Consider the following 53,734-nt stretch of genomic DNA (forward strand, 5'->3'; position numbering starts at 1 on the left):
TGGGCCCCGAGGGCAGGGTGCTGATCCGCCGCAAGCAGCCCACGTAGCAGCAACTGTCTCGTGGGAGCTGGCACCCAGCGAGCTTTTATGGCCCCAACAGCTCGCTGGCAAGCCAGCTCCCACAGGATGTAGCAGCTGCTACGGGGGTTACAGCGGCAGGCCCGCTTTTACGCGGTACTGGTTGCGCACCGGGGTGGCGTATTGCAGCACCAGGTAGGGGCGCTGCTCGGCCGGGCAGGCGTCCAGGCGGCGGGCCCATTCGGTACGGGCCTTGTCCAGCTCTTCGGCGCCAAACACGTCGCTGGCCGCAGGCACGGCCAGGCTCGGGTCGGCATCGGCCCATTGCGCGTAGGCCAGGTAGTGCACCGGGAACAGGCGGTAGCCGGCGAGGATCTGCCGGTCAATTTCCGCCGCCAGCAGCTTGGTGTCCTCGAACGCCTGGCTGATGGGTGGGGCGAAGTTGATGTGCACGCGGCCCTTGTAGCCGGTGATGCCCTGGGCAATGCTGATGTCGTCCTCGCCGGGCGCCTTCTTGTAGGTACCGGTGGTGGCGCGGGTGAACAGCTCGCGGGCCTTGGCCAGGTCGCAGGGGTCGTACTCGTAGCTGATCGACACCGGGGTCAGGTTCAGCGACTGGATCACTTCGCCGAAGGCTTCGTCCTTGCGGCTCATGTGGAACATCTTCAGGATCGCCGAATCGGTGCGGTCGTCACCGTCCTTGGCGCGGCCCTCGGCCTGGGCGATCCAGATGGACTGGCAGTCGGTGCGGATCGAATGGTTGATGTACGCCGACAGCAGCTGGTAGGCCGCCAGTTTCTCGCGGCGGCCGCTGATGGAGCGGTGCACGATAAAGCTTTTGTTCAGGCGCATCAGGTCGCTGACGAAGGGCTTCTGCAGCAGGTTGTCGCCAATGGCGATGCGCGGCGTGGGCAGCCCGGCGTGGTAGACGGCGTAGTTGACGAAGGCCGGGTCCATGACGATGTCGCGGTGGTTGGCCAGGAACAGGTAGGCGCTGCCGGACTTGAACTGCTCGACGCCGGTGTAGGTCACACCATCAGTGGCGCGGTCGATGGTGTGATCGACGTAGACTTCGACTTTATCCTGCAAGGTCGCGACACTTTCGATGCCAGCGAACTCGCGGCGCAGCCGGTGGGCTATAAGAGGTTTGAGCAACCAGCCGAATGCACCGGCCAGGCGCGGGAAGCGGAAGTGGGTGAGGATATCGAGGAACGCCGGGTCGCTGAGCAGGCGTGCCAGAACGGCAGGGACCTCGGCGTCGTCGTAAGGTCGGATGGCATCGAATTCGCCCATCATGCTCTCTTGTTGGAAACGGCTAGGGTAATGAAGTAAGGGCATATCAATAGCCCTTCAAATAGACCGGCGATTATACGCACAAGTCACTACCGGGAGACCGCCATGCTGCTTCAGGAACGCGAAGACATCGAATGCCCCTACTGTGGTGAAACGATTCCGGTGCTGCTGGACCTGTCCGGCGGCGATCAGGAATACGTGGAAGATTGCTCCGTGTGCTGCAAACCCATCCGCTTCATACTGCAGGTGCACGATGGCGAGTGGATGCTGGACGTCAAGGGCGAGAACGATTGATGCAGCGTATATACGACCCGGAAAGCCTGCTGGAAGCGGAAATGCTGTTGGGCATGCTCGACAGCGAGGGCGTGGCCGCGCACCTGGTGGGGCGCGACCTGGTAGGCGGCATCGGCGACCTGCCGGCCATCGGCCTGCTGGGCCTGACGGTGGCCAATGACCAGGCCGACCACGCACGCCAGCTCATCGCCGCGTACAATGCCGCCTTGCCGCTGCCGGGCGAAGAGCCGGATAGTTTCCAGGGCGTGTTGGTGTGTTGAGCCGCGCGCCCGTCATCTGAAGAGTCTTGTTGCCCCATGTGTGGACGTTACGCGCTGTTTCGCTGGTCGCCGGCCTTTGCCGCCTTGCCTGGCTTCCCTGCCGACCAGCAGGCGCAATGGAATATTTCCCCCGGTGATTCGGTGCTGATGCAGCGCAACCTCGACGGTCGCCTGCAGCTGGACCGCGCCCGCTGGGGGTTGACCCCGCCGTGGCTGACTGATTTGTCCCGCACGCCTGCCCAGGGCCGCGCCGAAACCCTGGCCGAACAGCCAATGTTCCGTGAGGCGCTGCGCCTGCGCCGTTGCCTGCTGCCGGCCAACGGCTTTTACGAATGGCGTGGCAACGTGCGCAAGCGGCCGTTCTGGCTGACGCCGGGGGAGGGCAGTTCGCTGTTCTTCGCGGCGGTGTGGGAGGCGTATCCGGTACAGGAGCAGGTGTGGTTGAGCACCGCGGTGGTCACCCAGGCCGCCATGAGCCAGCGCCGGCCGTTGATTCTCGATGCTGCGGGACAAGCCGCATGGCTGGACCCTGAAACGCCGTTGCCGGCGCTGCAGTCGTTGCTGGCCAGCAACCCCGTCACCTTGCGCGAGCGGCCGCTGGCCAACCTGGTGAACGATCCGAAGCTCAATGCGCCGGAGTGCCTGACCCCGGCTTAGGCGGTGCTGCTGATGCGGCCTGTCGGCCGCTGCTACACCACTTGCGTAGCAGCTGCCGAAGGCGGCGTCAGCAGGCGACGCGGATCGTCAGCCCACCCAGCCACTAACCTGCATGGCCTTGTACACCGCCACCACTGCCAGCACGAAGAACGCGCAGGCTGCCAGGCGACGAATCAGGGTGAGCGGCAGTTTCTCGGCGGCGAAGTTGCCCGCCAGTACCACCGGCACGTTGGCCAGCAGCATGCCCAGGGTGGTACCCAGGATCACCAGCAGCAGGTGCGGGTATTGCGCCGCCAGCATCACGGTGGCGACCTGGGTCTTGTCACCGATTTCCGCCAGGAAGAACGCGATCAGGGTGGTCAGGAACGGCCCGAACTTGCGCGCCGTGCTGGCCTCGTCGTCGTCCATCTTGTCTGGCACCAGGGTCCACAGCGCGGTGGCGGTGAAGCTTGCGGCCAGGATCCAGTGCAACGTGGCATCCGAGAAGAAACTGCCGAACCAGGCCCCCACGGCACCGGCGGCGGCATGGTTGGCGAGGGTGGCGGCGACGATACCGGCGATGATCGGCCATGGCTTGCGGAAGCGCGCAGCCAGGATCAAGGCGAGCAATTGGGTCTTGTCGCCGATCTCCGCCAGGGCAACGATCGCGGTAGGGACAAGAAGTGATTCCAGCATCAGGATTTCCTATGGGGGCGGGTCGACACGGCTATGACACGTACAGCCTCCCCGCCCCGGGTAAGGTGTTCGTGTCATAGGTCTTGTCAAACCCTGAGCCTGTCTGATGCAGGCTGTGAGGTCGCATGCGCCATGGTCTGTGGACCAAGTATGTTGACGCATGCCATGCAAGCTGTGGTGCTTGCGGGAGACTACTCCCCTAGGACGGAGCGGATTCTGCCTAGGGAATTTCATTTGGGCAAGCGAAGAATTTACTCAGCGTGTTGCCTGGTAAATCTTGAAGCCCTGGCCTTCAGCGCGCACGCGGCAGGCGCCCAGGTGTTCTTCGATCAGCGGTTGGTAGCGCAGGAAGCTGTTGGCTACGATGCGCAGTTCCCCACCTTTTTTCAGATGTTGCGCCGATTTTCGCAGCAGGTTCTCCGACGCCTGATAGTTGGTGTGCACCCCGGTGTGGAACGGCGGGTTGCTGACAATCGCGTCCAGGTACAGGGGGGCGGCGTCGATGCCGTCGCCGGTAATGACGTCGCCTTCCAGGCCGTTTGCCGCCAGCGTCATGCGGCTACTGGCCGCAGCGAAGGCGTCCACGTCCAGCAGGGTCAGCTGGCTGTTCGGGTAGCGACGCTTGAGGCTGGCGCCGACCACGCCAGCGCCGCAACCGAAGTCCAGCACGTGGCCACCTGGCAAACCGTCCAGGTGTTCCAGCAGCAGCGCCGTGCCGCGGTCCAGGCGGCCGTGGCTGAACACGCCGGGCAGCGTGATGACAGTCAGCGGGCCGTCGGCCAGGGGCAGTTCGTAGCGCTGGGCCAGGCTGTGCAGCTCGACGGCGGCGGGGGCGGCGTCGATGTTGACCTGCCACAACTGGCAATGGCGGGCACTGTCCAGCTTGCGTGGTTTGCCCAAGGCCTGCAGCTGCTTGGCTGCGCCTTCGATGCCGCCACGTTTTTCCCCTACCAGGAACAGCGGCTTGCCGCCCAGGCGCGAGGCCAGGGCGTTGAGCAGGTAGTTGGCCAGCTCCCGGGACTTGGGCAGGAACAGCACGGCGGCGTCGAAGTCGCCCGCAGGCGCTTCGGTGCCGAAGTGGCTGCGGCCTGCGAAGCGGGCGTTCAGGGCGTTGTGGTCGCCGGCGTGCCAGCACCAGCCGCAGGCGCCGGGCAGCGTGCCAAGCAGGTCGTCGGCGGGCAGGCCTGCCAGCAGCAGGCGGCCCTGGAACAAGTCGGCCTGGCGAAGCAGCACTTCACTGCGCGGGTCCATGGTGGGGGCTCCTGGTCAAAAACCGCCGATTCTACCAGAGCCGCCCGGCCTCAGTTGACCTGGCGCAGTGGCGTGCCGCGCAAATGCGCGTCGGCGTTCTCCACCACTTGGGTGACGATGCGCTGGCGCGCCTCGCGGCTGCCCCAGGCGCTGTGCGGGGTAACGATCAGCCGCGGAATGTCGTCGGCCAGCAGCGGGTTGCCGTGCACCGGCGGTTCGACGCTGAGCACATCGGTGGCGGCGCCGCCCAGGTGCCCGGCGCGCAGGGCATCGGCCAGCGCCTGTTCGTCGACCATGCCGCCACGGGCGGTATTGACCAGGAAGGCGCCAGGCTTGAGCAGGGCCAGTTCGGCGGCACCGATCATGTTGCGGGTGTGCTCGTTCAGTGGGCAGTGCAGGGTGAGCGCGTCCACCTGCGGCAGCAGTTCGGCCAGCGCCAGGCGGTCTTCGCGGGGCGGCCGGCCCGGCAGTTGCCCCAGCAGCACGCGCATGCCAAACGCTTCGGCCAGGCGCGCCACCGCGCTGCCCAGTTCGCCATGGCCTAGCAGGCCCAGGGTTTTGCCTTCCAGCTCGACGATGGGGAAGTCCAGCAGGCAGAACTGGCTTGAGCGCTGCCATTGGCCGGCGGCGATGGCTTTCTGGTAGTCCGGCAGGCGCGTGGCCAGGGCCAGCAGTAGCATCAGCGTGTGCTGCGCCACTGACGGTGTGCCGTAGCCCTGGCAGTTGCACACGGCGATGCCGCGGGCGCGGGCGGCGGCCAGGTCGACGTTGTTGGTGCCGGTGGCGGTGATCAGGATCAGTTGCAGGTCGGGGCAGGCGGCGATGGTCTCGGCGTCCACCACCACCTTGTTGGTGATGATCACCTGGGCGCCGCGGCAGCGTTCGATGACCTCTGCGGGGCCGGTGGAACCGTGCAGGTCCAGCGGGCTGAAGGCCTGTTGCAAGGGTGTTAGGTCGAGGTCGCCCAGGTCCAGCGAGCTGTAGTCGAGAAACACGGCGCGGCGCAGATCGGTCATCGGTCGGACTCCATGTGAGGTAGATTTCACGCGGGAAAAATCCTACACGAATTTTCCTGTGGATTTGCTTTGTGAAAATTCAGTGCTAGATTTTCATGAAAATTAACTAATAAAAATTCACGGGCCGGTCCATGTTCAAACAATCCGCGCAGCACGTGCACAGCTATTACGCCCAAACCTACCCCGAGCCGCTGCCCTTGCGCCCGCGCCTGGAAGGCAGCCTGCAGGCCGATGTGCTGGTAGTCGGCGGCGGCTTCAGCGGCCTGCACACGGCGCTGCGCCTGGCGCTGGCCGGTCAGCGCGTGTTGCTGGTGGAAGCCAGCCGCCTGGCGTGGGCGGCCTCGGGGCGCAACGGCGGCCAGGCGCTGCTGGGCTGGTCGTGCGACATGGCCCCGCTGGAGCGCGGGCTAGGCTTGGCCGGCGCGCGCGAGCTGTGGGACAGCATGGTCTGGGCCAGCGAGGAGCTGCGTGATTTGCCCGGCCGCCATGGCTTCGACGTCGACTACCGCCTGGGCAGCCTGTGGGCGGCGGTGCGTGACAGCCGCGTGCAGCAACTGCGCGACGCCCAGCGCGAGGCGCGTGACAAGTGGGGCGACGACCAGGTGCGCTTCATCGGCGGCGACGAGCTGCCCCAATGGATCGACAGCCCCCGCTACAAGGCCGCACTGCTCGACCCGCGTGGCGCGCACCTCAACCCGCTGAAACTGGCCCAGGGCCTGGCTGGCGCCATCGAGCAGGCGGGCGGGCGGCTGTTCGAGCAGAGCCAAGTGCTGGGCTACCGCCGCCACGGCGAGGGTTTCATCGCCCGCACCCAGCACGGCGAAGTCAGCTGCGATGTGCTGGTGCTGGCCTGCAACGCCTACCTGGATGGCCTGGACCGCAACATTTCCAGCCGCGTGCTGCCGGTGGGCTCCTACCAGGTGGCCACCGAGCCGCTGGCCCCGGCGTTGGCGCAGTCGCTACTGCCGCGCAACAGTTGCGTGATCGACAACCAGTTCGTGCCGGACTATTTCCGCCTGACCCCCGACCACCGCCTGCTGTTCGGCGGCGGTTGCACCTACCTGGGCGGCATTCCCAAGGACGTCGCCACAGCCACGCGGCCTTACCTGGAGCGCGCCTTCCCGCAGCTCAAGGGCGTGGCGCTGGACTACGCCTGGGGCGGGCACATCGACATCAGCATGAAGCGCACCCCCGACGTCGGCGGCGATGGCCAGTGCTACTGGCTGCAGGGTTTTTCCGGGCATGGCGTATTGCCCACCCTGGCGGCGGCGAAGGCAGTGAGCGACGCCATTGGCGGCGATACGCGGTTGCTGCGCCTGTACCAGGCGCTCGACAATCCGCGCTTTCCCGGCGGCCGCTGGCTGGCCGCCCCCCTGGAAGCCGCCGGCAAGGCCTGGTACCGGCTTCGTGACGTAATTTGACGGGCAACTCCCATGAACATGCAGGCAGAAATCGACAGCCTCGCGATCCTGATTCGCGACCTTCGCAAGCACAAGAACCTCACCCTGGGCGAACTGGCCAAGCGCATCGACCGCTCGGTGGGCTTCCTGTCCCAGGTTGAGCGCGGGCTGTCACGGCCGACGGTGGCGGACCTCACCGCCATCAGCGAGGCGCTGGGCGTGCCTACCACCTATTTCTACGCGCCAGAACGCCCACGGGCGCGCCAATGGGTCACGCGCCCCAGTGACCGCCGCACCCTGTATTACGCCGGCGGCATCACCGACGTGCTGGCCTCGCCGACCATCGCCGGCGGCTTTTCCATGCTCGAAAGCCACTTGGCGCCGGGTGCCACCAGTGGTGACGGGCACCTCAACGACAGTTCCGAGCAGGGCGGTTTCGTGCTCGAAGGCGAGCTCACGGTGTGGCTGGACGGCGACGCCGAGCCCGTCACCCTGCACGCCAACGACAGCTTCCAGCTGCCGCCCCACGCCCAGTTTCGCTACGCCAACCGTACCGACCAAGCCACCCGCGTGTTGTGGGTGTTCAACTGATCGATAACAAGGATAAAAAACGATGAGCCCCGCCACGCCCGACTTGCTCAGTGAAGTGCGCGCCTTCCGCGCCAGCCATCCGCAGGTGCGTTACGTCGACCTGATTGCCCTGGACATCCCCGGGCATTTCTACGGCAAGCGTTACCCGGTGGAGATGCTGGAAAGGGTCGCGGCCGGCAGCCCGCTCAAGCTGCCGCAGAACTGCGTGTTGTTGGGGGCGCAGGGCGGGCTTCACGCGATAGGCGATTACTGCTTCAACGACGGCGACCCGGACGCGCCACGCCGGCTGATCCCCGGCACCCTTAAATCGGTGAGCTGGGAGGGCCAGCCCCTGGGGCAGATGCTGATCAGTTCGGACGGCACCGCCGCGCCCATCGAGTTCGAACCGCGCGAGGTGCTGGCACAGGTGATGCAGCGCTTGGCGCGCAAGGGCATACGCCCGGTGGTCGCCTTCGAGCTGGAGTTCTACCTGTTCGACCGCGCGCTGAAGGACGGCCTGCCGCAGTTCCCCCGTGACACCAGCACTGGCGATGAAGACGACCAGCCCAACATGCACATCGAGCGCCTGTCGCGCTTCGCCACGGTGCTCCATGACATGGTCGAGACCGCCAACCAGCAAGGGGTGGAGGCCAACGTCATCACCGCCGAGCTGGGCCCAGGCCAGTTCGAGATCAACTTCGCCCACTGCGACGACGGCCTGCGCGCTGCCGACTGGGCGGCGCTGTTTGCCCGCAGCACCCGCGGCGTGGCGCTCAAGCATGGGCACCGCGCCAGTTTCATCAGCAAACCCTACCTGCATGCGCCGGGCAGCGGCATGCATGTGCACGTCAGCCTCTATGACGACGCCGGCAACAACCTGCTGGCTGCCGATGAACAGCGGCCTTTGCGCCATGCGGTGGCCGGCTGCCTGGCGCTGCTGCCCCACTGCATGCCGATCTTCGCGGCCAACCACAACGCGTTCCGCCGATACGGCGCCATGGTCAACGCCGCCAGCCGCGCCAGCTGGGGCTTCGAGGACCGCGACGCGTGCATCCGCATCCCCGAGTCCGACCCGCGCAACCTGCGCATCGAGCACCGCCTGGCCGGCGCCGACGCCAACCCCTACCTGGTGCTGGCGGCCATCCTCACGGGCATGGAACACGGCCTGGAGGCGGGCCTGGAGCCCATCGCTCCGCTGAATGAAAACCGCCAGAGCGGCATCGATTTCCCCAAGGACATGCTCGACGCCGTGCGCCACATGCAGGGCCACCCGGCGGTGCGCGAGGGCCTGGGTAGTGAATTTGTCATGGTTTATTGCGAAAACAAGCGGCAGGATCACCTGGCGTTCCTCGACGAGATAGCCGCGCGCGAATACCGCTGGTTCCTCTAACCCCGTAGCAGCTGCCGCAGGCTGCGTCCGGGGCCCGCGCCGTATCAAATAATACGCGGAGCCCAGGACGCGGCCTGGTGGCCGCTGCTACAGGGGGTTTGCTATGGTTGGGGTTTTGTAACTGCCTATGACAAAAGCCCTTGGAGGCCCCCGATGTACTGGACGGAATTCCTCACCGTTGCCCTGATTCACCTGCTGGCCGTGGCCAGCCCCGGCCCCGATTTTGCCGTGGTGGTGCGTGAAAGCGTGACCCACGGCCGTCGCGCCGGCACCTGGACGGCCCTGGGCGTGGGTTCGGCGATCTTCCTCCACGTAGGCTATTCGCTGCTGGGCATCGGCCTGATCGTGTCGCAGTCCATCGTGCTGTTCAATGCGCTGAAATGGCTGGCCGCTGCCTACCTGCTGTACATCGGCTTCAAGGCCATCCGCGCCAAGCCCGCAGCGCCAGGCGTCGAGGCCTTCAAGGCCGAGCCACAGCAGCGCAGCCCCAAGGCCGCCTACGTGGCCGGCTTCATGACCAATGGCCTCAACCCCAAGGCCACGCTGTTCTTCCTGTCGCTGTTCACCGTGGTCATCAACCCCCATACCCCCTTGCTGGTGCAGGCAGGCTATGGTGTATACCTGGCATTCGCCACTGCGGCCTGGTTCTGCCTGGTGGCCATGTTGTTCAGCCAACAGCGCGTGCGCGACGGCTTCGCCCGCCTGGGCCACTGGTTCGACCGTGGCATGGGCGCGGTATTGATCGCCTTGGGCGTGAAAATTGCTCTGACTGAAATGCACTGAAGCCCCGGGGGCACGGCAGGCTGGATGCCATCATCGGAAATAATTTCCAATGATTATGCTGTGCCCCAGAGGGTCTAAAGTGTGAAAGTATTTGCCATGCATTTGCACTCAGAATAGGGATCCTCATGATGCAGACTCGCGTTATTCCGCCGGCCGATGGTGCTTACCAATACCCTCTGTTGATCAAGCGGCTGCTGCTGTCGGGCAGCCGTTACGAGAAAACCCGCGAGATTGTCTACCGGGATCAGCTGCGCTACAGCTACGCGACGCTCTCCGAACGCATTGCGCGCCTGGCCAACGTGCTGACCGAGGCCGGGGTCAAGGCGGGTGACACCGTGGCAGTGATGGACTGGGACAGCCATCGCTACCTGGAAGCCATGTTTGCCATTCCGATGATTGGCGCGGTGGTGCACACCGTCAACGTGCGCCTTTCCCCCGAACAGATCCTGTTCACCATGAACCATGCGGTGGACAAGCTGGTGCTGGTCAACAGCGACTTCGTCGGCCTGTACCAGGCCATCGCCCCGCACCTGACCACCGTCGAGAAGACCCTGCTGCTGACCGACGGCGCGCAGAAGACTGCCGAGCTGCCCAACCTGGTCGGCGAGTACGAGCAACTGCTGGCCGCCGCCAGCCCGAAATACGACTTCCCCGATTTCGACGAGAACTCGGTGGCCACCACTTTCTACACCACCGGCACCACCGGCAACCCCAAGGGCGTGTACTTCACCCACCGCCAGCTGGTGCTGCACACCCTGAGCCTGGCCACCGTCACCGGCAGCCTCGACAGCACCCGCTTCATGGGCACCAACGACGTGTACATGCCCATCACGCCGATGTTCCACGTGCATGCCTGGGGCGTGCCTTACGTGGCCACCATGCTGGGCATCAAGCAGGTCTACCCGGGCCGCTACGAGCCGGAAATGCTGGTGGAGCTGTGGAAGCGCGAGAAGGTCTCGTTCTCCCACTGCGTGCCCACCATCCTGCAGATGCTGCTCAACTGCAAAACCGGCCAGGGCCAGGACTTCGGCGGCTGGAAGATCATCATCGGCGGCAGTTCGCTGAACCGCGCGCTGTACGAGGCCGCCAAGGGCCGCGGCATCCAGTTGACCGCCGCCTACGGCATGTCCGAGACCTGCCCGCTGATTTCCGCCGCGCACATCAATGAAGAGCTGCTGGCCGGCCTTGAAGACGAGCGCACCACCTACCGCATCAAGGCCGGCGTGCCGGTGCCGCTGGTTGAACCGGCGATCATCGACGCCGACGGCAATTTCCTCCCCAACGACGGCGAAACCCAGGGCGAACTGGTGCTGCGCGCGCCATGGCTGACCATGGGCTACTACCGCGAGCCGGAAAAAGGCGCCGAACTGTGGAAGGGCGGCTGGCTGCACACCGGTGACGTCGCCACCCTGGACAGCAACGGCGCCATCGACATCCGCGACCGCATCAAGGACGTGATCAAGACCGGTGGCGAGTGGGTGTCCTCCCTGGAGCTGGAAGACTTGATCAGCCGCCACCCTGCGGTGAAAGAGGTGGCCGTGGTGGGCATCGCCGACGCCCAGTGGGGCGAGCGGCCATTCGCGCTGCTGGTGGTGCGTGAAGGCCAGGGCGCCGATGCTCGTGCCCTCAAGGATCACCTGCAGCCGTTCGTCGAACTGGGCCACATCAACAAGTGGGCCATCCCCAGCCAGATCGCCGTGGTGCCGGAAATTCCCAAGACCAGCGTCGGCAAGCTGGACAAGAAGAAAATCCGCCTCGACATCGCCGAATGGCAGGCCAGCAACAGCAGCCTGCTCTCCACCCTGTGAGGCCTGGCCGTTGCCGCTGCCGCCTGGCAGCGGCTACGGCATGTCCTACACCCTGCGCTGAACCGGCTGGCAGCCGGCCTGGAGCGACCTCCATACATTCAGTCTTTTGCCACGCAAAAGGATATGTATGGAACGTTCTTCCTCCCCATTCGCGCAGGTCTCGCGCATCGGGCTGTTCTTCGACGGCACCGGCAACAACGCGGCCAACGCGCCGTTCGCTGACACCCAGCCGGCCAACCGCAGCGGCAGCCATGCCACCGCCCCCACCAATATCCTCAAGCTCAGCCAGCTGTATGGCGGCCCGGGCGTAAAAGCACTGTATATCCCGGGCATAGGCACCCAGGACGGCCAACCTGACAGCCTGCTGGCCAGCGCCCTGGGGCGCGGCCGCTCGGGCGTGCTGGCGCGGGCGGAGCAGGGGGTGGCAGCCGTCCGGCAGCTAACCGGCCACCCGGTAACCGTCGACCTGTTCGGCTTTAGCCGCGGGGCTGCAGCCGCGCGCCATTGTGCCAACCTGCTGCTGCAGGTGCCGGGGGTCAGCGTCGGCTTCATCGGCTTGTTCGACACCGTGGCGGCGGTAGCGGGCCCCATGAACCTGCAGCTGCACCTGCCCCCGGCACGCTTTGCCAACGTGGTGCACCTGGTGGCGCGCGACGAGCACCGGGCGCATTTCCCCTTGGCGCAGGTGTGTGCCGGGCATGTCGAAATCGAGGTGCCGGGGGCGCATTCAGACGTAGGCGGGGGCTACTTTGCGTTGGAGCGGGAACAGTTGTTGGTGGGGCGCATGCAGGCGTTGACGGTAGGGGCGGGCACGGCGCTCGAGACGACCTCGATTTATCGCGAGGCCCAGCGGCTCAGGGACATTTGGTTGAGCCGGGGTTGGCCTCCTGGCTGCCTCAATATTCTGGCACCGGCACCGACGCTTGTGCTCGACCGCCAGCAGCCAGCCCAGCAGCGGGTGTATGCCGCCGTGCAGTTGCAGCGCGAGGTGCGGGGGGAGTTGTCGCAGGTTTACTTGCGGGTCATGCATGAATGGGCGCATGCCCGCGGTGTACCCCTGGCGCCGGTGGCCGGTACTCTGCCGGTGGAGCTTGAACAAGTGTGCCAGCGTTTCCTGCGGGGCCATTTTTCGTTGTCGCGGGAGGAGGAGGACTGGTTGCGGCTCCGGTACATCCACCTCTCGGCCCACTGGAACCCACCGCCAGCGCTACAGGGTAACCCGCCTCGGCTGGGCGCCCGGGCCATTTACGTCAATGCCCCGGCCGCCAACAGCGAACGCTTGCGCCACCGGTATTGACGTCAGCCCCTCAAAAATCAACTGTGGCCGACAACTTGAACGTACGCGGCTCACCCTGGGTCAGGTAATTGTTGGCGGTGGATGCCGAAGCCCAGTACGCCTTGTTCGCGACGTTTTCGACATTGGCGCGCAGGGTGATGTACCTGTCATCGGCCTTGAAACCGTAGCGGGCCCCCAGGTCCACGCGGGTCCAGGCCGGAATGCTCAGGCTGTTCGCGGCGTTGACGTATTCGCCACCCGTACGCAACAGGCGCCCGCTCAAGGCCGCACCCTCAACGCCTGGCACGTCCCATTCGCCGCCCAGGTTGAACTGGAAACGCGGCACGCCGGCGGCTCGGTTGCCGTCGGTAGCGCCCGCTGCGGTGTTTTTCTGTTCGGTATTCATCCAGGTGGCGCCGGCCAGTACACGCAGGCCGCTCAGCGGCTCGCCAAAGATATTCAGCTCCACACCTTTGTTGATCTGCTCGCCGTCGACGCTGAAGGTGCCCACTGCCGCGCCGGGGGCGAAGGTGGTGGTGCTGTTGGGCTGTTCGATACGGTAGACGCCCAATGTCGCGCCATAGCTGTCCCAGTCCAGTTTCACCCCGGCCTCGGTCTGTTTGCTGCGTTTGGGCGGGAACACCTCGCCGGGGTTAGTGACGGCGCTGGTGGGCGCGGTTGGCCCCTGGGCCAGGCCTTCTATGCGGTTGGCGTAGAACGACACGTGTTCCCACGGTTTGATGACCAGGCCATACACCGGGGTAGTGATGGATTCATCGTAGGAGGTACCGCGTATGCCGGTGGCGGTGGCCCAGGAGTCCACTTCGATACGCTGGCGGCGTACACCCAGGGTCAGCAGCACGCGCTCGTCGAGAAAGCCGAGGGTGTCGGAAACGGCCGCGCTCTTCACGCGGTTCTTGCCCACAACCCGCGGGTCGTGGATATCACTGCCGAAGTAGGTGTTGGTCGGGCGCGGCACCTGGGTGGGGTTGTACAGGTCGCCGGGCACGCGGTTGGCGGTCAGGATCGCTTCATAGGCCGAGCGTTGCTCGCCCCACATGCCCGACAGGCCGACGTTCACCTGGTGGGTCACCGGCCCGGTGTCGAAGTGGCCGTTGAGGCCGGCCACCGCACTCTGGTTGTCCTCGTCGTGAGGTGAGTAGAGAAAGCCGACCTTGCCGCTACCGTCATTGCCCACGTACAGCGACGAATATTCGCCATTCTCCCGGGTGTGCTTGGTGCCGCCGCCGGCATAGGCGGTCCAGTGGTCGTCAAGGTCATATTCGGCGTTGGCCATGGCCCATGTGTCTTCCAGCTGCGACCAGCTCCAGTCCTGGGCGTAATTACGCCGGGCCGAAGGCGGGTGGGGCACCTTGGTGCCGGTGAGGTACAGCACCGAGCGGCCGTTATCGATGCGTTCCTTCTGGTAGCCCAGGTCGGTGGACAGGCGCAGGCGGTCGCCCCGGTAGTCCAGGGCCACGGCTATCAGCTGCGAGCTTTTGTGTTCGTCATCGATGGCGGTGTCGCCGCCATGGCGCGCCAGGTTGACGCGGGCGCCGAACTGGTTGTCGTCGCCAAAGCGCTGGCCCAGGTCCAGGTGGCCGCCCACCTGGGTATCGCTGGCATAGTCGAGGGTGACGCTGCGGGTAGGCGTGTCCTGCGCGCGCTTGGGCACCAGGTTGACGCTGCCACCGATGCCGCTGCCTTGGGGCGCAACACCGTTGAGGAAGGCGTTCGGGCCCTTGAACAGTTCGACGCGCTCCAGCGCCTCGGTGGTGATGATCTGCCGCGGCAACACGCCGTACAGGCCATTGAAGGCGATGTCGTCGGTGTTCAGCGGCAGGCCGCGAATAGTGAATACCTGGGAAAAGTTGCCGAAACCTGCGGACTGGCGCACCGAGGCATCGTTGAGCAGCACGTCGCCGAGGGTGCGCGCCTGTTGGTCGGCGATGGTCTTGGCGGTGTAGCTGACCACGCTGAAGGGCACGTCGTTGATCGAGCGGTCGCCCAGCACGCCCAGGCGCGCGGTACGCGCCACCTGGCCACCGGCGTAGGTATCGGCAGTGCGGTCGCCGCTGCTGCTGATGGTGGTGGCGCCCAACTGCAACGCAGCGTCTTCGCTGGCCACCGGCGCCAGGGTGTAGCCTGTGCCGCCTGTGCTCTGCAGCATGTAGCCACTGCCTTCCAGCAGGTGCGCGAAGCCGTCCTGCACGCCGAAGCTGCCTTCCAGGCCCTGGCTGACCTGGCCAATAAGCAGGCGCGCATCGAATGACAGCGGCACCCCCGCCAGCGCAGCAAACTGCGCCAGTACCTCGGCGCGCGGCCCGGCGGCGATGTGATAGCTGCGGGCGCTGCTGTTCGTCAGGGGCTGTTCAGCCCGGGCGGCTTCGCCTGGCGCCAGCGCGCCAAGGGCCATGGCCAGGCTCAACGCCTTCAAGGCGAAGCGGGGAGGGCTGATGCGGGAGGTCAACTGCTGCGGCCTTGAAGTCATTCGGCAATCCTGTGGACGCGGGAAAATGTGAGGGTTCATTCCCACACCGGATGACGGCGGAAAAAGTATCACGCAACACTCGATTTTTTTTGAGGGGTCACGCTCCGTGCGGGTCGGCAGGCTCGACCGCCACCCAATAGCGCGTCAGGCTGCTGACCCTGATGGGCAGGGTATCCTGCAGCAACCGCAGGCTGGCGTCGGTATCGCGCAGCGAAAAGGCGCCGGTTACCGTCAGGCCGGCGACGGCGGCGTGGCAGCGCAGTACACCTGGGCGGTAGCGGCCCAGTTCGGCCAGCAAAGCGTCCAGGCGCATGCTGCGTGCCACCATCATGCCGTTTTCCCAAGCCATGGCACTGGCGTCCAGCGGCAGCACGGCACGGGTGCCGGCCACGCTGAACGCGCTTTGTTCGCCGGCCTGCACAATCAGGTTGGCAACTGCCTGTGCCGGCTGTAACTGCACCGCGCCGTCCATCACCGCCACATGGCTCCACTGCTGGCCCACGCGCACGCTGAAGCGTGTGCCCAAGGCGCGGGCGGTGCCCTGGCGGGTCTGCACAATGAATGGTCGATGGCGGGGCGAAGGATCCTGGGCCGTGGTAATCAACACCTCGCCCTCCAGCAGGGTGATTTGCCGTTTCTCGGCGCTGAACGTCACGTTCAGCGCGCTGGCGGTATTGATCAACAGGTGCGTGCCGTCGGGCAGCGTCAGCGGCTTTTGCTCGCCGACCGCGGTGCGCTGGTCGGCGCTCCATTCTTGCCAGGGCAGTTCGCGCCAGGCCAGCCACAGTGCCGGGCCCGCCAGCAGGAACAGCCCCAGGCGGTTGAACGCCTGGCGGCGGCTGATACCCGGTTGGCGGCCAAGGCGGTTGAGGGTGTCGCTGGCGAGCCCACCAGGCACCGCGCGCAAATCACCCAGCAGGGCTTCGGCGCGCTGCCAGGCCAGGGCATGCTGCTCACTGCGGCTGCGCCAGCGGGCAATGGCGCGATGGTCATCGACGCTGGCTTCGCCGGACTGCAGTTGCACCAGCCAGTCGGCGGCCTCGCCCAGGATGGTCGGATCGATGGGCGGCTGCATCACGCCACGCTCAGGCAGGCGATGAAGGCGTCGCGCATGTCACGCTTCACGGTGATCAGCGACACCTGCAATTGTTCGGCAATCTGCCCGTAGGTCAGCCCGTCGAGTTGCGACAGCAGGAACACCTGGCGTGTACGGGCCGGCAGGTTACGCAGCATGGCTTCTATTCGGTACAGGGTTTCCAGGATCAGCCAGCGCGTCTCCGGTGACGGCGCCTCGGCCTCGGGCAGGTGGGCGATGCTTTCAAGGTAGGCACGCTCCACGTCCTGGCGCCGCCAACGGTCCACTACCAGGCCCTTGGCGATATGCGTCAGCAATGCCCGCGGCTCGCTGCCGAACGACGGCGGTTGCCGGCTGATCAGCCGCACGAAGGTATCGTGGGCAAGGTCGGCGGCATCGCAGGCGTTGCCCAGCTTGCGGTTCAGCCAGGCATGCAGCCAACCATGATGTTCGCAGTAAAGGTCGTGGACGCGCAGCGTGAGCGATCGATCGGTAGACGACATGGAAGCCACTGGACTCGCTGGCGATCCGTGCCAGGTTGTAATTAAGAATTAGTCGCATTCTATCCAGAAGTGTGGCTTCGGGCCAGCCATACCTTTGCGCAGCGTCGCAACCATGCCGGGTTGCAAGCTGCAGTGGCCTGGCGTCAAATTCGGGCATGCTATTTCGGTAATTCACAGGATTCTCCATGAACACCCACCCCACCCTGATCCGCGAAACCTTCCCCGTCGGCCCTTTGCAGTGCAACTGCACAATCATTGGCGACCCCATTACCAAAAAGGCCATCGTCGTCGACCCGGGTGGCAACCCCGACCTGATCATGGCGCGCCTGGACGCCCATGGCCTGAAGGTGGTGAGCATCATCCACACCCATGCACACCTGGACCACTTCCTGGCTTCCGGCCAGTTGAAGGAGAAGACCGGGGCCACGCTGCACCTGCACAAGGACGACCAGTTCCTGTGGGACAACCTGGAGATGCAGTGCCAGATGTTCGGCGTGCCCTACACGCCGGTGCCGCCGCCGGACCGCTGGCTGGGTGATGATGAAGAACTGGCCTGCGGTTGTGGCGTGGCGCTGCACACGCCGGGGCATACGCCGGGTTCGATGAGTTTCTGGTTCGCCGATGCCAAGCTGCTGATTGCCGGTGACACGCTGTTCCGTCGCGGTATTGGCCGCACGGATTTGTGGGGTGGCGATCAGCGGACTATCGTTCGTTCGATCAAGGAGCGTTTGTACCGCCTGGACGAGGATGCGACGGTGGTGACCGGGCATGGTCCCGACACCCGTCTGGGAGACGAAATGCGTGAGAATCCATTCGTTCGTAACTGAATGTATCTTCACTGAATTATTTCGATTTCAGGTGCTCTAATCGGCGCAGCAGTCCGTTTGCCAACAACCGCTGCTTCACAACTGTAAGTACAGGAGTTTCCTGAATGTCGCGTCGTCTCATTATCGCCGCCACCGCCGTTGCCCTGCTGGCCGGCTGTGCGTCGCAAAACCCTTATGACAGCCAAAGCCAGGATTCTGGTTCGGGCATGAGCAAGACTGCCAAGTACGGTGGCCTCGGCGCCCTGGCTGGCGCGGTGGCCGGTGCTGCCATCGACCACAACAACCGTGGCAAGGGCGCGCTGATCGGCGCCGCCGTGGTAGGTGCCGGCGCCGCCGGCTACGGCTACTACGCCGACAAGCAGGAGAAGGCCCTGCGTGCCTCCATGGCCAACACTGGCGTGCAGGTGCAACGTGAAGGCGACCAGATCAAGCTGATCATGCCGGGCAACATCACCTTTGCCACCGACTCGTCGTCGATTGCACCCAGCTTCTACTCGCCGCTGAACAACCTGGCTGGTTCGTTCAAGCAGTACAACCAGAACCTGATCGAGATCGTCGGCTACACCGACAGCACCGGCAGCCGCCAGCACAACATGGACCTGTCCCAGGCCCGTGCACAAAGCGTGGCTACCTACCTGACCTCTCAGGGCGTGGACCCGTCCCACGTGTCGGTACGCGGTGCCGGTCCCGACCAGCCCATCGCCAGCAACGCCGATGCCAACGGCCGTGCGCAGAACCGCCGGGTAGAGGTCAACCTCAAGCCGCTGCCGGGTGCGCAGTACCAGCAGCAGTAAACAAAAATCCCGCCTCACGGCGGGATTTTTTGTGGGAGCTGGCGTGCCAGCGAGTTTTTGGGGGCCTCGAAAAACTCGCTGGCCCCACCGCCCCCCCCCCGCAGGGGTTGATCTTGTCCAGCACTTCATCCTTCGCCACCCACAGCTCGTTCACCCACTGCTGGAACTGCGCCCGGTACTGCACGTCCTGGTCGTAGCTGCGGCCGATGAATTGCGCTGGAATGGCGACTTCCTCCAGGCGCACCACCACCTCGCGTACCCGCCCGCACAGCAGGTCCCAGAAGCCCGGGCGGCCGTGGGGGTAGTTGATGGTGACGTTGACGATGGACTCCAGCTGTTCGCCCATGGCATCCAGCACGAAGGCGATGCCGCCGGCCTTGGGCTTGAGCAGGTGGCGGAACGGCGACTGCTGCTGGGCATGCTTGGCCGGGGTGAAGCGCGTGCCTTCGGCGAAATTGAAGATGGCCGTGGGCTTGCCGGCGAACTTGGCGCAGGTGCGGCGCGTGGTTTCCAGGTCCTTGCCCTGCTTCTCCGGGTGCTTGGCCAGGTAGGCCTTGGAGTAGCGCTTCATGAACGGGAAGCCCAGGGCCCACCAGGCCAGGCCAATTACCGGCACCCAGATCAGCTCCTGCTTGAGGAAGAACTTCAGCGGGCGGATACGGCGGTTCAGCACGTATTGCAGCGCCAGGATGTCCACCCAGCTCTGGTGGTTGCTGGTGATCAGGTACGAATGCTGGTAGTCCAGGCCCTGCAGGCCGCTAACCTGCCAATGGGTACGGCACAGCAGCTTCATCCAGCCCTTGTTCAGGGTGATCCACAGCTCATGGATGTGGCGCAGCAGCTCGTCGGTGACCCGCTGCGCCGCCGGGAACGGCAGGCAGAGCTTGAACAGGCTAACGATGAACAAGGGGGTGCAGCACAGCACGGTGTTGCACGCCAACAGCAGCGAGGCGATGACGCCTCGCAGTGGCGCCGAAAATTGTTTCATGGGGCTTCCTGGTTATCCATGCGGCGGTGAGCCTGGATGGCGGTGAGGGCAATGGTGTAGACGATGTCGTCGACCTGGGCGCCGCGCGGCAGGTCGTTGACCGGTTTGCGCAGGCCTTGCAGCATGGGGCCCAGGCTGACGCAGTCGGCGCTGCGCTGCACGGCCTTGTGCGTGGTGTTGCCGGTGTTCAGGTCGGGGAACACGAACACCGTGGCGCGGCCGGCCACCTCACTGTCGGGGGCCAGCTGGCGGGCGATGTTTTCGTTGGCGGCGGCATCGTACTGCAATGGGCCGTCGATCAGCAGGTCGCGCTGGGTTTCACGGGCCAGCAGGGTGGCTTCGCGGACCTTCTCGGCGTCGTCGCCGCTGGCCGAGTCACCGCTGGAATAGCTGATCATGGCCACCCGCGCCGGAATGCCGAAAGCCTCGGCGGAGTCGGCGCTCTGGCGGGCGATCTCGGCCAGCTCGGCGGCACTGGGGTGCGGGTTCATCACGCAGTCGCCGTACACCAGCACCTGGTCGGGGAACAGCATGAAGAACACCGAGGACACCAGGCTGCAGCCCGGCGCGGTCTTGATCAGTTGCAGGGCCGGGCGGATGGTGTTGGCGGTGGAATGCACCAGCCCCGACACCAGCCCGTCCACCTCATCGAGCGCCAGCATCATGGTGCCGATCACTACATTGTCTTCCAGCTGCTGCTCGGCCATGGGCGCGTTCAGGCTCTTGCTCTTGCGCAGCGCCACCATGGGCTCCACGTAGCGCTCGCGCACCACCTCCGGGTCAAGTATTTCCAGGCCCTCGGGCAGCACGATGCCCTGGGCGCTGGCCACCGCGTGCACGTCCGCAGGCTTGGCCAGCAGCACGCAACGGGCGATGCCGCGGGCCTGGCAGATGGCCGCCGCCTGCACCATCAGCGGCTCGGCGCCTTCGGGCAGGACGATGCGCTTGTTGGCGTGCTGGGCACGCTGGATCAGTTGGTAGCGGAACACCGCCGGCGACAGCCGCAGCTCGCGCGGGGTGCCGCAGCGCTGGTGCAGCCAGTGGGCGTCGAGGTGGCTGGCGACGAAGTCGGTGATGATTTCCGCGCGCTCGCGGTCATCGATGGGTATTTCCTTGTTCAGCTGGTTGAGCTGGGTGGCGGTGTCGTAGGAACCGGTGCTTACCGACAGCACCGGCAGGCCGGCCTGCAGCGCGCCACGGCACAGCTCCATCAGGCGTGGGTCGGGCAGGGTGTCGCTGGTCAGCAGCAGGCCGGCCAGGGGCACGCCGTTGAGGGCGGCCAGGCTTACCGCCAGGATGATGTCGTCGCGGTCGCCAGGGGTCACCACCAGCACGCCTGGCTTGAGCAGTTGCAGGGTGTTGAGCACGGTGCGCGCGCAGATGATGATCTTCGACATGCGCCGCGTTTCATAGTCGCCGGCATTGATGACCTGGGCGCCCAGCAGCTCGGCCACATCGCGGGTGCGCGGGGCATTGAGGTCGGCCTGGTAGGGAATGCAGCCCAGCAGGCGGAAGTCGCCGCCGCGCAGCAGCGGCGAATGCTCCTTGAGGCGCGCGGCGAAGGCTTCCAGGCTTTCGTCGGTACGCACCTTGTTGAGGATCACCCCCAGCACTTTCGGGTCGCGCGGGCCGCCGAACAATTGCGCCTGCAGCTCCACCCGGCCCGACAGCTCGGCCAGCACTTCGGTCTCGCTGGCGGCCGACACCAGGATGACGTCGGCGTCCATGCTCTTGGCCAGGTGCTGGTTGACCCGCGCCGCGTAGCTGGCGTGACGGGTGGGCACCATGCCCTCGACAATCAGCACGTCCTTGCCCACCGATGCCTGCTGGTACAGGGTGATGATTTCCTCCAGCAGTTCATCCAGCTGGCCGTCGCCCAGCATGCGCTCGACGTGGGCCAGGCCAAGGGGCTTGGGCGGGTTGAGGCCATGGGTGCGCGCCATCAGTTCGGTGGAGCGCTCAGGGCCGGTGTCGCCGGGGTGCGGCTGGGCGATGGGCTTGAAGAAACCCACGGTCAGGCCCGCGCGCTCCAGGGTGCGCACCAGGCCCAGGCTGATGGAGGTGAGGCCGACGCCGAAATCAGTTGGCGCGATAAAGAATGTCTGCATGCGAGCTTCCCGAAATGAGCACTGCGCGGGCGTCGACCTATGGCTGGCCGATCGCGAAATCAATTGCCAAGGGTATCGTTATCCTCCTGCCGTGCACACCAGCCGCAGCGAAAGCTTTTGCCAATTTGTTGTGCACGTTGTTGCGGGTCCAGCACCCAAGGCCGCGACTGCCAGGGTGGCTGGTGGCGCAGGTGCTGGGTGTGGCCGCAGGACAGCACGGCCACCCAGTGGCCGTGCTCGTCGCGGATGAAATCTTCAATGATGCAATGGCTCATCGGGTCCGTTTGTCCGGGTTGCGTTCGCTTTCAGGCGGCGCCTTGGTTACACTTGTTCGTTCTACATTCTTATGCAAAAAGGTGTCGCCCCATGCCGATCGCTGCCAACAAGGCTGTCTCCATCGACTATACCCTGACCAACGACGCTGGTGAGGTCATCGACAGCTCCGCCGGCGGCGCGCCGCTGGTGTACCTGCAAGGCGCAGGTAACATCATTCCAGGCCTGGAAAAGGCCCTGGAAGGCAAGGACGTCGGTGAAGAACTGACCGTTGCCATCGAACCTGAAGAAGCCTACGGCGAGTACTCGGCCGAACTGGTCAGCACCCTGAGCCGCAGCATGTTCGAAGGCGTCGACGAACTGGAAGTGGGCATGCAGTTCCACGCTTCCGCGCCGGACGGCCAAATGCAAATCGTGACCATCCGTGACCTGGACGGCGACGACGTTACCGTTGACGGTAACCACCCACTGGCTGGTCAGCGCCTGAACTTCCAGGTCAAGATCGTTGCCATTCGTGACGCCAGCGAAGAAGAAATCGCCCACGGTCACGTGCACGGCGAAGGTGGTCACCACCACTAATCCGCGCGCTCAAGCCCGGATAGCCCGAAAGGCGTCCGTTCGGGCCTGATGAAATCTCGCAAGAGTGCTCATCGGGCTTGGACGGGCGCCTTTTTTGTCTGCTAGTGTTTCGCTCAGCGCCTTTGCGCCACAGGGATATGGAATAGGGGAGTTTGTCATGAGTATTTTCCACGACCTTAAACTGCAGGCGCTCGATGGCCAGGAATTGCCCCTGGCGCCCTTCAAGGGCAAGGTGGTGCTGGTGGTCAACGTGGCGTCAAAATGTGGCCTTACGCCGCAATACGCCGCCCTGGAGAACCTGTATCAGACCTTCAAGGACAAGGGTTTCAGCGTGCTGGGTTTGCCGTGCAACCAGTTTGCCGGGCAGGAACCGGGCAGCGAGCAGGAAATCCAGCAGTTCTGCAGCCTCAACTACGGGGTCACCTTCCCCCTCAGCGCCAAGCTTGAAGTGAACGGCCACGGCCGTCACCGCCTCTACCAGCTGCTGGCCGGCGAGGGTGCCGAGTTCCCCGGCGACATCACCTGGAACTTCGAGAAGTTCCTGGTGGGCAAGGACGGCCGCGTGCTGGCGCGCTTCTCGCCGCGTACCGCGCCGGACGACCCCAGCGTGGTGCACGCCATCGAAAAAGCCCTGGGCTGAGGCCTGTGTGGCCGGGCCCCTGCGCCCGGCTAGCGGCGCTTATCACTGTAATCAATAGTGCTGTCGGCCACGCTGGCGGCGTTTTATGCTGCGGGTCTTTGAGCCTTCTTTCAGAGGATCTGCGCATGTCGGTCAACGCTCTGTTCAAGCCATTTCAGTTGGGTGCCCTGCAGCTGCCGAGCCGCGTGGTGATGGCGCCCATGACCCGCTCGTTCTCGCCTGGTGGCGTGCCCACCGCCAAGGTCGTCGAGTATTACCGCCGCCGCGCTGCCGCCGGGGTCGGCCTGATCGTCACCGAAGGCACTACCGTGGGCCACAAGGCTGCCAACGGCTACCCGCATGTGCCGCGTTTCTACGGCATCGACGCCCTGGCCGGCTGGAAGAAAGTGGTGGACGCGGTGCACGCCGAGGGCGGCAAGATCGTCCCGCAGCTGTGGCACGTGGGCAATGTGCGCCGCCTGGGCACCGAGCCTGACGCCGCTGTGCCGGGCTACGGCCCGCAGGGCAAGGTCAAGGACGGCAAGGTGCTGATCCACGGCATGACCCACCAGGACATCGCCGAGGTGATCGCCGCGTTCGCGCAGGCGGCCGCCGACGCCAAGGCCATCGGCATGGACGGCGTGGAAATCCACGGTGCCCACGGCTACCTGGTCGACCAGTTCTTCTGGGAAGGCACCAACCAGCGTGATGACGAATACGGCGGCAGCCTGGCCAAGCGTTCGCGCTTCGCCATCGAGCTGATCCAGGCCGTGCGCGCCGCCGTGGGCCCTGGCTTCCCGATCATCTTCCGGTTCTCGCAGTGGAAGCAGCAGGACTACAGCGCACGCCTGGTGCAGACTGCGGAACAACTGGGGGAATTCCTGCAGCCACTGGCCGAGGCCGGCGTGGACATTTTTCATTGCTCGACGCGGCGCTTCTGGGAGCCGGAGTTCGACGGCTCCAACCTCAACCTGGCCGGCTGGACCCGCCAGCTCACCGGCAAGCCGACCATCACCGTGGGCAGCGTGGGCCTGGATGGCGAGTTCCTGCAGTTCATGGTCGACACCGACAAGGTGGCGCAGCCGGCCAGCCTGGAAAACCTGCTGCAGCGCCTGAACGCCGAGGAATTTGACCTGGTAGCGGTGGGCCGTGCCTTGCTGGTGGACCCGGACTGGGCCGCCAAGGTGCGCGACGGCCGCGAGCAGGACATTCTGCCCTTCAGCCGGGAAGCGTTGACGAGCCTGGTTTGATGGCGAAACCGCCTACACGTTGCGCGGCGGCCTGACAGGCGCCGCGCAACTGGGTTTCGAACTGGTCGATGATCGCCCCCCAGCCCTGGCGGCTGGCGTGCTGGCGTGCATTCAGGCGGATGCGCCGCAGGGTTTCGCTGTCCTCCAGCAACCAGCCGGCGGCATCAATGAACGCTTCCTCGTCACCGGGCATGGCCAAGGCACCATTGTGGCCATGGCGAATGTGCTGGCCGGCGGCGGCCTCGTCGTAGGCCACCACCCCCAAACCCGAGGCCAGGGCTTCGAGCACCACGTTGCCGAAGGTCTCGCTGAGGCTGGGGAACAGGAACACGTCGCCGCTGGCGTAATGCGCGGCCAATTCTTCGCCGCGCTGGGCGCCGCAGAAAATAGCCTCGGGTATTTCCTGCTCCAGCTGCGGCCGTTGCGGCCCGTCACCCACCACCACCAGCCGCAGGCGCTGCAACGGATAATTCAGTTGCAGGGTTTGCAGGCTGCGCTTCAGCAGGCCGAGGTTTTTCTCGGGCGCCAAGCGGCCCACGTGTATCAGGGCGATATCGTCTGCGGCCAGGCCCCAACTGTCGCGCAGGGCCTGGCTGCGCCGCGCCGGGTTGAACAGCTGGCTGTCAACGCCGCGTGACAGCAGGGCCAGGCGCTCGAAACCGCGCCGCTCCAGGGTGTGGCGCTGGGTGGCGCTGGGTACCAGGGTCAGTTGGGTGCGGTTGTGGAACCAGCGCAGGTAGCTGGTGAGCACGCGGGTCAGCAGGCCCAGGCCGTAATCGCGGGTGTATTGCTGGAAATTGGTATGAAAACCGCTCACCACGGCGATTTTCAGGCGCCGCGCCGCGCGCAGGGCATTCAGCCCCAGCGGGCCTTCGGTGGCGATGTACAGCACGTCCGGGCGCACCCGGCGCCAGCGGCGCAGCAGTTTGTGCATCGACGCCTGGCCCCACTGCAAACCGGGGTAGCCAGGCAGCGGCCAGCCCCTGCAGAGCATCAGTTCGTCGTCTGCCCCTTTCCGTTCGTCGACAGATTGCCGGGGCCGCACGATCTCCACCTGGTGGCCACGCGCGCGCAAACCGTCGCTCAGGCGGCCAAGGGTGTTGGCCACACCGTTGATTTCGGATGGAAAGGTTTCGGTAACCAGGGTGATGCGCAGCGATGGTGTGGTCATGGAACCAGTGTCGGATCAGTGGATTGCGGAGGTATGTCATCGCCGTGACGAATTCATGACGCCTACGTCTGGCCATAAATCGCCTAGTGTTTAGGAACAACCTGCGCGCAACCGGGTGATCGCCATGACCGATAACCTTTACGCGCCGCCTCAGGCGGATCTGCGTATGCCAGCGGTCAGGGAGCCCGCGTTCTACACCGTCTCGGATGGCAAGTTCTTCACACTGTTTTTCGCAAGCCTGGGGCTGTACCTGGTGTATTGGTCATGGAAGAACTGGCGCCGCTACCAGCGTGCCACTGGGGCCAAGGTCTCGCCGCTGGCCCGCGGCTTGTTGCCGCTGTTTTTCACCCACGCCTTGCTGTTCCGCGCCGAAGACCTGCTGCAGGCGCGCGGCATGCATGCCATCGAGCCGCCAGAGGTCTGGGCCAATCGCTTCGTCGCCGCCACGGTGCTGGGGCTGATGTTCAATGGCCTGGCGCGGGCGGGCATTGGCTACCCGCTCACCGACCTGGCCAGCCTGGCCGCGCTGGTGGTGCAGGGGCTGGCGGTGTGCAAGGGGCAGCAACTGTTGAACTTTGCCGCGGATGACCCGTTGGGCGAGGCCAATTCGCGGCTGCACTGGATGGATTATGTGTGCATGGTGCCGGGAATATTGCTGTGGGTGTTTATCCTGCTGGCGTATTGGGCCGATACGCCGTAATGGTTTTTTGTGGGAGCTGGCTTGCCAGCGAGCTGTGCGGGCCGCAAAAGCTCGCTGGCAAGCCCGCTCCCACATTACGGCTCAACCGCGCTCACGCACCCAGAACAGGGTGGCACCGGCCACGGCAGCCGGCATCATCAGCAGGTTCACCACCGGTATCAGCAACACCAGGTAGACAATGCTGCCAAACCCCAGGCTTTGCCAGCGCTTCTGGCGCAGCCAGGCCAGCATGTCCGGCCAGCTAATCTTGTGGTTGTCTGCCGGGTAGTCGATGTACTGGATAGCCATCATCCACACGCCGAACAATAGCCACAGCGGCGCAGCCACCACGTTCACCACCGGGATCAGCGACAGCACGAACAACGCCAGGGTGCGCGGCAGGAAGTAGCCCAGCTTGCGCAGTTCGCGGTTGAGCGTGCGCGGCACCTCGCGGGTCAGCTCGCCCCATTTGAACGGCGGGAAGTCATCCTGGCCGCGCACTACCACCTCCACCTTCTCCGCCAGGAAGCTGTTGAACGGCGCGGCGACGATGTTGGCGACCATGGTGAAGCAGAAGAACACCATCAGCACCACCAGCGCCACGAACAGCGGCCAGAGGATATAGCTGAGGAAGCTCAGCCATGAGGGCAGGGTGGGCATCAGGTGGTCGACCCATTGAGCAAATTCATGGCCGGCGAAGTAGATAAGCCCGGCGAACAGCACCAGGTTGATGGCCAGCGGCAGCAGGACGAATAGTCGCAGGCCAGGGCTGAGGACCAGTTTCAGGCCTTCGCGCAGGTATTGCGGGCCGGACAGGACAGGCGCGTGCATGGTGTGCTCCGAGTTGAAAACGGGCCGACATTACCGGCTTTGCGCCCTGCGGGAAAGTGAAGCAATGTGCTGTAACAAAGCCTTCGGGCGGCAGTTGCCCTCGAATAGAGAGGGCCTATGAGGTGGATTGTGAAACGATATTTCCTTACCCTTGGCCCCCTCGCTACAGTGCGCACATCAAATTTCTAACCCCTTTCCTTCATTTTTCGCTTTCAAGGAGTTCACATGAGCATTCTCGTCAACAAGCAGGCCCCCGATTTCGACGCCCCGGCCGTACTGGGCGACGGCTCGATCGTCGACAGCTTCAAACTGTCGTCGCTGCATGGCAAGTACATCGTGCTGTTCTTCTGGCCCCTGGACTTCACCTTCGTGTGCCCATCGGAAATCATCGCCCACAACAACCGCATCGCCAAATTCCGCGAGCTGGGCGTTGAAGTGGTTGGCGTTTCCATCGACTCGCAGTTCACCCACTACGCCTGGCGCAGCACCCCGGTGGAGAAGGGCGGCATCGGCGAAGTCGAATTCACCATGGTGGCCGACGTCAAGCACGAGATCACCCGTGCCTACGGCATCGAGCACGAAGACGGCGTGGCCCTGCGTGCCTCGTTCCTGATCGACCAGAAAGGCGTGGTGCAGCACCAGGTGGTGAACAACCTGCCACTGGGCCGCGAAGTAGACGAAATGGTGCGCCTGGTAGAAGCCCTGCAATTCACCGAGCAACATGGCGAAGTGTGCCCAGCCGGCTGGCGCCCGGGCCAGAAAGGCATGAAGGCCGACGCCAAGGGCGTGGCCGACTACCTGGCCGAGAACGCCACCAGCCTGTAAGCGGTTTCCAGGACGGGTGAGCAATAGCCTTCCCCAAGGTTTCAGCCGTCCTTTTTTAATTCCAGCCGGTTCGCCGGCCTCGGGGCCCTGGCGCTACAATGTCGGGGTCCATAGGAGTCAGCCATGTCTGAAGCACGTCATTCCCGAGTGATCATCCTCGGTTCCGGCCCTGCCGGTTACAGCGCTGCCGTCTACGCAGCCCGCGCCAACCTCAAGCCGCTGCTGATCACCGGCATGCAGGCCGGCGGTCAACTGACCACCACCACCGAAGTCGACAACTGGCCGGGCGACGTCCACGGCCTGACCGGCCCGGCGTTGATGGAGCGCATGCGCGAACACGCCGAGCGTTTCGAGACCGAGATCATCTTCGACCATATCGAAGGCGTGGACCTGGCCAAGCGTCCGTTCACCCTGACCGGCCAAGGCACCAGCTACACCTGCGACGCGCTGATCATCGCCACCGGCGCCAGCGCCCGCTACCTGGGCCTGCCTTCGGAAGAAACCTTCATGGGCAAGGGCGTTTCGGCCTGTGCCACCTGCGACGGTTTCTTCTACCGCAACAAGCCGGTAGCCGTGGTGGGCGGTGGCAACACTGCCGTGGAAGAAGCGCTGTACCTGGCCAACATCGCCAGCAAGGTCACCCTGGTGCACCGCCGCGAGACCTTCCGCGCCGAGAAGATCCTGATCGACAAGCTGCACGCCCGCGTGGCCGAAGGCAAGATCGAGCTCAAGCTCAACGCCACCCTGGACGAAGTGCTGGGTGACAACATGGGCGTGACCGGTGCGCGCCTGAAGAACAACGACGGCAGCTTCGACGAGCTGAAAGTGGACGGCGTGTTCATCGCCATCGGCCACACCCCGAACACCTCGCTGTTCGAAGGCCAGCTGGCCTTGAAGGACGGCTACATGGTGGTCAGCGGCGGCCGTGAAGGCAACGCTACCGCCACCAGCGTCGAGGGTGTGTTCGCCGCCGGCGACGTGGCCGACCACGTGTACCGCCAGGCCATCACCTCGGCCGGCGCCGGCTGCATGGCTGCGCTGGACGTGGAGCGCTACCTGGACGGCCTGCAGAACGCTTCGTTCTAATCAAGCCAGGGGCGGGGCGGGCTTGATGTGGGAGCTGGCTTGCCAGCGAGTTTTTGGGCATTGAAAAGCTCGCTGGCAAGCCAGCTCCCACAATTGCAAATTGCCTTGCCTGCAGCCAGGCACAAAAAAACCGGCCATCTAGGCCGGTTTTTTTGTGGGCGGTTATCAGCCCTTGCGCGCCAGCGGCTGGGCGGCGAACTTCACCCCGGCCAGGCCGTGGGCGATCAGGTTGCGAATGTTGCCGTGGTCGCTGCCTTCAGGCGTGGCCACAACCGAACGGTAGTGCTCGCCGAACGCCAGCAGGGCTTCCTGGTCGCTCAGGCCCTCCAGCACGGCCAGGCCCAGGGTCTTGCACGAGCCTTCGTTCTGGCCGGCGGCGTTTTCCAGTTCACCGTTGGTGAAGGCTTGTGGCTGGTAATCGTAATGCGCGGCGACAAACGCCAGGGTGTCGGCAAAAACGTGTTCGCCGGTGGCGAGGCTGGCGCGCAGGGTATTCAAGTCAGTCATGCTGTTTTCCTTTGGCGAACGCCGCTTGCTGGTCGGCGCTGGCTTCTTGCTGATAAAGATTCTTCCACTCGTTGTACGGCATGCCGTACACCACTTCACGGGCGTCATCGAGGCTTACCTCGATGTGGCGCTCGTCGGCCTCGGCCTTGTACCACTTGGACAGGCAGTTGCGGCAGAAACCGGCCAGGTTCATCAGGTCGATGTTCTGCACGTCGGTGCGCTTGCCCAGGTGCGCCACCAGGCGGCGGAAGGCCGCGGCTTCAAGTTCCAGGCGTTGTTGATCGTTCATGGTGCGGTTTCCGTTCAGCGGCGTGCCGCGAGGGTGATCGACACCGACTCGGCAAAGCGCAGGGCATGGGGTTTGTCGACTTCGACTTCAGCGTACAGCACGGCCTCGTTGGCCATCACCAGGTCCAGCAGTTCCTGGGTAAGGCGCTCCAGCAGGGCAAAGCGGTTGCCCTCCACGTGCTGGATCACCGCCTTGGTGATGGTGCGGTAGTTCAGCGCGTGGTCGATGTCGTTGTCACGCACCGCTTCCTGGGCCGCATACAGGATGGTCAGGTTGATCAGCACATCCTGCTTGTTGAGGATCTCGTCCTCGTTGATTCCGATGAAGGTGCGCAGGCACAGGTCCTTGACCCGGATGCGCGCCATTCCTGGCTCCAGTTGTGGCATTACTTGCTCCGTCCAATCAATTGCAGGAATTCCTGGCGGGTGGTGCTCGAATCGCGGAACGCGCCGAGCATCACCGAGGTGTTCATCACCGAATTCTGTTTCTCCACCCCGCGCATCATCATGCACATGTGCTTGGCCTCGATTACCACCGCCACGCCGGCGGCGCCGGTCACGTCACGCACCGCCTCGGCGATCTGGCGGGTGAGGTTTTCCTGGATCTGCAGGCGGCGGGCGAACATGTCGACGATGCGCGCGATCTTCGACAGCCCCAGCACCTTGCCGGTGGGGATGTAGGCCACGTGGGCCTTGCCGATGAAGGGCAGCAGGTGGTGTTCGCACAACGAGTACAGCTCGATGTCCTGGACGATCACCATCTCGTCGTTGTCGGAGGCGAACAGGGCGCCGTTGACGATCTCTTCCAAGGTCTGACCGTAGCCATGACACAGGTACTGCATGGCCTTGGCGGCGCGCTTGGGGGTATCGAGCAGGCCTTCGCGCTCCGGGTCTTCACCCAGCTCCTTGAGGATCTCGCGATAGTGTTGCGGCAGGCTGGGGTTCATGGAGGCTACTTCCTCGCGCAGGGCGCTTATTTTACGTGCCGGCCGCCGTTGACGGTCAAGGTAGTGCCGGTGACATAGGGGTTGTCGAGCAGGTAGCGCAGGCTCTGGTACACCACCTGCGGGCCGGGCTCGATGCCCATGGCCGACTTGGCCAGGGCTTTGGCGCGGTACGCCGCGTCGTCGTCGTGGTTGAACATCAGCAGCGCCGGGGCGATGCCGTTGACCTTGATGCGCGGTGCGTACTTGGCGGCGAACGACAGGGTCAGGCTGTCCAGCCCGGCCTTGCTGGCGCAGTAGGCGATGTGCTTGCTGCTGCCCTTGCGGGTGACGTCGTCGCTGATGTGCACGATGTCGGCCACAGGGCTTGCGTGCAGCAGGTCGGCGCAGTGCAGGTTGATCAGGTAGGGGGCGAGCATGTGCACGCTGACCATCTGCGCGAAGGCCTGGGCTTCCTCGCCCGGGGTTTCCGCCTGCCAGGCCGATGCATTATGAACGATGGCACGCAGGGCGCCGGTGTGTTTCTTCAGCAAGGCGATGAACGCGAGGATGCCCGCTTCGCTGGAAAAGTCCCCGAACAACGTCACCGCGCCACGCTCGCGCAGGCGCGCCACGCTGTCGCGCTCGCTGCGGTAGCTGACGATCACAGGCTGGCCTTCGTCCAGCAGGCGCTCGGCGCAATGCAGGCCGACGCGCTGGCTGGCGCCGGTGATCAGGATAGGGGCAGGGCGGGGCATGCATGGGCTCGCGGCAGGTGTCTACCGGGAACTTATACCAGTGGAGTGGCAATGTACAACCGCCCGCGGCATCCAGGGATACCGCGGCGCTCGGGGGCGTTGCAGCAGCGGCCGTCAGGCCGCGTCCCTGGCAACCCGCGCACTCAGGGCGCGCTGGGGCACTGCATGCAACCAGTTGTGCAGCAACCGCGTGGACAGCGGAATGAAGAAGTACACCATGATAGGTGTCAGGGCCAGAGTACTGACCATGATGCGCGGCACCAGGCTCAGTTCGCCCAGCAACGGCCCCAGGACGAAGTTGAACAGCAGCGACACCGGGAAGAACGCCAGCCAGATCGCCACCGCCTGCTTCCAGCGCGGCGGCCGCACATGGCCGGTATCGCCGAACCAGCCGTCAATGCCGCTCACCCGGTGCTCGTGAGGCTGCGCGAACAGGCCGCTGCCACGCACCAGCCAGGCGCTGCGCGAGGCGGAGTGCTCCCAGGCGTGCAGGGTGGTTTCGTCGGCGAAGCGGAAGATGATCTGGAATTCGTCGTCGTCGGGGGGCGGCGCCAGCACGCCGGAGCCCAGGTAGCCGGGGAAGTCGGTGGCCAGTTGTTCGCCTTCGCGCAGCCACGCGATCAGGTCATGGTAGCGGCCATTGGCGACGCGGCGCGCAACCATCAGGGTGACGGGGGTAGACATTGTGTATCTCCGTTCATTACGGGCCTCCCGGGTAGGGCGCGCCTCTCGATGCAGGGCCGGGGTGGTGGCCTGCATGCAAATTCAAGCAAGGATTATTCCTGAACCGCAAAAATGCGCCAGTGCTGTTTTGTTGACGCCAGATATCCGGGCAATTGGGTAGTTCGTGCCAACCAAGGTACAATGCCCGCCGACCCCACGGCCCTTGGCGCACGTACCGATGTCAGATTTCGTTCCAGTCTCTTCTGCCGCCGGCGACCTTTCGCGCCAGGAGCTGTTTCCCATCCGCGAGGTGGCACGCCTGACCGGCATCAACCCGGTCACCCTGCGTGCCTGGGAGCGCCGTTATGGGCTTATTCAGCCCACGCGCACCGAAAGCGGGCACCGCCTCTATTCCCAGGCTGACATCGATGAGGTGCGCAGCATCCTGGGTTGGATCGAGCGTGGCGTGGCGGTGAGCAAAGTCGGCAAGATCCTCGCACGCAGCAACGCGCACAAGGCGCAGCCCGAACCCGTGGAACGGCCGCTGGCCAGCAGCGAGTGGGGCGAGTGGCAGGCGCAGGTGCGCCGCGCCGTGCACGCCTTCGATGAGCAGCGCCTGGACCAGGTGTACGGCCAGGTATTCTCCAGCTACCCCATGGTCGTGGTGTTCCAGGATGTGCTGATGCCGGTGTGGCAGGAGTTGCTGCTGCGCCAGGACGCCTTCGGGCAGACCAGCGAATGGCTGATGCTGGACAGCTTCCTGCGCGCCCGCACCCTGCAGCGTTTGCAGATGCTGCGCCACCAGAACCAGGAAAGCACGGTGCTGCTGGCGGCCATTCCGGGCCAGTGCCATGAGCTGGAGTTGCTGGTGGCGGCGCTATTGCTGGCCAGCAGTGAGGTGGCGGTGCAGGTGCTGGCGCCGGGGCAGCCGCTGGAAGAGCTGAGCCTTGTGTGCGACAAGCTGGCGCCGCAGGCCATGGTGCTGTTCTCCAACCACCCGCCTGCTGCCGACACGCCCAAGCGCCTGCGCAAGCTGGGGCTGACGCTGGATTGCCCGCTGATGCTGGCAGGCGAGGCCAGTGACCTGGTGCAGGATGCGTTGGTGAATACCGAAGTGGCCTGCCTGGGCAGCGACGGCCGCCTGATGCAGCGCCGCCTTCAACAGTACCTGGCGGGGCACCTGGACACCTGAGGCTGGCTCAGGCGTGCAGTTGCGGGTGGGTGCGGCGGTGTTGGGCGAGGATGTACTGGCGCAGGCGTTCGGTTTCCTGCGGGTTGTCCGGGTTCAGGCGGTAGGCGTAATGGCCCTGTTCGGTCTTGCGCCGCAGGGTGCCGCGCAGGGGCATGGGCTCATGGCCTTCGGGGTTGAACCACAGTGAGAAACGGCGTGGCGGCTTGCGGCCGTTGCGCATTTCCAGCAGCACGCCCTCGAACGAAATTTCCAGCACCTGGTAATCGGTGATGCGGCCCTTGTCGTCTTCCAGCACCACGGGGCGGTTCAGCGCCATGCGCCACGGCCGTACATTAGGGCCGTCCTCGTAGATGCTCGGCGCGCCCAGCTTGAGGTGGACTGCGTGGAACTCGTCTTCCACCAGTTGCAGCGGGAAGCTCATCTGCTGGTTTTCGAACTGGGCCTGGATGGTCACCTGTTCGTTGGCCACCAGGCGCGCCAGCAGGTCACGGATCTGCGTGCCGCCATTTACCAGCAGGCTCGCCGTGGTGTCACGCACGTTGAGCTGCGGGTTGTGCTGCATGGTCCGAATGAAATCCAGCTCATCCTGGGTAAGGAGGGCGTCAACTGGCATGATCGAGCTCGAAGGCGAAATAAGGCGGTTGTTCGGTCAGTAGACAGCAACCTTGGGCATTAGTTAGTGCCGTTGGTCGTTTTCCAGGGCAATGATTCGCGCCCGTGCTTCATCCAGCTCGCGTTGCAGTTGCGCCACGCGCTCCTGGGCTTCCACCTGTTCGGTGACATCTTTCTGGATGCCGATGAAATAGGTGAGCTTGTCGCTTTCGTTGTACACCGGGGTAATCGACAGCTCGTTCCAGAATGCCGAGCCGTCCTTGCGGTAGTTGCGCAGGCGCTGGCGGCACGGCTGGCCGTTGTCGATGGCCTGGCGGATCAAAGTCAGCACCGCTTCGTCGCGGTCGCCGTTCTGCAGGAAACGGCAGTCACGGTAGAGAATTTCATTGGAGCTGTAGCCGGTCAATCGTTCAAAGGCAGGATTGACGTAGATGAGGATGTTGTCCTCACCTTCCTGTTCCGCCACGACGATACCGTCGTTGGACGCATCCATCATCCGTTGCAACAGCTTGGCATTGATCATCTTTGCGGCATTCCACGACAGTTCAGGGTTCATTCTAGAGGAAGCAAGGCCAGGGCACACCCATCATCTGGCAGATGGCCACACTGCGTCCCAGGCCCGCTGCCTGTTACTATCGCGCTTTTGACCCTGCCCAGGACCCTAGCAATGAAAGTCGCCATCCTGTCCGGCTCCGTGTACGGCACTGCTGAAGAAGTGGCCCGTCACGCGAAGTCCCTGCTCGAAAACGCCGGTTTCGAAGCTTTCTACAACCCCCGCGCCAGCCTTGAAGAGCTGCTGGGCGCAGCCCCCCAGGCATTGCTGGCCGTGACCTCGACCACCGGCATGGGCGAGCTGCCCGATAACCTGCAGCCGCTGTATTCGCAATTGCGCGACCAGTTGCCGGCTGCCTTGCGCGGCCTGCCCGGCGCGGTCATAGGCCTGGGCGACGCCAGCTATGGGGATACTTTCTGTGGCGGCGGCGAGCAGCTTCGCGAGCTGTTTGCAGAGTTGGGGGTGAAGGAAGTACAGGCCATGCTGCGCCTGGATGCCAGCGAATCGGTGACCCCGGAAACCGACGCCGAGCCTTGGCTGGCCGAGTTGATCAAGCACCTGCAGGCGGCTTGAGCGGTAGCTGAAACGCTTCTGTCAGGCGGTTCCTGGATCCATTATCTGTTTGATTTTGCTGGTGACTCACAAGGCCAATAAGCTGGCTGCCAACGCAATTACCCCTGGCCGGAGAGCTGGTTAAACTCCTGCCAGGAGAGCACAGAGAAGTGCCGAGGTAATGACCGTGACCACAGTTCATGTTCCGTCGACTTCGCTTGCCCACGACCGGGCACACCGCAAGCCGTCATCACCTTCGCCGGCAGGCCAGGAGCTACCGCAACAGGTACGCCCGGCCACGCCGTTGGCCGAGATCCCGTTGACGGTGTGGCGCACCCGCGGGCAGACCTTCGAGTTCCGCGGCCACGCCATTCGCTATTGGGTGGCGGGGCGCGGCGAGCCGTTGTTGCTGTTGCATGGTTTTCCGACCGCCAGTTGGGATTGGCACTACCTGTGGCAACCGCTGGCCCGGCGCTACCGGCTGATCGCCTGCGACATGCTTGGCTTCGGCGATTCCAGCAAGCCGCTGGACCATGACTACAGCCTGATCGAACAGGCCGATTTGCAGCAGGCCCTGCTCGCGCACCTGAATATCCAGCAACCGGTGCACCTGCTTGCCCATGACTATGGCGACAGCGTCGCCCAGGAATTGTTGGCGCGGCACCAGCATGGGTTGGCGCGCATTGCCAGTTGCGTATTCCTCAACGGCGGGCTGTTTCCCGAGGCCCACCGCGCCATCCTGATCCAGAAACTGTTGATCAGCCCGCTGGGTTGGCTGGTCAGCCGCAGCTTCAACCGCGAGACCCTGGTCAACAACGTGCGGCAAATCTACGGCCCCCACACCCGCCCCAGCGAAAGCGCCATGGACGATTGGTGGAGCCTGATCCGCGCCAACCAGGGCACCCGCGTGCTGCACCGGCTGGCCGGCTACCTGGTGGAGCGGCGCCTGCGGCGTGACCGCTGGGTGACGGCCATGCAGCACGCCGGGGTGCCCCTGCGCTTCATCAACGGCAGTGTCGACCCGGTATGCGGCAAGCACATGGTCACCCGCTACCGCGAGCTTATCCACCGCGCCGACACAGTTTCCCTCGCCGGCATCGGCCATTACCCGCACACCGAGGCACCGGTACAGGTGCTCAAGCATTACCTGGCCTTCCGTGACCAGTTGCAGGCACTGGCAGCCGCCAGCGCCAGGCAGCGCCTGTACTCCTGAAGCGTGGGCAGGGATCATCCCCCTGCCTTATCGTGGCGTATTCAGGCAGGGCCGTCTTCATTGTGACTGGAACGTTCGTACACGACACTGCCGCCATGCCCTATTTGTGCTGCCAGGAGTTGTGCCATGAGCGATGCGGTCCGTTTCGAAGATAAAGTGGTGATTGTCACTGGCGCCGGCGGCGGCCTGGGGCGTGCCCACGCCTTGCTGTTCGCCCAGCATGGCGCGCGGGTAGTGGTCAACGACCTGGGCGGCTCCGCCCACGGCGAAGGCGCCAATGCGTCGGCCGCCGACCGGGTGGTGGCGCAGATCCGCGAGGCCGGCGGCACCGCCATCGCCAGCCACGAGTCGGTGACCGACGGCGACAAGATCGTCCAGCAGGCGCTGGACAGCTTCGGCCGGGTGGATGTGCTGGTGAACAACGCCGGCATCCTGCGCGACAAAAGCTTTCACAAGATGGACGACAGCGACTGGGAGCAGGTGTACCAGGTGCACGTGCAGGGCGCCTACAAGCTGACCCATGCCGCCTGGCCGCACTTGCGCGAGCAGAACTTTGGCCGGGTGATTTTCACCTCGTCCACCTCGGGCATCTACGGCAACTTCGGCCAGGCCAACTACGCCATGGCCAAGCTGGGCCTGTACGGCCTGACCCGCACCCTGGCGCTGGAAGGCCGCCGCCACAACATCCTGGTCAACGCCATAGCGCCCACCGGCGGCACGCGCATGACCGAGGGGCTGATGCCGCCCGACGTCTTCGCTTTGCTCAAGCCTGAACTGGTGAGCCCGCTGGTGGTTTACCTGGGCAGTGAACAGTGCCAGGACACTGGCGGTTTATATGAAGTGGGCGGTGGCTGGGTGGGCAAAGTGCGCTGGGAGCGCAGCCTGGGCGTGGGCTTTGACCCGCACCGGGGTATGGCCGTGGAAGATATTGCAAAAGAGTGGGCGAATATCGGCAACTTCGACAATGCCGTGCACCCCGCGGATAACATTGAAGCATTGGGGGAAATGATGGCCCATCTCAAGCAGTATTAAAACTTTCGTACCCGATTACTGTAGCCGCTGCCGCCAGGCTGCGCAGGCCCTGATATTCACTGGAGATTTTCGCTGTGGCACAGGGCCAGCGCAGCCTGCGGCAGCGGCTACAGGGCTGGCAGTAAAACGCGGAAATAAAAAAGGCCGCTGTAACACAGCGGCCAAATAAGACGTTAGATCAAGGAGCTTCAAATCAACGTCGGTGAACAAGGTGTCGCCAAAGCCAGGCAGGCCGGGGATCAGCATCGGACAATACACAATGAAGATTAATTCATCATTAACCCGTGGGGTGCGGGTTAGTTCCCTTGGCGACTGAAGAAATAGTAAGCGTTAGTTGTGGATTGAAAAATAGCAGTTTGCGACAATGACTATTACCGCCACTGTAATAGTCCTGCCATGTCGCCAAATCGCACGCCGTTCAAAGCGCTTTTCCTTGCAGCCAGTGTCGCCGCCGCAGTGTGCGGCAGGGCGCAGGCGTTGCCATTCAATGTGGGTGACGTGGAAGGCCAGATCGACACCAACCTTAGCTTCACCAGCGACTGGGGGCTGCGCAACGCCGACCACGGCCTGGTGGGGACGAGCAACGGCGGCCGTGGCCACTCAAGCCTGGGCGATGACGGCCGGCTGAACTTCAGCCGTGGCCAGGCCTTCTCCACCCGTTTGCAGGTAGAGCATGCCCTGACCCTGCAGTACGGCGACAGCGGCGTGTACGTGCGCGGCCGCTACTGGTATGACTTTGCCCAGCAGGACGGCAGCCAGGACTTCAAGTCCATCAGCGACCGTGGCCGCGACGAGGGCGCCCGCGCCGCTGGCGGCCAGTGGCTGGATGCCTACGTCTACCATCACTACAGCGTCGGCGACCAGCCGGGTACCGTGCGCGTGGGGCGGCAGATCGTCAACTGGGGCGAGAGCGAGTTCATCGGCAACTCCATCAATAGTATCAACCCGGTGGACTTGGCCACGTTGCATCAGCCTGGCGAAACCGTCAGTGACAGCCTGTTGCCCACCAACCTGTTGTATGTCTCCCAGAGCCTCACTGACGCCCTGACCCTGGACGCCTTCTACCAGCTGCAGTGGGATGCCTCCCAGGCGGAGAACTGCGGCACCTACTTCGCCGACGACATCACCGCCCGCGGCTGCAGCCGTGGTTTCACCGTGGCCTCTTCGTTGCCGGCGCAGCAAGGCCAGGGCTATGAAGTGACCAGCGAAGGCGTGGTGGTGCCACGCGGCCACGACCAGCGCGCCCGCGACGGCGGCCAGTGGGGCACGGCGCTGCACTGGCAGGTGGGCGCCGTGGACTACGGTTTCTACTTCATGAACTACCACAGCCGCCAGGCCTTCATCGAAACCCGCAACGGCACCGGCGCAATACCGGCGGGCCTGGGCACGCTGACCAACAGCCAGGCAGCCGATGCCGCGCTGCTCAGCGGCAGTTACAACCTGCAGTACCCGCAGGACATCCAGCTGTACGGCGCCAGCTTCTCGACGTTGCTGGCCGGGGGCACCAAATGGCGCGGCGAGCTCAGCTACCGGCCCGACGCGCCCGTGCAGCGCAACCTCGCCGACCTGACCCAGGCACTTTACGGGCCGGCCGGCCAGGTCAACAGCGGCTACGAGCGCAAGGCCATCACCCAGCTGCAAAGCAGCCTCAGCCAGGACTTCGACGAGGTACTGGGCGCCCAGCGGTTGTCGCTGGTGGGCGAGGCGGGGTGGGTGCACGTGGACAATGTGTCCAGCGGTGACCGCCTGGGGCGTGACGCGGTATATGGTACGGCGGGCAACCATGGGTTCGTGACCAGCAATGCCTGGGGTTACCGGGCGCGCGCTGAGCTTCGTTACCCTGATGTCTTTGCGGGGGTTAGCTTGAAACCGAGCGTGTCATGGTCCCATGACGTGCAGGGTTATGGTCCTAACGGCCTGTTCAGCGAAGGCGCGAAAGCCGTAACGCTTGGGCTTTCCGGAGATTATCAGGCAACTTATACCGCCAGTATCAATCTCACGGAGTTTTTCGCCGGCGATTACAATACTTTGAAAGACCGTGATTATATTTCCGTTGCAGTCGGTATGAACTTTTAATTGGCGGGGAGAGCATCTCGCTGTTGTACCGGTTCCATGATTGTTCCTGCGCCGACCGATTTCCATAATAGGTTCCCCCGAGGCATGGGGGTTACCATCAATGGAATGAGGAAACGACATGACCCTGTTCAAAGGTACACTTTCGTCTAACGCTGCCCCGGCTCCTGAGTTGCTGGCGCTTACCCGGCACCAGATAAATATGAAAGCGGCCCTGCGCACGCCGAAGCCTGTCTGGTCCGCTGCAGAGTCGGTTGAAAGAGCACTCGGAAGGCTTGCTGAACATTGGCAGGAGGATGCCTTGGGCGGCGATGAGACGGCCATGTGCAATCAGTTGGCCGCCCAGAGCGCTGAGTTGTACAAGGCCGACTTGATGGTCAGCAAATATCTGCGACGTATTTCCGCAGCTTCTTACCAATCCCTGGAATTGCTATTGGGAAATGCCTCTGCAGGGCAGGCTCATAGGCTATCAGCAGGCGGGCGACTGCTTCACGGCTGTTATGTATTAGGACGGGGGGAGCCTGCGCCCAGTGAGTTGCCCCCCTTTCAGTCGGAATACTTCGTGTGGCTGTGGACGCCCGCCAACGGCATAGAGCAGTTCCGGACGTTGGGCGAGTTCAAGGCGTCCTTGGGGCAGCGGCTCAAGGATCCGGAGGTATTGGCGCTTTACTTGCCTGATCCCATGGTCGCCAGGGGCAACAATTCGCCAGGAGAATTGACACTTCAGGTCGTGAATAAACCGCTGATTGAGGATTACGTGGCTGCACTTCTGCAACTGCAGCGTAACTCCCTCAAGGCATTCCAGGCCGCTGGGCAAACTCGGGAGTTTGAGAAGGTTTGGCATCTGGCGGCCTACGGTGCTGGGCTGGACGCCCAACTGCTGGCAGCGCTCAGGCACTACCGTGCCGCCTCACGACCTGACTGGTTGCGTAACGCCTCGGTAGCAGAGCAGCAGGTTTACTGCGAGCGTGAAACCGAGGCGATGAACCAGCAACAGGCGTTCGACGCTATCGTCGAGGGCACCTCGACCCTGCAGGTTTACGCTCGACGCAAAGTAGGCAGCATTTTAAGCGCGCAGCTCAAGCTCGATGCCGACCCTGATGTGATGATCCTCAACACTGCCTTCCGCCTCGCCCGTAGGGGCAAAGTAACCACAGTGCGTCGCAAGCTCAGCCTGACCGATTACGCCTTGCAGGAGTTGGGCGAAGCCGACCTGAAGGTTTCCACCGACGAAGCGCTTCAGGCTCAGGGCCTTAGTCCAGAGTTCCTCTACAAGATGCATGGCCGGCTGGACCTGCGTGTTCGCTATCAGGGGGCGCTGGAAAGGGAATACGCCCGGCCAGCCACGTTGAAGGCGTTGGGGCAGGTGTTGCAGGCACGGTTGGCGCTTGCCTTGTTGGCGGCAAGGTATAGAGAGCGCCGTCACGTCCAGTTCGAATCGCTGGAGCAGGCATGCCTTGCTCCCGACGCTGCATTGCCTGGGCATGTGCAAATAGGCCGGGTCCAGGTGACCCGACGCAAGTTGCCGCTCTTGCATTTGCTGGTGTTCGGGGTGGGTGAAGGCGATGCACGCAAGTGGGTGGTATATGCGCCCGGGGCGCCCTCGGGAAATGATTTCTCGGTATTCGATTCGCAGGAACAGTGGCTCCGCGAGCTCGACCGTTGGCTGCTGGTGGTGGGCGGCCGTGAGTTCCTGATTCGCCAGGCGCCTTCGACCTATCGCGGGGCGATACGCGCGGCACTCAGGCCGGTGATTGCTGGTGCCGTTAACACCGTGGAACAAATTGACGTCCAGTGGTACGAGGCCACTACCTTTAACGAGGCGCTGGAGCAATACGCGAAGCAGAAAGCGGCGATGCATGTGGATGAGTACGCCGACATAACCCCTGCCTGGTACCGTGAAGCGCAGCCAGATGCGCGCCGCAGGTTGGCGGTCATTGACCGCAACCTCCAGATCCTGCGCGGCCGTTTCGACAAGGACACCCAGCTGACGCCCTTCATGCAGTTCGCCCGGGAAGATGTTCAGGCGAAGCTGGATGCCCTGCGTGGCACGCCGCGTCATGATTGTGATCAGGTAATAATTCACTACGAGCCGCATGGCGATGTCAGCCTGATGCAGGCTGCACTTCGGGACCTGCGCTTTGATACGCCATTCGTGCTCGGCAAACTTTCCTCGTCCGTCGGCAAGTCGGTGGACGGGCTGGCCTACGCCGCAGTCCTGGACATTGCTGAAAACGCGAACCTGGCGAATCGATACATGGCAATGATCAAGACGCGTTTTCTGGACCCTGGCAAGGATGGCTATGACGCTCGCCTGGAATTATTCTTCGATATTTCGCGGCACGAAATGGAGCGGGCGGTGATCACCCAGCACATGCAATGGATGCTGGACGGAACCGATGCCAAGGTGTTGAGCACCATGGTGGCCGCGCTGCATGACCTGGAGCCGCCAATCGTGGGCGGGGACCGCACATACGAAAAAACCGGGGTTTACCGCCTGGGCCTGGATGGGCGCTGTGTTCAGGGTGTTTATATTTTCCGGCACCTCGACGAGGGCGGCGTACAGCGGGACTACTTGTACACGCCCCATTCACCGGACGGTGTGTGGTTCAGGCCGCTGAAAGATTTCCGCCTATCGCTGAAGGACGGGCGATTGCAGGACTACTACTACGCTCGGGTCCGGCACAGTGACAAGCCTAGAATTGGCTCGTTGCTCCAGCGTTGGAAAGATTCCTCCTACCCTGAACACCTGATTACTCCCGCTGCTGCCCCTTATGACCGGGTAAGCAACTTCCGGGCAGAGTTCATTGTGGAAATGGCAGGGCTTTCCAATGATGTCGACGAAGGGACCACCACGGCTGCGGAGCGAGCCTCGCAGGCTTTCGAAAGCCTTGCGCTGAAGATTCTCAACCTGGCGCTCTCGCCTTTCCCGCCAGCGGCGATGGCCCTGTCTGTGCTTATCACGGCCCGCAGTGTGTTCAATGGTGTGAAGGCGTACCAGGACGGCGACCGCGCAGCCGCGTTCTGGCACCTTGTGGATGTTGCCCAAAGCCTGGCCGCCATTTCAGGCTTGCGCGGTTACCTCAAGCAAAGCCTTGTTCAGGTCATGGCAAAGGAATTGGTCAATACCGTAGCGATCAACATAATTGATGAGATAGAGACGCAGCTGCTGGGCGAGTTGACGAACTTCGTCAAGTCCCAGGTCAGCGAGCGAATCGAGTAACAACCTACCGCGGCTGGTAGCCCATTCGCCAGCTTATCTGGCGGCTGGCTGCCAGCAGGCGATGCGCAGCGGCACCGTGTTCATCGGCATGGAACATGGAGCTTGGGCCGACGATAGTCATTACTGCCGAAACCTTTCCCAGGGCGTCGAACACCGGGGCAGAAAGCGCGTCGACACCGGGTAGCAGCAAACCATGGATATGGTGCAGGCCACGTTCGCGAATAGCCGCGAATGTGGCCTGCACCTGCGGCAGGTTCAGGCCATCGGTGCCATGGCACTCTTCATTGATCAACTCCAGCGTCTCGCGTTCTGGCAAATAGGCACCGAACACCAGCCCCGTGGACGAACTGAGCAGCGGCAGCACCGACCCCACCTGCGTCACCACCGTCACCGCGCGCACCGCCGGCTCCACCTGCACCACCGTGGCGCCACGGTTGCCCCACACTGCCAGGAAGCAGGTTTCGTTCAACTCATCGCGCAGGTCGGACAACGGCAACGCCGCCAGCTTCAGCACGTCCATGCTGCCCAGTGCTGCCAGCCCCACCCGCAAGGCCTCGCGGCCCAGGCCGTAATGGTTGGTGGCCGGGTTCTGTTCGGCGAAGCCACTGGCGATCAGCGCCTGCAGGTAGCGATGCACCTTGCTGGCGGGCATTTGCACGTGTTCGGCCAGGCGCGACAGCGAGGTGGAAGGCGAAAGCTCGGCCAGCGCCTTGAGAATGTCGGTGCCGACTTCGGCCGAACGGACTTTCTGCTTGTTGTTGCTCTCGGCAGGTGGGGTGGGTGTAGGCATGGTGAGGGCGGTCCGTGGGCAAGTGGGCGTCTTTATAGCTTGACGCTCCCAGGCAATCAAATTACGTTATTCGTAATTGGATTACGATAAAAATAAAAATGCCTCCGGAGGTTTCATGGACCTGGATCCTGGTGCAGCCGCGCCGCGTTACCTGAGCGGCTTCGGCAACGAATTCAGCAGCGAAGCGCTGTCCGGCGCCTTGCCCGCCGGCCGCAATTCCCCGCAAAAGGCCCCCTACGGCCTGTATGCCGAACAGTTTTCCGGCACCGCCTTTACCGTCCCCCGCAGCGAAGCCCGGCGCACCTGGCTGTACCGCATCCGCCCCTCGGCGCTGCACCCGCGCTTCGAACCGCTGGCGCGCCAGCTGCAGGGTGGGCCGCTTGGCGACGCCACGCCCAACCGCCTGCGCTGGGACCCATTGCTGATGCCCACGGCGCCCACGGACTTTCTGGACGGCTGGGTGGCCATGGCCGCCAACGGCCCGGCCGATGCACCCAGCGGCACCAGCCTTTACCACTACGCCGCCAACCGCAGCATGGAGCGGGTGTTCTACAACGCCGACGGCGAACTGTTGCTGGTGCCGGAGCAGGGGCGCCTGCGGCTGCGGACCGAGCTCGGTGTGTTGGACCTTGAGCCGCTGGAGATCGCGGTGGTGCCGCGCGGGCTGAAGTTCACCGTCGAGCTGCCTGATGGCCAGGCGCGTGGCTACCTGGCGGAAAACCACGGCGCACCGTTGCGTCTGCCCGACCTTGGGCCCATCGGCAGCAATGGGCTGGCGAACGCCCGTGATTTCCTCACGCCCGTGGCGCATTACCAGGACAGCAGCGGCCCGGTTGCCCTGGTGCAGAAATTCCTTGGCCGCCTGTGGGGCTGCGAGCTGCAACACTCACCCTTGGACGTGGTGGCCTGGCACGGCAACAACGTGCCGTACAAATACGACCTGCGGTTGTTCAACACCCTGGGTACCGTCAGTTACGACCACCCGGACCCGTCTATCTTTACCGTGTTGACCTCGCCCACCAGCGTGCCTGGCATGGCCAACATGGACTTCGTGATTTTCCCGCCACGCTGGATGGTGGCGGACAACACCTTCAGGCCGCCGTGGTTCCACCGCAACCTGATGAACGAGTACATGGGCTTGATACAGGGCGCCTACGACGCCAAGGCCGAGGGCTTCGTGCCCGGCGGCGCGTCGCTGCACAGTTGCATGAGCGCCCACGGGCCCGACGCCGAGACCTGCGCCAAGGCCACGGCCGCCGAGCTGGCGCCGGTGCGCATCGAACAGACCATGGCGTTCATGTTCGAGACCAGCCAAGTGCTGCGCCCCAGCTACCATGCCCTGGCGTGCAGCCAATTGCAGGGCAGTTATGACGCGTGCTGGGCCAGCCTGCCCAGCACCTTCAACCCGAACCGGAGGGATGCATGAATCAGCACCACAGCTGGGTAGCCAGCGCCAACGGCCACGCCGATTTTCCGTTGCAGAACCTGCCGCTGGGTGTGTTCAGCCCCCAGGGCGGGCGGCCACGGGCGGGAGTGGCCATTGGTGACTCGATCCTGGACCTGGAAGCGCTGCTGGCCACCGGGTTGCTGCAAGGTGAAGCCGCCACGGCGGCGCTGGCCTGCGAGGGCGGCCAGCTCAACGGCTTTTTTGCCCTGGGCCGCCAGGCGCGGATAGGGTTGCGTGAGCGCCTGACCCAACTGCTGGCCGAGGGCAGTGAAACCCAGGGGGCGGTGCGCGATTGCCTGCATCCGGCCAGCGACTGCCAGTTGCACCTGCCCGCGCGCGTAGGCGACTACACCGATTTCTACGTGGGCATCGAGCACGCGAAAAACGTCGGCAAGCTGTTCCGCCCCGACAATCCGCTGCTGCCCAACTACAAGTACGTGCCGATTGGTTACCACGGCCGCGCCTCCACCTTGCGGCCGTCGGGCACGCCGGTGCGCCGGCCCAAGGGCCAGACCATGCCGGCCGGGCGCAGCGAGCCGGATTTCGGCCCTTGCGCACGGTTGGACTTCGAGCTGGAACTGGGTATTTGGATCGGCCCGGGCAACGCCATGGGCGAGGGCATCGCCATCGACCGCGCCGACGAGCATGTGGCCGGCTACTGTCTGCTCAACGACTGGTCGGCGCGCGATATCCAGGCCTGGGAGTACCAGCCGCTGGGGCCATTCCTGTCGAAAAGCTTCATCACCAGCCTGTCACCCTGGGTGGTTACCGCCGAGGCGCTGGAGCCGTTTCGCTGCGCCCAGGCGCCACGCCCCGAAGGCGACCCGCAGCCGCTGCCGTACCTGTGGGATGCGCGCGACCAGCACAGCGGCGCGCTGGACATTGAACTGGAAGTGCTGCTGTTGACCGAGCACATGCGCGAACAGGGCTTGCCTGCCGAACGCATCGCCCTCAGCAACACCCGCAGCATGTACTGGACCGTGGCCCAACTGGTCACCCACCACAGCGTCAATGGCTGCCAACTGCAGGCGGGCGACCTGTTCGGTTCCGGCACGCTGTCCGGCGCCCAGCCAGGGCAATACGGCAGCCTGCTGGAAATGACCAACGGCGGCAAACAGCCGCTGAGCCTGGCGTCGGGTGAAACGCGACGTTTCCTTGAAGACGGCGATGAAGTGATCCTGCGGGCGCGGTGCGTGGCGCCGGGCCAGGTGTCCATCGGCTTCGGCGAGTGCCGTGGCCGGATCGTTGCCGCCGCGTGAGGGCCTGGGCATGCACCTCTATACCTACTACCGCTCGACCTCGTCATACCGGGTGCGCATTGCCCTGGCATTGAAGGGGCTGGCGTATGAGGCGCTGCCGGTGAACCTGCTGGCTGGCGAGCAGCGTTCGCCGGCCTACCTGGCCATTGACCCCCAGGGGCGGGTGCCAGCATTGCGGGTCGCGACCGGGCAGTTGCTGATCCAGTCCGGCGCGATCATCGAATACCTGGAAGAGCGCTACCCCCAGGTGCCGCTGCTGGCCAGCGACCTGCTGGTGCGCGCCCAGGCGCGGGGCATTGCCGGGCTGATCGGTTGCGACATTCACCCGCTGCACAATGTCAGCGTGCTCAACCGCCTGCGCAGCCTGGGGCAGGATGAAGCGCAGGTGCAGGCCTGGATTGCCGCCTGGATTGGCCAGGGCCTGGAAGCCGTGGAGCAACTGCTCGGCGGCAGCGGCTGGTGCGTGGGCGAGCAGCCGGGCCTGGCGGATGTGTACCTGATTCCGCAACTGTACGCGGCGGAGCGTTTCAACGTATCGGTGGCGCAGTGGCCACGCATTCAGCGGGTCGCCGCCCTGGCCGCGCAGCACCCGGCGTTTGCCCAGGCGCACCCGGCGTGCCAGGCCGACACGCCGTCAGTGCAGTGACGAGGGCGCGGGCGGCAGCTCGCCCAGGCGCGTGGTCAGGCGCAGGCGCTGGATCGGGTCTTCGCTGAGCAGCAGCGCGTATTCGAGGTCGAAGCGTTCGCCGCGCGGGCATTCCAGATGCTGGTAGATACCGGCGCGGGCGATGTAGTCGGCGGCCGTGGGCGCACCCAGCAGCAACACCCGCTCGGCATCCTTCAGCGCTGCCACGTGGTCATCGTGGGTGCTGTGCAACTGGCGCAGGTTGCGTGACAGGCGTTGCAGCATCTGCCGCGGGTCGGCCTGGGCCATGTGCTCCGCCAGCAACGGCACCTGCGGGCCGAACTGCCGGCCCAGCAGCTCGCGGCAGTCGGCAGGGTACAGGCGGCGGCCACCGCAGGGGTCCAGTTGGTGATCGGCACCGGGTACCCGCAGCAGGAAATGCCCCGGGAAGTTGACGCCCATCAGCGGGATGTCCAGGCGCCTGGCCATCTCCAGCGCCAGCAGCGCCAAGGCCAGCGGCTGGCCGCGCTTGCGCTCCAGCACCTTGTTCAGTAAAGCCGCCTGGGGCCGCAGCGGGTGGAAATCATCCTGCACGAAGCCCAGCGCGTTGAGCCGGCGCAACAGCGGTTGCGCCAGTTCCGACACCGGCAGCATGGGCAGGCCGATACTGATCTGCAGTTGCAGCTCGCGCAGTTGTTCGTCGCACTGGCGCGGGTTGAACGCCGGATCGTGTTCGGCAGCGATCCACAACGCGGCGTCGAAAGTCGCGGGCGGGCTTTGCACAAGGCACTCCAGGCAAGCCTGGCGCGCGGCGTCGAGGACAGGTTTCATACTTTCTCTTGTAGCCCTGCGCCGGCTTTTCGTCCAGTGCCGGCCGTGGCAACGGCTACACTGTTAACACAACAAGATCGGGAGCCACTCGATGTTTGCTCTCATGCAAAGCACCCGCACCCACGCGCTGCACCTGGCCGTCGACCCGGTGACCGGCCTGCGCGCGGTGATTGCCATTCATAATTGCCGCGCCGGCCCGGCGATTGGTGGCTGCCGTTACCTTGCCTATCCCGATGATGAAAGCGCCATGGTCGACGCCATTCGCCTGGCCCAGGGCATGAGCTTCAAGGCGGCGCTGGCCGGGCTGCCGTTTGGTGGCGGCAAGGCGGTAATCATCCGCAGCCCCCATGTGGAAAACCGCGCCGGCCTGTTCGAAGCCTTTGGCCGTTTCATCGAGACCCTGGACGGCCGCTTCATTACCGCCATCGACAGCGGTACCTCCACCGCCGACATGGACTGCGTGGCCCAGCACACCCGTCACGTCACCAGCACCACCGCCGCCGGCGACCCGGCGCCCCACGCGGCCATGGGCGTGTTCGCCGGCATTCGCGCCACCGCCATGGCGCGCCTGGGCACCGATAACCTCGAAGGGCTGCGCATTGCCGTGCAGGGGCTGGGCAACGTCGGCTACGCCGTGGCCGAGCAGTTGCACGCCGCCGGTGCCGAGCTGCTGGTCAGCGACCTTGACCCGGGCAAGGTGCAACTGGCCATGGAACAACTGGGCGCCCACCCGGTGGCAGCCGAAGGGCTGCTAGGCACCCCTTGCGATATTTTCTCGCCCTGCGGCCTGGGCTCGATACTCAACGGCCAAAGCGTCTCGCAACTGCGCTGCGCCGCGGTAGCCGGCGCCGCCAACAACCAGCTCACCAGCCTGCAGGCCGCCGACCAACTGGAAAAGCGCGGCATTCTTTACGCCCCCGACTACGTGATCAATTCCGGCGGGCTGATTTACGTGGCCCTCAAGCACCAGGGCGAGGAGGTCGGCACCATCACCGCGCACCTGGCGCGCATCGCCGCGCGCCTCACTGAAGTGTTTGCCCACGCCCAGGCCGAGAAGCGCTCACCGGCGCGGGTGGCCGAGGCCCTGGCGGAGAAACTCATCTACGCCTGATTTGGCGAGCCGGCGCCTTACCGGCGCCAGCTCCTTGAACGACCTGCGGCCACAAGCGGCGGGTCATGACCACTACACGTACCCCGTGTGGACCAGGAGTTGCGCAATGACCTCCAACAAGATCAAGGTTTCCTATACCCGTTACCTTTCCCCCGACGGCCGCCTGCTGGGCCCCTTGCCCGCCTGGGCCGATGACTTCAACCTGCTGACCCGCCTGTACCGGCAAATGGTGCTGACGCGCCTGTTCGACCAGAAGGCCGTGGCCTTGCAGCGCACCGGCCGCATCGGCACCTACGCACCCACCCTGGGCCAGGAAGCCATAGGCGTGGCCATCGGCAGCCTGATGCACGCCGAAGACGTGCTCATCCCTTACTACCGCGACACCGCCGTGCAATTGATGCGTGGCGTGCGCATGGAAGAAATTTTGCTGTACTGGGGCGGCGATGAGCGCGGCAGCGATTACGCCGAACCCGCTGTAGCCCAGGACTTCCCGCTGTGCGTACCCATCGCCACCCAGGCCCTGCATGCCTGCGGCGTGGCCAGCGCGTTCAAGATTCGCGGCGAGCACCGGGTGGCCGTGACCACCTGCGGTGATGGCGCCACCAGCAAGGGCGATTTCCTCGAAGCACTCAACGTGGCCGGCGCCTGGCAGTTGCCCGTGGTATTCGTGATCAACAACAACCAGTGGGCCATTTCGGTGCCGCGGCGCATCCAGTGTGGCGCGCCCACGCTGGCACAGAAGGCCATCGGCGCCGGCTTCCATGGCGAGCAGGTGGATGGCAACGACATGCTCGCGGTGTATGACCGTATGCAGGTGGCGCTGGAGCGCGCCCGCCAGGGCAAGGGCCCGGTGCTGCTGGAGTGCCTGAGCTACCGGCTGGGCGACCACACCACCGCCGACGACGCCACCCGCTACCGCAGCGCCGACGAGGTGAAGCAGGCCTGGCAGGAAGAGCCGATCAAGCGCCTGCAATCGTTCATGGCCGGGCAGGGCGTATGGGACGAGGGCCGCGAGCAGGCGTTGATCGCCGAATGCCAGGGCCTGGTGCAGCAGTCCGTCGACAACTTCGAGGGCGCGGGCACCCAGGCGCCCGAGTCGGTAATGGATTATGTGTACGCCAAGTGGCCGGCGGTGCTGGCCGACCAGCGCGAGGACTTTCTTGAGCGGGTGGCGCGCCGCCAGGGAGGTGCCAACCATGAATAACGACAAGATCAGCCTGCTGGAAGCGGTGAACCTGGCCATGCACCGGGCCATGGCCGAGGACGAAAACGTGGTGGTGCTGGGCGAGGACGTGGGCGTCAACGGCGGCGTGTTCCGCGCCACCCAGGGGCTGCGCGACAGCTTCGGCTTCAAGCGCGTGATCGATTCGCCGCTGGCGGAAACCATGCTCGGTGGCCTGGTAATAGGCATGGCCGCCCAGGGCCTGAAACCCATCGTCGAAATCCAGTTCATGGGCTTTATCTACGCCACCATGGAACACCTGGTGTCCCACGCCAGCCGCATGCGCAACCGCACGCGCGGGCGCCTGAGCTGCCCGATGGTGCTGCGCACGCCCATGGGCGCGGGCATTCGCGCGCCCGAGCATCACAGCGAAAGCACCGAGGCATTGTTCGCGCATATTCCCGGCCTGCGCGTGGTTATTCCGTCGTCACCGGCACGTGCCTACGGGCTGTTGCTGGCGGCCATCGACGACCCCGACCCGGTACTGTTCCTGGAGCCCACGCGCCTGTACCGCATGAACCCGCAGCCGCTGGTGGACGACGGCAAGCGCCTGCCGCTGGACACCTGCTTCACCCTGCGCGAGGGCAGCGACCTGACCCTGATCAGCTGGGGCGCCAGCGTGCATGAAACCCTGCAGGCCGCCGACGCCCTGGCCGAGCGCGGCATAGCGGCGGAAGTCATCGACGTGGCCTGCGTGAAACCGCTGGACCTGGACACCCTGGAAGCCTCGGTGCGCAAGACCGGCCGCTGCGTCATCGTCCACGAAGCGCCGCGCTCCTGCGGGGTGGGCGCAGAGATCGCCGCCAGCCTCTACGAGCGCGCCTTGCTGGACCTGCAGGCGCCCATTCAGCGTGTCACCGCCCCGGACATTCCGCCGCCGTTGTACAAGCTTGAGCAGCTGTACATCCCGGCGGTGCCAGACATTCTCGACGCTTGCGACACCGTGCTGAATTTCGCCTGAGGAGGCTGCGATGAAATATTTCAAACTGCCCGACCTGGGCGAAGGCCTGCAAGAAGCCGAAATCGTGCAATGGCACGTCAAGGCCGGCGATACGGTCAAGGCTGACCAGTTGCTGGTGTCGGTGGAAACCGCCAAGGCACTGGTGGACATTCCCGCTCCCTACGACGGCGTGGTCGCCAAGACCTTCGGGGGCGAAGGCGACATTCTCCACGTGGGCGAACCACTGCTGGGCTACGAAGGTGAGGCCGACGCCGGCACCGTGGTTGGCCGGCTGGAAGGCGGCGGTGCCAGCGCCGATCAGTTCTTCGTCGGCGCCGCGCCCTCCACCCGTGAACACCTGGCCACCCGTGCCACCCCGGCGGTGCGGCAACTGGCCCGGCAACTGGGCGTCGACCTGACCGCGCTGGCTGGCTCGGGCAGCGATGGCCTGGTGACACGCGCCGACGTCGAAGCCGCAGCGCAGACCGCCCAGGACCGCTTTGGTGGCGAGAAGCTGCGCGGCGTGCGCCGTAGCATGGCGTTGAACATGGCCAAGTCCCACGCCGAAGTAGTGCCGGTGACCATCTTTGGTGACGCCGACCTGCACCGCTGGGGCCAGGCCCGCGACCCGCTGATTCGGCTGGGCAAGGCCATGGCCGCTGCCTGCAAGGTGGAACCGGTGCTTAATAGCTGGTTCGACGGCCGCAGCCTGGCCATCCGCACCCATGAAAAACTCGACCTGGGCATTGCCGTGGACACCCCCGACGGGCTGTTCGTGCCGGTGCTGCGCGATGTCGGCAACCGCAGTGCCGAAGACCTCAAGGAGGGCATGAACCTGTTGCGTGCGGACGTCAAGGCGCGCTCCATTCCGGCGAAGGAAATGATGGGGGCGACGATCACGTTGTCGAACTTCGGCACCCTGTTCGGGCGCTATGCCAACCCCGTGGTGGTACCGCCGCAAGTGGCGATCATTGGCGCGGGTGGCATTCGCGAAGAGCCGGTGGCGGTAGCAGGGCAGGTGGTTGTGCACCCGATTCTGCCGCTGTCGCTGACCTTCGATCACCGGGCGGTGACAGGCGGGGAGGCCGCGCGGTTCCTGCGGGCGTTGGTGGAAGAGTTGGAGCAACCATAACGGCAACTTCAATTGTGGGAGCTGGCAAGCCAGCTCCCACAATACACCGCGGTTGCGAAGGGATTTACTCGGCGCCTTCGCCGCTGATCAATTCATTCAGCGCGTCGGGCTGGCTTTTGAACGCCTTGGCGAACACATCGCGGTTCTTGGCCATGTAGATGCCCGCGTCTTCAACCTGTTGCTCGGTCAGGGACGGGACTGCCTTTTTCAGGACTTCTGCGAGCAGCTCAGCGAGCTCGAGCATTTTGTCATGACGGTCAGCTTCGGCTTTATCCATGAACAGACGCTCCAGATCTCGGCTGCTGCGGTATACCACTTCGACGGCCATTCACCACCTCACATGCCTTTACGAAAGTTGTCGATTTCGACCACTGGTTGTTTATACAGTGAAAGGATAAGGGATTTCGCTGCCGCTGGATAGTGGCAATTTAATCAGTGTTGCCGCGGGGTGAGACAAAATGCCTTCACCGCAAGCCCAGGCTGCTGATGCACAATGAAAGCATCCGCACCCCACGAGTCAAGGAACCTGCACCGTGAAAATCAATTGGGCTGACGCCATGCGCAAGAACGTCCACAACCTGGCCGGCTCCCTGGGCAACCTGCTGGTCGAGACCTTCCACTACCTGGCGCTGTTCGCCATTGGTGCCATCACCGCATGGGCCGCCGTGGTGGCGTTCCTGGGCATGGTGGAGAAGGGCAACATCATGGTCGATGACATTCTGCTGCTGTTCATCTACCTGGAATTGGGTGCCATGGTGGGCATCTATTTCAAGACCAACCACATGCCTGTGCGCTTCCTGATCTACGTGGCCATCACGGCGCTGACCCGCCTGCTGATCTCCGACGTGTCGCACCACGGCCCGGCCGACCTGGGCGTGGTGTACCTGTCGGGCGCCATTCTGTTGCTGGCATTCGCCATTCTGGTGGTGCGCTACGCCTCGTCCCAGTACCCCTCGGCCAAGGTCCCCGACCCGGACGCCATGACCAAGGGTGCACTCACCGAGGAAAAAGGCGAGACCTGAGTCCCTGGGGCTCAGTTCACCCAGCCGCCCTGGCGCCAGTGCCAGCCGTCACGGGTCTGCACCCAGTGCGGGTGCACGTAGCGGTAGCCGGGGCGCAGCGGCTCCCAATGGCCGCGTACCGGTACGTAGCGGCCGCCTTCCCAGGCCCAGTAGCCGCGGGCCCATACATAGCCCTGGCGTGGCCCCGGCTCTTCCTCGATGACCTGCACCGGCGGTGCTTGCGGCGCTACCACTTCAACGTATTCGCGGTGTACGGGGCGGCGGTCATGGACCACGCGTTCTTCAACGCAGCCAGCGGTGGCGGCGACAATGGCCAGCAGGGCGATGCTTCGCATCAGCATAGTGTCTACCTCTTGTAATTTTCTGTAACGAACTTGAAAACTACAGCAGCTCTGGCGCGCCGCCCAGCGCCTTTACCTGCGGCCGCGTGGTGGTACAGGCGGCGTTCAGGCAACCGGGCAAAAGGCTGGCACACGGCAAACCCGCCCCCGCCTAAAGGCCGAGGGTTTGCGCAAAGTCGGAAGGGGGGTGGAGCGGGTTGTCAGATGCCCACTTGCAGCCCGGGCTTGTTGCTCAGCCAGCCCTTGGCAGGCGGCGTGGGCAGTTTCAGGGCGTCACCGTCGGTCATGGCGGCCAGGATCTCCATGGCGCTATGGCCTTGCTCGATGGCGATGCCGAACTTGATGCTTTCAATCAGCCGCTGCACCCGCTTGGGGTCGTTGCGCTGGGCGGCGCTGATCATTCGTTTGGCCACTACCCCGGTTTCATTGGACAGGGTCAGCATGATGCTGCCGTCGAGGCGTTCGATGCTGAGGTTGACCCGGTATTCGGGCTGGAAGGCATCGCTGATCGCTTGAAAGGGGTTTTCCATGGTGCGTCACCTGAGATGTAAGACGTGCATCAATTGACTGGGTGTTTTCACGTTAGTTCGACCCTCCAGACCATTGAGTACGAAGCAAGGGCCATGCCGCGAACA

The 53,734-nt window shown here is 64.4% G+C and carries 54 protein-coding genes, 2 pseudogenes and 1 riboswitch; of the genes and pseudogenes, 31 read left to right on the forward strand and 25 right to left on the reverse strand.

The features are described from left to right. Window positions 1-147: 147 nt before the first annotated feature. Window positions 148-1,314 carry a 1-acyl-sn-glycerol-3-phosphate acyltransferase gene (locus AC0SZ7_RS22110; RefSeq protein WP_475506366.1) on the reverse strand — a complete coding sequence of 389 codons (1,167 nt, stop codon included), beginning with the start codon at window positions 1,312-1,314 and terminating at the stop codon, window positions 148-150. Between the two features lie 102 nt (window positions 1,315-1,416). Between AC0SZ7_RS22110 and AC0SZ7_RS22115 the strand changes: the two genes are divergently transcribed. Genes AC0SZ7_RS22115 through AC0SZ7_RS22125 form a run of 3 tightly spaced genes read left to right on the forward strand, consistent with a single transcriptional unit; the run spans window position 1,417 to window position 2,522 of the window. Then, the gene (locus AC0SZ7_RS22115) at window positions 1,417-1,605 is read left to right on the forward strand and encodes a CPXCG motif-containing cysteine-rich protein (RefSeq protein ID WP_475506367.1); all 189 of its coding nucleotides are present in this window, start codon (window positions 1,417-1,419) and stop codon (window positions 1,603-1,605) included. Continuing rightward, the gene (locus AC0SZ7_RS22120; protein ID WP_475506368.1) at window positions 1,605-1,865 is read left to right on the forward strand and encodes a putative signal transducing protein; all 261 of its coding nucleotides are present in this window, start codon (window positions 1,605-1,607) and stop codon (window positions 1,863-1,865) included. The genes AC0SZ7_RS22115 and AC0SZ7_RS22120 overlap by 1 nt, the downstream gene beginning before the upstream one ends. A gap of 36 nt (window positions 1,866-1,901) precedes the next feature. Further along, entirely contained in the window at window positions 1,902-2,522 is a 621-nt protein-coding gene (locus AC0SZ7_RS22125; RefSeq protein ID WP_475506369.1) for an SOS response-associated peptidase, read from the forward strand. A gap of 87 nt (window positions 2,523-2,609) precedes the next feature. On the opposite strand, the gene AC0SZ7_RS22130 is transcribed toward AC0SZ7_RS22125, so the two are convergent. The 3 genes from AC0SZ7_RS22130 to AC0SZ7_RS22140 form a co-directional block, all read right to left on the reverse strand. After that, a complete protein-coding gene (locus AC0SZ7_RS22130) occupies window positions 2,610-3,197 on the reverse strand; it encodes a TMEM165/GDT1 family protein (RefSeq protein ID WP_027979127.1) in 588 nt (195 codons plus the stop codon). A gap of 89 nt (window positions 3,198-3,286) precedes the next feature. Next, a riboswitch (yybP-ykoY riboswitch) is annotated at window positions 3,287-3,410 on the reverse strand. Between the two features lie 42 nt (window positions 3,411-3,452). Then, on the reverse strand, window positions 3,453-4,448 hold the full coding sequence (locus tag AC0SZ7_RS22135; RefSeq protein ID WP_475506370.1) for a methyltransferase: 996 nt from the start codon (window positions 4,446-4,448) through the stop codon (window positions 3,453-3,455). A 50-nt stretch (window positions 4,449-4,498) separates the two neighbouring features. Continuing rightward, window positions 4,499-5,464, reverse strand: a complete 966-nt coding sequence (locus AC0SZ7_RS22140; protein ID WP_475506371.1) for a 2-hydroxyacid dehydrogenase — start codon at window positions 5,462-5,464, stop codon at window positions 4,499-4,501. A 131-nt stretch (window positions 5,465-5,595) separates the two neighbouring features. Here AC0SZ7_RS22140 and AC0SZ7_RS22145 point away from each other — a divergent pair, with 131 nt between their 5' ends. From AC0SZ7_RS22145 to AC0SZ7_RS22170, 6 genes are all read left to right on the forward strand, one after another. Continuing rightward, window positions 5,596-6,885: an NAD(P)/FAD-dependent oxidoreductase gene (locus tag AC0SZ7_RS22145; protein WP_475506372.1), complete on the forward strand. Its 1,290-nt coding sequence runs from the start codon at window positions 5,596-5,598 to the stop codon at window positions 6,883-6,885. 12 nt (window positions 6,886-6,897) lie between these two features. Further along, complete coding sequence (locus AC0SZ7_RS22150) at window positions 6,898-7,455, forward strand: helix-turn-helix domain-containing protein (RefSeq protein ID WP_416422545.1); 558 nt, start codon at window positions 6,898-6,900, stop codon at window positions 7,453-7,455. A gap of 22 nt (window positions 7,456-7,477) precedes the next feature. Continuing rightward, window positions 7,478-8,824 carry a glutamine synthetase family protein gene (locus tag AC0SZ7_RS22155; RefSeq protein WP_475506373.1) on the forward strand — a complete coding sequence of 449 codons (1,347 nt, stop codon included), beginning with the start codon at window positions 7,478-7,480 and terminating at the stop codon, window positions 8,822-8,824. 153 nt (window positions 8,825-8,977) lie between these two features. Continuing rightward, window positions 8,978-9,607 (forward strand): LysE family translocator, encoded by a 630-nt coding sequence (locus AC0SZ7_RS22160; RefSeq protein ID WP_475506374.1) that lies wholly within the window; start codon window positions 8,978-8,980, stop codon window positions 9,605-9,607. Window positions 9,608-9,732: 125 nt separating this feature from the next. Beyond that, window positions 9,733-11,415: a fatty acid--CoA ligase gene (locus AC0SZ7_RS22165; protein WP_475506375.1), complete on the forward strand. Its 1,683-nt coding sequence runs from the start codon at window positions 9,733-9,735 to the stop codon at window positions 11,413-11,415. Window positions 11,416-11,542: 127 nt separating this feature from the next. Continuing rightward, window positions 11,543-12,712, forward strand: a complete 1,170-nt coding sequence (locus tag AC0SZ7_RS22170; protein ID WP_475506376.1) for a T6SS phospholipase effector Tle1-like catalytic domain-containing protein — start codon at window positions 11,543-11,545, stop codon at window positions 12,710-12,712. Between the two features lie 10 nt (window positions 12,713-12,722). Here the strand turns inward: AC0SZ7_RS22170 and AC0SZ7_RS22175 are convergent, their stop codons facing one another. The 3 genes from AC0SZ7_RS22175 to AC0SZ7_RS22185 all read right to left on the reverse strand — a co-directional run bounded on the left by AC0SZ7_RS22175 (window position 12,723) and on the right by AC0SZ7_RS22185 (window position 16,760). Next, the gene (locus AC0SZ7_RS22175) at window positions 12,723-15,182 is read right to left on the reverse strand and encodes a TonB-dependent siderophore receptor (protein ID WP_475506377.1); all 2,460 of its coding nucleotides are present in this window, start codon (window positions 15,180-15,182) and stop codon (window positions 12,723-12,725) included. A gap of 97 nt (window positions 15,183-15,279) precedes the next feature. Next, entirely contained in the window at window positions 15,280-16,257 is a 978-nt protein-coding gene (locus AC0SZ7_RS22180; protein ID WP_475506378.1) for a FecR domain-containing protein, read from the reverse strand. Beyond that, window positions 16,257-16,760 carry a sigma-70 family RNA polymerase sigma factor gene (locus AC0SZ7_RS22185; protein ID WP_475506379.1) on the reverse strand — a complete coding sequence of 168 codons (504 nt, stop codon included), beginning with the start codon at window positions 16,758-16,760 and terminating at the stop codon, window positions 16,257-16,259. The genes AC0SZ7_RS22180 and AC0SZ7_RS22185 overlap by 1 nt, the downstream gene beginning before the upstream one ends. A 185-nt stretch (window positions 16,761-16,945) precedes the next feature. On the opposite strand from AC0SZ7_RS22185, the gene AC0SZ7_RS22190 reads away from it, so the two are divergent. Both AC0SZ7_RS22190 and AC0SZ7_RS22195 read left to right on the forward strand, forming a co-directional pair. Beyond that, window positions 16,946-17,587: an MBL fold metallo-hydrolase gene (locus AC0SZ7_RS22190; protein ID WP_475506380.1), complete on the forward strand. Its 642-nt coding sequence runs from the start codon at window positions 16,946-16,948 to the stop codon at window positions 17,585-17,587. A 104-nt stretch (window positions 17,588-17,691) separates the two neighbouring features. After that, window positions 17,692-18,381, forward strand: a complete 690-nt coding sequence (locus tag AC0SZ7_RS22195; protein ID WP_027979119.1) for a YiaD family glycine zipper/OmpA-like lipoprotein — start codon at window positions 17,692-17,694, stop codon at window positions 18,379-18,381. A 106-nt stretch (window positions 18,382-18,487) separates the two neighbouring features. On the opposite strand, the pseudogene AC0SZ7_RS22200 reads toward AC0SZ7_RS22195, so the two are convergent. The 3 genes and pseudogenes from AC0SZ7_RS22200 to AC0SZ7_RS22210 form a co-directional block, all read right to left on the reverse strand. Further along, window positions 18,488-19,369, reverse strand: a pseudogene (locus tag AC0SZ7_RS22200) (acyltransferase); the annotation flags it as partial. Further along, window positions 19,366-21,477, reverse strand: coding sequence for a phosphate acetyltransferase (gene pta / locus AC0SZ7_RS22205; protein WP_475506381.1), 2,112 nt, complete (start codon window positions 21,475-21,477; stop codon window positions 19,366-19,368). The pseudogene AC0SZ7_RS22200 and the gene pta, both read right to left, overlap by 4 nt. A 59-nt stretch (window positions 21,478-21,536) precedes the next feature. Next, window positions 21,537-21,829: pseudogene (locus tag AC0SZ7_RS22210) on the reverse strand (DUF3565 domain-containing protein). A gap of 14 nt (window positions 21,830-21,843) precedes the next feature. On the opposite strand from AC0SZ7_RS22210, the gene AC0SZ7_RS22215 reads away from it, so the two are divergent. The 3 genes from AC0SZ7_RS22215 to AC0SZ7_RS22225 all read left to right on the forward strand — a co-directional run bounded on the left by AC0SZ7_RS22215 (window position 21,844) and on the right by AC0SZ7_RS22225 (window position 24,198). Further along, window positions 21,844-22,329, forward strand: coding sequence for an FKBP-type peptidyl-prolyl cis-trans isomerase (locus AC0SZ7_RS22215; protein WP_455921884.1), 486 nt, complete (start codon window positions 21,844-21,846; stop codon window positions 22,327-22,329). Between the two features lie 157 nt (window positions 22,330-22,486). After that, a complete protein-coding gene (locus tag AC0SZ7_RS22220) occupies window positions 22,487-22,969 on the forward strand; it encodes a glutathione peroxidase (RefSeq protein WP_475506382.1) in 483 nt (160 codons plus the stop codon). Window positions 22,970-23,094: 125 nt separating this feature from the next. Continuing rightward, a complete protein-coding gene (locus tag AC0SZ7_RS22225; protein ID WP_475506383.1) occupies window positions 23,095-24,198 on the forward strand; it encodes an NADH:flavin oxidoreductase in 1,104 nt (367 codons plus the stop codon). On the opposite strand, the gene AC0SZ7_RS22230 is transcribed toward AC0SZ7_RS22225, so the two are convergent. Then, window positions 24,167-25,369 carry a glycosyltransferase family 4 protein gene (locus AC0SZ7_RS22230; RefSeq protein WP_475506384.1) on the reverse strand — a complete coding sequence of 401 codons (1,203 nt, stop codon included), beginning with the start codon at window positions 25,367-25,369 and terminating at the stop codon, window positions 24,167-24,169. The genes AC0SZ7_RS22225 and AC0SZ7_RS22230 overlap by 32 nt on opposite strands. A 124-nt stretch (window positions 25,370-25,493) precedes the next feature. Between AC0SZ7_RS22230 and AC0SZ7_RS22235 the strand changes: the two genes are divergently transcribed. After that, on the forward strand, window positions 25,494-26,069 hold the full coding sequence (locus AC0SZ7_RS22235) for a hypothetical protein (RefSeq protein ID WP_475506385.1): 576 nt from the start codon (window positions 25,494-25,496) through the stop codon (window positions 26,067-26,069). A gap of 81 nt (window positions 26,070-26,150) precedes the next feature. Here AC0SZ7_RS22235 and cysZ read toward each other — a convergent pair whose 3' ends face one another. Further along, on the reverse strand, window positions 26,151-26,879 hold the full coding sequence (gene cysZ / locus AC0SZ7_RS22240; protein WP_475506386.1) for a sulfate transporter CysZ: 729 nt from the start codon (window positions 26,877-26,879) through the stop codon (window positions 26,151-26,153). A 225-nt stretch (window positions 26,880-27,104) separates the two neighbouring features. On the opposite strand from cysZ, the gene AC0SZ7_RS22245 reads away from it, so the two are divergent. After that, window positions 27,105-27,704: a peroxiredoxin gene (locus tag AC0SZ7_RS22245; RefSeq protein WP_475506387.1), complete on the forward strand. Its 600-nt coding sequence runs from the start codon at window positions 27,105-27,107 to the stop codon at window positions 27,702-27,704. 123 nt (window positions 27,705-27,827) lie between these two features. Beyond that, window positions 27,828-28,790, forward strand: a complete 963-nt coding sequence (gene trxB / locus AC0SZ7_RS22250; protein WP_416422560.1) for a thioredoxin-disulfide reductase — start codon at window positions 27,828-27,830, stop codon at window positions 28,788-28,790. 165 nt (window positions 28,791-28,955) lie between these two features. On the opposite strand, the gene AC0SZ7_RS22255 is transcribed toward trxB, so the two are convergent. From AC0SZ7_RS22255 to AC0SZ7_RS22280, 6 genes are all read right to left on the reverse strand, one after another. After that, window positions 28,956-29,297 carry a HopJ type III effector protein gene (locus AC0SZ7_RS22255; RefSeq protein WP_475506388.1) on the reverse strand — a complete coding sequence of 114 codons (342 nt, stop codon included), beginning with the start codon at window positions 29,295-29,297 and terminating at the stop codon, window positions 28,956-28,958. Next, window positions 29,290-29,586: a DUF1244 domain-containing protein gene (locus AC0SZ7_RS22260; protein WP_475506389.1), complete on the reverse strand. Its 297-nt coding sequence runs from the start codon at window positions 29,584-29,586 to the stop codon at window positions 29,290-29,292. The genes AC0SZ7_RS22255 and AC0SZ7_RS22260 overlap by 8 nt, the downstream gene beginning before the upstream one ends. A gap of 14 nt (window positions 29,587-29,600) precedes the next feature. After that, window positions 29,601-29,972, reverse strand: a complete 372-nt coding sequence (folX, locus tag AC0SZ7_RS22265; protein ID WP_008371174.1) for a dihydroneopterin triphosphate 2'-epimerase — start codon at window positions 29,970-29,972, stop codon at window positions 29,601-29,603. Then, window positions 29,972-30,532: a GTP cyclohydrolase I FolE gene (gene folE / locus AC0SZ7_RS22270; RefSeq protein WP_475506390.1), complete on the reverse strand. Its 561-nt coding sequence runs from the start codon at window positions 30,530-30,532 to the stop codon at window positions 29,972-29,974. Before folE ends, folX begins: the two co-directional genes overlap by 1 nt. A gap of 26 nt (window positions 30,533-30,558) precedes the next feature. Continuing rightward, window positions 30,559-31,266, reverse strand: coding sequence for a dihydromonapterin reductase (gene folM, locus AC0SZ7_RS22275; RefSeq protein WP_475506391.1), 708 nt, complete (start codon window positions 31,264-31,266; stop codon window positions 30,559-30,561). A 114-nt stretch (window positions 31,267-31,380) separates the two neighbouring features. Then, entirely contained in the window at window positions 31,381-31,950 is a 570-nt protein-coding gene (locus tag AC0SZ7_RS22280; protein WP_475506392.1) for an antibiotic biosynthesis monooxygenase, read from the reverse strand. A gap of 217 nt (window positions 31,951-32,167) precedes the next feature. Between AC0SZ7_RS22280 and AC0SZ7_RS22285 the strand changes: the two genes are divergently transcribed. Beyond that, on the forward strand, window positions 32,168-33,121 hold the full coding sequence (locus AC0SZ7_RS22285; protein WP_475506393.1) for a MerR family transcriptional regulator: 954 nt from the start codon (window positions 32,168-32,170) through the stop codon (window positions 33,119-33,121). 7 nt (window positions 33,122-33,128) lie between these two features. Here the strand turns inward: AC0SZ7_RS22285 and AC0SZ7_RS22290 are convergent, their stop codons facing one another. Both AC0SZ7_RS22290 and AC0SZ7_RS22295 read right to left on the reverse strand, forming a co-directional pair. Next, window positions 33,129-33,734 (reverse strand): PilZ domain-containing protein, encoded by a 606-nt coding sequence (locus AC0SZ7_RS22290; RefSeq protein ID WP_475506394.1) that lies wholly within the window; start codon window positions 33,732-33,734, stop codon window positions 33,129-33,131. Between the two features lie 63 nt (window positions 33,735-33,797). Beyond that, window positions 33,798-34,256: a PAS domain-containing protein gene (locus AC0SZ7_RS22295; RefSeq protein ID WP_475506395.1), complete on the reverse strand. Its 459-nt coding sequence runs from the start codon at window positions 34,254-34,256 to the stop codon at window positions 33,798-33,800. Between the two features lie 144 nt (window positions 34,257-34,400). Between AC0SZ7_RS22295 and AC0SZ7_RS22300 the strand changes: the two genes are divergently transcribed. From AC0SZ7_RS22300 to AC0SZ7_RS22320, 5 genes are all read left to right on the forward strand, one after another. Next, window positions 34,401-34,859, forward strand: coding sequence for a flavodoxin (locus AC0SZ7_RS22300; RefSeq protein ID WP_475506396.1), 459 nt, complete (start codon window positions 34,401-34,403; stop codon window positions 34,857-34,859). Between the two features lie 283 nt (window positions 34,860-35,142). After that, a complete protein-coding gene (locus AC0SZ7_RS22305) occupies window positions 35,143-36,051 on the forward strand; it encodes an alpha/beta fold hydrolase (protein ID WP_475506522.1) in 909 nt (302 codons plus the stop codon). 126 nt (window positions 36,052-36,177) lie between these two features. Then, window positions 36,178-37,083 carry an SDR family oxidoreductase gene (locus AC0SZ7_RS22310; RefSeq protein WP_475506397.1) on the forward strand — a complete coding sequence of 302 codons (906 nt, stop codon included), beginning with the start codon at window positions 36,178-36,180 and terminating at the stop codon, window positions 37,081-37,083. A 396-nt stretch (window positions 37,084-37,479) separates the two neighbouring features. Further along, window positions 37,480-39,159 (forward strand): DUF1302 domain-containing protein, encoded by a 1,680-nt coding sequence (locus tag AC0SZ7_RS22315; RefSeq protein ID WP_475506398.1) that lies wholly within the window; start codon window positions 37,480-37,482, stop codon window positions 39,157-39,159. Between the two features lie 118 nt (window positions 39,160-39,277). Next, window positions 39,278-42,379, forward strand: coding sequence for a hypothetical protein (locus AC0SZ7_RS22320; protein ID WP_475506399.1), 3,102 nt, complete (start codon window positions 39,278-39,280; stop codon window positions 42,377-42,379). A 4-nt stretch (window positions 42,380-42,383) separates the two neighbouring features. Here AC0SZ7_RS22320 and AC0SZ7_RS22325 read toward each other — a convergent pair whose 3' ends face one another. Then, window positions 42,384-43,169: an IclR family transcriptional regulator gene (locus AC0SZ7_RS22325; protein ID WP_475506400.1), complete on the reverse strand. Its 786-nt coding sequence runs from the start codon at window positions 43,167-43,169 to the stop codon at window positions 42,384-42,386. Between the two features lie 115 nt (window positions 43,170-43,284). Here AC0SZ7_RS22325 and hmgA point away from each other — a divergent pair, with 115 nt between their 5' ends. Genes hmgA through maiA form a run of 3 tightly spaced genes read left to right on the forward strand, consistent with a single transcriptional unit; the run spans window position 43,285 to window position 46,521 of the window. Continuing rightward, entirely contained in the window at window positions 43,285-44,595 is a 1,311-nt protein-coding gene (hmgA, locus tag AC0SZ7_RS22330) for a homogentisate 1,2-dioxygenase (protein ID WP_475506401.1), read from the forward strand. Continuing rightward, window positions 44,592-45,875 carry a fumarylacetoacetase gene (gene fahA / locus AC0SZ7_RS22335; RefSeq protein WP_475506402.1) on the forward strand — a complete coding sequence of 428 codons (1,284 nt, stop codon included), beginning with the start codon at window positions 44,592-44,594 and terminating at the stop codon, window positions 45,873-45,875. The genes hmgA and fahA overlap by 4 nt, the downstream gene beginning before the upstream one ends. Before the next feature lie 10 nt (window positions 45,876-45,885). Beyond that, complete coding sequence (gene maiA / locus AC0SZ7_RS22340; RefSeq protein ID WP_475506403.1) at window positions 45,886-46,521, forward strand: maleylacetoacetate isomerase; 636 nt, start codon at window positions 45,886-45,888, stop codon at window positions 46,519-46,521. On the opposite strand, the gene AC0SZ7_RS22345 is transcribed toward maiA, so the two are convergent. Beyond that, window positions 46,510-47,331 (reverse strand): SirB1 family protein, encoded by an 822-nt coding sequence (locus AC0SZ7_RS22345; RefSeq protein ID WP_475506404.1) that lies wholly within the window; start codon window positions 47,329-47,331, stop codon window positions 46,510-46,512. The genes maiA and AC0SZ7_RS22345 overlap by 12 nt on opposite strands. Window positions 47,332-47,422: 91 nt before the next feature. Here AC0SZ7_RS22345 and AC0SZ7_RS22350 point away from each other — a divergent pair, with 91 nt between their 5' ends. The 4 genes from AC0SZ7_RS22350 (at window position 47,423) to AC0SZ7_RS22365 (ending at window position 51,736) form a co-directional block, all read left to right on the forward strand. Next, window positions 47,423-48,442 (forward strand): Leu/Phe/Val dehydrogenase, encoded by a 1,020-nt coding sequence (locus AC0SZ7_RS22350; protein WP_475506405.1) that lies wholly within the window; start codon window positions 47,423-47,425, stop codon window positions 48,440-48,442. Window positions 48,443-48,548: 106 nt separating this feature from the next. Next, on the forward strand, window positions 48,549-49,646 hold the full coding sequence (gene pdhA, locus AC0SZ7_RS22355) for a pyruvate dehydrogenase (acetyl-transferring) E1 component subunit alpha (RefSeq protein WP_475506406.1): 1,098 nt from the start codon (window positions 48,549-48,551) through the stop codon (window positions 49,644-49,646). Then, complete coding sequence (locus tag AC0SZ7_RS22360; RefSeq protein WP_475506407.1) at window positions 49,639-50,625, forward strand: alpha-ketoacid dehydrogenase subunit beta; 987 nt, start codon at window positions 49,639-49,641, stop codon at window positions 50,623-50,625. The genes pdhA and AC0SZ7_RS22360 overlap by 8 nt, the downstream gene beginning before the upstream one ends. Before the next feature lie 10 nt (window positions 50,626-50,635). Continuing rightward, window positions 50,636-51,736, forward strand: coding sequence for a dihydrolipoamide acetyltransferase family protein (locus AC0SZ7_RS22365; protein ID WP_475506408.1), 1,101 nt, complete (start codon window positions 50,636-50,638; stop codon window positions 51,734-51,736). A 64-nt stretch (window positions 51,737-51,800) separates the two neighbouring features. On the opposite strand, the gene AC0SZ7_RS22370 is transcribed toward AC0SZ7_RS22365, so the two are convergent. Next, window positions 51,801-52,064, reverse strand: a complete 264-nt coding sequence (locus AC0SZ7_RS22370; RefSeq protein WP_027979086.1) for a YebG family protein — start codon at window positions 52,062-52,064, stop codon at window positions 51,801-51,803. 205 nt (window positions 52,065-52,269) lie between these two features. Here AC0SZ7_RS22370 and AC0SZ7_RS22375 point away from each other — a divergent pair, with 205 nt between their 5' ends. Then, window positions 52,270-52,758: a phosphate-starvation-inducible protein PsiE gene (locus AC0SZ7_RS22375; protein ID WP_475506409.1), complete on the forward strand. Its 489-nt coding sequence runs from the start codon at window positions 52,270-52,272 to the stop codon at window positions 52,756-52,758. 11 nt (window positions 52,759-52,769) lie between these two features. Here the strand turns inward: AC0SZ7_RS22375 and AC0SZ7_RS22380 are convergent, their stop codons facing one another. Together AC0SZ7_RS22380 and AC0SZ7_RS22385 are read right to left on the reverse strand one after the other, a co-directional pair. Beyond that, window positions 52,770-53,099 carry a YXWGXW repeat-containing protein gene (locus tag AC0SZ7_RS22380; protein ID WP_475506410.1) on the reverse strand — a complete coding sequence of 110 codons (330 nt, stop codon included), beginning with the start codon at window positions 53,097-53,099 and terminating at the stop codon, window positions 52,770-52,772. A 200-nt stretch (window positions 53,100-53,299) separates the two neighbouring features. Then, the gene (locus AC0SZ7_RS22385; RefSeq protein WP_475506411.1) at window positions 53,300-53,629 is read right to left on the reverse strand and encodes a DUF3509 domain-containing protein; all 330 of its coding nucleotides are present in this window, start codon (window positions 53,627-53,629) and stop codon (window positions 53,300-53,302) included. Window positions 53,630-53,734 lie beyond the last annotated feature (105 nt).

It is taken from the genome of Pseudomonas sp. JC1203 (assembly GCF_056175065.1).

Coding starts and splice junctions, on each gene's coding strand:
- AC0SZ7_RS22155 (WP_475506373.1), top strand. CDS start 7,478: ATGAGCCCCGCCACGCCCGACTTGCTCAGTGAAGTGCGCGCCTTCCGC.
- AC0SZ7_RS22245 (WP_475506387.1), top strand. CDS start 27,105: ATGAGCATTCTCGTCAACAAGCAGGCCCCCGATTTCGACGCCCCGGCC.
- cysZ (WP_475506386.1), bottom strand. CDS start 26,879: ATGCACGCGCCTGTCCTGTCCGGCCCGCAATACCTGCGCGAAGGCCTG.
- AC0SZ7_RS22215 (WP_455921884.1), top strand. CDS start 21,844: ATGCCGATCGCTGCCAACAAGGCTGTCTCCATCGACTATACCCTGACC.
- AC0SZ7_RS22380 (WP_475506410.1), bottom strand. CDS start 53,099: ATGCTGATGCGAAGCATCGCCCTGCTGGCCATTGTCGCCGCCACCGCT.
- AC0SZ7_RS22370 (WP_027979086.1), bottom strand. CDS start 52,064: ATGGCCGTCGAAGTGGTATACCGCAGCAGCCGAGATCTGGAGCGTCTG.
- AC0SZ7_RS22315 (WP_475506398.1), top strand. CDS start 37,480: ATGTCGCCAAATCGCACGCCGTTCAAAGCGCTTTTCCTTGCAGCCAGT.
- AC0SZ7_RS22290 (WP_475506394.1), bottom strand. CDS start 33,734: ATGCCAGTTGACGCCCTCCTTACCCAGGATGAGCTGGATTTCATTCGG.
- AC0SZ7_RS22195 (WP_027979119.1), top strand. CDS start 17,692: ATGTCGCGTCGTCTCATTATCGCCGCCACCGCCGTTGCCCTGCTGGCC.
- hmgA (WP_475506401.1), top strand. CDS start 43,285: ATGGACCTGGATCCTGGTGCAGCCGCGCCGCGTTACCTGAGCGGCTTC.
- maiA (WP_475506403.1), top strand. CDS start 45,886: ATGCACCTCTATACCTACTACCGCTCGACCTCGTCATACCGGGTGCGC.
- AC0SZ7_RS22185 (WP_475506379.1), bottom strand. CDS start 16,760: ATGTCGTCTACCGATCGATCGCTCACGCTGCGCGTCCACGACCTTTAC.
- AC0SZ7_RS22130 (WP_027979127.1), bottom strand. CDS start 3,197: ATGCTGGAATCACTTCTTGTCCCTACCGCGATCGTTGCCCTGGCGGAG.
- AC0SZ7_RS22350 (WP_475506405.1), top strand. CDS start 47,423: ATGTTTGCTCTCATGCAAAGCACCCGCACCCACGCGCTGCACCTGGCC.
- fahA (WP_475506402.1), top strand. CDS start 44,592: ATGAATCAGCACCACAGCTGGGTAGCCAGCGCCAACGGCCACGCCGAT.
- AC0SZ7_RS22230 (WP_475506384.1), bottom strand. CDS start 25,369: ATGACCACACCATCGCTGCGCATCACCCTGGTTACCGAAACCTTTCCA.
- AC0SZ7_RS22320 (WP_475506399.1), top strand. CDS start 39,278: ATGACCCTGTTCAAAGGTACACTTTCGTCTAACGCTGCCCCGGCTCCT.
- folM (WP_475506391.1), bottom strand. CDS start 31,266: ATGCCCCGCCCTGCCCCTATCCTGATCACCGGCGCCAGCCAGCGCGTC.
- AC0SZ7_RS22220 (WP_475506382.1), top strand. CDS start 22,487: ATGAGTATTTTCCACGACCTTAAACTGCAGGCGCTCGATGGCCAGGAA.
- AC0SZ7_RS22295 (WP_475506395.1), bottom strand. CDS start 34,256: ATGATCAATGCCAAGCTGTTGCAACGGATGATGGATGCGTCCAACGAC.
- AC0SZ7_RS22160 (WP_475506374.1), top strand. CDS start 8,978: ATGTACTGGACGGAATTCCTCACCGTTGCCCTGATTCACCTGCTGGCC.
- AC0SZ7_RS22120 (WP_475506368.1), top strand. CDS start 1,605: ATGCAGCGTATATACGACCCGGAAAGCCTGCTGGAAGCGGAAATGCTG.
- AC0SZ7_RS22140 (WP_475506371.1), bottom strand. CDS start 5,464: ATGACCGATCTGCGCCGCGCCGTGTTTCTCGACTACAGCTCGCTGGAC.
- AC0SZ7_RS22235 (WP_475506385.1), top strand. CDS start 25,494: ATGACCGATAACCTTTACGCGCCGCCTCAGGCGGATCTGCGTATGCCA.
- folE (WP_475506390.1), bottom strand. CDS start 30,532: ATGAACCCCAGCCTGCCGCAACACTATCGCGAGATCCTCAAGGAGCTG.
- AC0SZ7_RS22385 (WP_475506411.1), bottom strand. CDS start 53,629: ATGGAAAACCCCTTTCAAGCGATCAGCGATGCCTTCCAGCCCGAATAC.
- AC0SZ7_RS22365 (WP_475506408.1), top strand. CDS start 50,636: ATGAAATATTTCAAACTGCCCGACCTGGGCGAAGGCCTGCAAGAAGCC.
- AC0SZ7_RS22110 (WP_475506366.1), bottom strand. CDS start 1,314: ATGATGGGCGAATTCGATGCCATCCGACCTTACGACGACGCCGAGGTC.
- AC0SZ7_RS22285 (WP_475506393.1), top strand. CDS start 32,168: ATGTCAGATTTCGTTCCAGTCTCTTCTGCCGCCGGCGACCTTTCGCGC.
- AC0SZ7_RS22300 (WP_475506396.1), top strand. CDS start 34,401: ATGAAAGTCGCCATCCTGTCCGGCTCCGTGTACGGCACTGCTGAAGAA.
- AC0SZ7_RS22125 (WP_475506369.1), top strand. CDS start 1,902: ATGTGTGGACGTTACGCGCTGTTTCGCTGGTCGCCGGCCTTTGCCGCC.
- pdhA (WP_475506406.1), top strand. CDS start 48,549: ATGACCTCCAACAAGATCAAGGTTTCCTATACCCGTTACCTTTCCCCC.
- AC0SZ7_RS22180 (WP_475506378.1), bottom strand. CDS start 16,257: ATGCAGCCGCCCATCGATCCGACCATCCTGGGCGAGGCCGCCGACTGG.
- AC0SZ7_RS22310 (WP_475506397.1), top strand. CDS start 36,178: ATGAGCGATGCGGTCCGTTTCGAAGATAAAGTGGTGATTGTCACTGGC.
- folX (WP_008371174.1), bottom strand. CDS start 29,972: ATGCCACAACTGGAGCCAGGAATGGCGCGCATCCGGGTCAAGGACCTG.
- AC0SZ7_RS22225 (WP_475506383.1), top strand. CDS start 23,095: ATGTCGGTCAACGCTCTGTTCAAGCCATTTCAGTTGGGTGCCCTGCAG.
- AC0SZ7_RS22145 (WP_475506372.1), top strand. CDS start 5,596: ATGTTCAAACAATCCGCGCAGCACGTGCACAGCTATTACGCCCAAACC.
- AC0SZ7_RS22135 (WP_475506370.1), bottom strand. CDS start 4,448: ATGGACCCGCGCAGTGAAGTGCTGCTTCGCCAGGCCGACTTGTTCCAG.
- AC0SZ7_RS22190 (WP_475506380.1), top strand. CDS start 16,946: ATGAACACCCACCCCACCCTGATCCGCGAAACCTTCCCCGTCGGCCCT.
- AC0SZ7_RS22170 (WP_475506376.1), top strand. CDS start 11,543: ATGGAACGTTCTTCCTCCCCATTCGCGCAGGTCTCGCGCATCGGGCTG.
- AC0SZ7_RS22345 (WP_475506404.1), bottom strand. CDS start 47,331: ATGAAACCTGTCCTCGACGCCGCGCGCCAGGCTTGCCTGGAGTGCCTT.
- AC0SZ7_RS22325 (WP_475506400.1), bottom strand. CDS start 43,169: ATGCCTACACCCACCCCACCTGCCGAGAGCAACAACAAGCAGAAAGTC.
- pta (WP_475506381.1), bottom strand. CDS start 21,477: ATGCAGACATTCTTTATCGCGCCAACTGATTTCGGCGTCGGCCTCACC.
- trxB (WP_416422560.1), top strand. CDS start 27,828: ATGTCTGAAGCACGTCATTCCCGAGTGATCATCCTCGGTTCCGGCCCT.
- AC0SZ7_RS22150 (WP_416422545.1), top strand. CDS start 6,898: ATGAACATGCAGGCAGAAATCGACAGCCTCGCGATCCTGATTCGCGAC.
- AC0SZ7_RS22260 (WP_475506389.1), bottom strand. CDS start 29,586: ATGAACGATCAACAACGCCTGGAACTTGAAGCCGCGGCCTTCCGCCGC.
- AC0SZ7_RS22115 (WP_475506367.1), top strand. CDS start 1,417: ATGCTGCTTCAGGAACGCGAAGACATCGAATGCCCCTACTGTGGTGAA.
- AC0SZ7_RS22280 (WP_475506392.1), bottom strand. CDS start 31,950: ATGTCTACCCCCGTCACCCTGATGGTTGCGCGCCGCGTCGCCAATGGC.
- AC0SZ7_RS22165 (WP_475506375.1), top strand. CDS start 9,733: ATGATGCAGACTCGCGTTATTCCGCCGGCCGATGGTGCTTACCAATAC.
- AC0SZ7_RS22360 (WP_475506407.1), top strand. CDS start 49,639: ATGAATAACGACAAGATCAGCCTGCTGGAAGCGGTGAACCTGGCCATG.
- AC0SZ7_RS22255 (WP_475506388.1), bottom strand. CDS start 29,297: ATGACTGACTTGAATACCCTGCGCGCCAGCCTCGCCACCGGCGAACAC.
- AC0SZ7_RS22175 (WP_475506377.1), bottom strand. CDS start 15,182: ATGACTTCAAGGCCGCAGCAGTTGACCTCCCGCATCAGCCCTCCCCGC.